Origin of the sequence: Rheinheimera baltica DSM 14885 (genome assembly GCF_000425345.1) — a bacterium.
GTDB lineage: Bacteria > Pseudomonadota > Gammaproteobacteria > Enterobacterales > Alteromonadaceae > Alishewanella > Alishewanella baltica.
This window is the reverse complement of the sequence record NZ_AUDG01000025.1, coordinates 1-57671: the sequence shown is the minus strand read 5'-3', so window position 1 is coordinate 57671 and position 57671 is coordinate 1. Positions and strand designations below refer to the sequence as shown.

Genomic DNA, 57671 nt, shown 5'->3' with positions numbered 1-57671 from the left:
TGCGGTGCACGTGTGTCTGAGTCATTGGCCGCTAGCCAATGATCACTCTGTGACCAGATAAAAATCACTATATTGCTGATAAAACTGCTGCAGTTCACCACTGGCAAGCAGTGCGTTAAAGCGCTGGTCCCAGATACGTTTTAGTTGCTGACCAGCGCTCGTGTCGGCAAAGGCAATATAAATGTCATCAGCGGCGATAGCTTTTAACTGTAGCGGATTAAGTTGTTTTTTTTTGCTTTTAAAATAGTGATCTAACTGGCTTTGCTCAGCCAGATAAACATCTATACGCTGCTTTTTCACCAACTCCACACCTTGTTGCACCGATAACACTTCGTATCCAACTCTGGGTAGATTGAGTATGGTGCCAAAATCATATGCCAGGTTCCAGGCCAGACGCAGTGGTTTTAAGTCAGCCACCGTTGTAAATTGAAGAAAATTCGGATGATAAATAGCAACGATTTTGTCCTGGTCAATTGGCCTGGCAGACAGCAAAAATCGGCCACTATTGTGGCCCGATACTGCCAAGGTAATATCTGCCTTATGCTGGCGTACCAGGGTTAAGGCGCGGTTGTAGTTGCTTAAGGTCACTTTAAGTTGAAACGGGTAAGGCTGGTATATCAGCCGGATCAAATCGAAGTAGGCGCCGCTGTGATCCTCATGGGTAAACCCCTGCCATTGCTCTGTCGCCACATGGATAGTGCCCAGATCTGGTTGCGTGGCCAAACTGGCCGCGGTCTGTGCGCTGCAGACAGCCGTTTGAAACAGTAACAACAGGAGCAGCAGTAACAAGGATCTCGGCATATCGGTAAACTCACGAGAGATTCTAGCGTAAAGTGTAGCGATTATTTGCTAGAATGCGCGCTGTTTTTATCACACCGCGCCCATTGGTCGGTAAAGCCAAGGAACCATCTATGTCAGTAAAAAGCATGCAAGTTAAAGACTTTTCGTTCGAACTGCCCGAGCAGCTAATCGCCCGTTTTCCCAAAGCCGAACGTTCATCCAGCCGCTTATTGGCAATGGATAAACTTAACGGTGAGTTAAGCCATCATATTTTTAAAGATCTGACAGATTTTTTACAGCCCGGTGACTTACTGGTATTTAACAATACTAAAGTGATACCTGCGCGGTTATTTGGTCAGAAAGACTCTGGCGGCAAGGTTGAAGTGTTGGTAGAGCGTATGCTGGATAACAAGCGTTTTCTGGCGCATGTTCGTGCCAGCAAAGCCCCTAAACCCGGTGCCATTTTGTTGTTAGAAAGCTCGGCCGAAGTAAAAATGAATCAGCGCCACGACGAGTTGTTTGAACTTGAGGTTATCGGTGAAGAACCTGTGCTTGAGATGCTGGAGCGTTTAGGCCACATGCCATTACCGCCTTATATTGACCGGCCGGATAACGATGAAGATAAAGCGCGTTATCAAACGGTGTATAACGAAAAACCCGGTGCGGTTGCCGCGCCTACTGCTGGTTTACATTTCGACCAGCCGTTACTGGATGCGCTGAAAGCCAAAGGTGTCGAGTTTGCTTATATTACTCTACACGTTGGTGCAGGCACCTTTCAACCGGTGCGGGTTGATAACGTGTTAGAGCACAAGATGCATGCTGAATACATTGAAGTACCGCAGAATGTGGTGGATGCCATTGCTGCATGTAAAGCGCGGGGTAATCGGGTGGTTGCGGTTGGTACTACTTCGGTACGCTCATTAGAGTCGGCGGCGCAGCAAGGCGGCGGTAAATTGATTGCCTATAACGGCGATACGCAGATTTTTATCTATCCTGGTTACGAATTTAAGGTGATTGATGCCTTAGTGACGAATTTCCACCTGCCAGAATCGACGCTGATTATGCTGGTATCCGCGTTTAGTAACCGCGAAAATGTAATGAACGCTTATAAAACGGCGATAGCTGAACAGTACCGGTTTTATTCCTACGGTGACGCGATGTTTATTCGCTAGACGTAATTTCGCTTTATTGAAGAGTCAGGTTTTCGAGCGCAGCAGCGACAGGGACAGTGTTAAGGCTATGGCCGGGAAATTCTTATTTCGCCGTCTTCGACAGCACGTCCCTGTGCTGTCTCAGCCTCCGCGGCTTCCCTGCCGCTGCTGCATAAGAACACCCAGCCAGAGCCTGCATAATTTGCAGTACGTTTCATCCAGCCGGTTCAGCTTAGCTTCTGCTGGTTAAGCTGCTATAATCGCGGCGCAAAAAGCCGGACTGTTTTTCCGGCGTATGAGGATAGTAATGAAATTTGAATTAGACACCACAGATGGCAAGGCCCGCCGCGGCCGGCTTATTTTTGAACGTGGCGTAGTTGAAACGCCGGCTTTTATGCCTGTTGGCACCTACGGCACAGTAAAAGGCATGACGCCGGAAGAGCTGGAAGCAACAGGCGCACAAATTTGCTTAGGCAATACCTTTCACTTAATGCTGCGTCCTGGCACTGAAATCATTAAAAAGCACGGTGACTTACACGACTTTATGCACTGGCATAAGCCAATTTTGACCGACTCAGGCGGTTTTCAGGTATTTAGCTTAGGCGAGCTACGTAAAATTACCGAAGAAGGCGTTAAATTTCGCTCTCCATTAAATGGCGAGCGCATCATGTTAACGCCAGAGCGTTCAATGGAAGTGCAGCGCGACCTGGGCTCCGATATTGTCATGATCTTCGACGAATGTACGCCTTACCCGGCAACTGAGCAGCAAGCGAAAAAGTCGATGGAAATGTCATTGCGCTGGGCTAAGCGCAGCAAAGATGCCCATGGCGACAACCCATCGGCTCTGTTTGGTATTATCCAGGGCGGTATGTACCCGGGTTTACGTGATGTATCGCTTAATGGCTTAGAAGACATTGGCTTTGATGGCTACGCCATAGGCGGATTATCGGTGGGTGAACCCAAAGAAGACATGATCCGCATTTTAAACCACACCACGGATAAAATGCCGGCGCATAAGCCGCGGTATTTAATGGGGGTGGGTAAACCGGAAGATATCGTTGAAGCGGTGCGCCGCGGTATCGATATGTTTGACTGTGTAATGCCTACCCGTAATGCCCGTAACGGTCATTTGTTTATTAGTACCGGTGTGGTAAAAATCCGCAACGCGAAATATAAAGACGATATTGGCCCATTAGACGCAGAATGCGACTGTTACACTTGTAAAAATTATTCCCGTGCATATTTACATCATTTGGACCGTTGTAATGAAATTCAGGGAGCAAGGCTAAACACCATGCATAACCTGCATCATTACCAGAAATTAATGCAAGGATTGCGCGCAGCGATAGCCGCTGGTACTTTGACACAGTTTGTCGAACAATTTTATACCAAGCGTGGCTTGCCGGTACCGGCACTAGACGCGCTTGATACTAATAAAGAACAACATTAATCACAATTTAAGGGGACACTTATGAGTTTATTTATCAGCGATGCCTATGCACAAGCGGCACCGACAGGCGCTGCACAAGGTGGTGGCTGGGATCTTATTATTATGTTGGTGGCCTTTGGTCTGATCTTCTATTTTTTGATCTACCGTCCACAAGCCAAACGGGTAAAAGAGCACCGTAACCTGATGTCAGCACTGGGTAAGGGCGATGAAGTTCTTACACAAGGTGGCTTAGTAGGGCGTATCAGCAAAATAGCCGAAGACAAAGACTATGTTGTGATAGCACTAAACGATAGCACTGAAGTTACAGTGCAAAAAGCTGCTATCAGCGCCGTATTGCCAAAAGGCACGCTGAAGTCACTGTAAGCCGGAAGAAAGGATAAGCTGGTGTTAAATCAAAACCCTTTGTGGCGCTATTTCGTCGTTATTGGCATGTTGCTGGTAGCGCTGGTTTATGCGCTGCCTAATTTATACCCGGAAGACCCGGCACTGAATATCAGTGCAACCCGCGGTGGTACGGTTAGTGAACTCACCCGGGCTCAGCTGGAGCAAAGCTTTAGCGAAGCCAATGTTGCGGCTAAATCTGTCGCGTTAGAAAATGGCCAGATTTTAGCCCGTTTCAACAGCACAGAAGATCAATTGCAGGCGCGCGAAATAGCCAGCCAGGTATTAGGTAGCAGTTTTGTCACGGCGTTAAACCTGGCACCGGCAACACCCGACTGGTTGGCCGCTATTGGTGCTTCACCCATGAAGCTAGGCCTGGATTTACGGGGTGGTGTGCATTTTCTGATGGCGGTTGATATGAAAGCCGCTTTAGATAAAAACCTCAACGATATGGTGCAAACCTTCCGTACCGACTTACGTGAAGAAAAAATCCGCTATCGTAATGTGCAGGCAGACCTTGCTCGCGGGTTGGTCGTCCTTAGCTTGCGTAGTGTTGAAGACGTTACCGCCGCCGAAACGATTTTGAAAAATCGCGACCGTGAACTGGTGTTTACCGCCGGCCCCGATGAACTGACCGTGTTTGTAAGCATTAGCGAAATCCGCATAAAAGAAATTCGCGAATATGCCTTAGAGCAAAACATCACCATTATCCGAAACCGGGTAAATGAAATTGGTGTTGCCGAGCCATTGGTACAACGTCAAGGTTCAGATCGTATCGTGGTGCAGCTGCCAGGCGTACAAGACACCGCACAAGCGAAAGAAATTTTGGGTGCTACTGCATCGCTGGAATTTCGTTTGGTTGACGAAGAGGGTGACTTATCTGCAGCATTAGATGGCCGTGTGCCACCCAATGCTGAACTGTATAAAACCCGTGATGGCCGTCCGGTATTGCTAGAAAAACGTGTCATGTTAACCGGTGAACACATTACTGGTGCCAGTTCTGCTTTTGACGAATATAGCCGACCGCAGGTGAGCATTAAGTTAGATGCTAAAGGCGGTAACATGTTATCCGCGGCAACGCGTGATGCTATAGGCCGTCGCATGGCGTCAGTATTTATTGAGTACAAACCGGGCACAGAAATTGGTGAAGACGGTAACCCTGTGCTGATTAAACAGCAAGAGGTGATTAACGACGCCACTATTCAAGCCCGTTTAGGTCGCGATTTCCGCATTACCGGTATCAGCTCACCTGGCGAAGCGCAAAACCTGGCGACGTTACTGCGTGCAGGTGCGCTAATTGCACCCATTCAGATCATTGAAGAACGCACTATCGGCCCAAGCCTGGGTAAAGAAAACATTGAACTTGGCACCACGGCTATTCAGTGGGGTATGGTATGTGTGTTGATCTTTATGGTTATTTACTACAAAGCCTTTGGTATGGTGGCTAATCTGGCATTGGTGGCCAACCTGATATTAATCGTTGGCGTGATGTCGATGATTCCAGGCGCTACGCTTACCCTACCAGGTATGGCGGGTATTGTACTAACGGTAGGTATGGCGGTTGATGCCAACGTTCTTATATTCGAACGTATTCGTGAAGAATTAGCCGATGGACGTTCAGTTCAACAAGCTATTCACCATGGCTACGACCGCGCATTTGCTACCATTGCCGACTCCAACATTACCACCTTGTTGGTTGCGCTAATTCTGTTTGGTATTGGTACTGGCCCGGTTAAAGGTTTCGCGGTAACGCTGGCAATTGGTATTTTAACGTCAATATTCACCGCTGTAGTGGGTACCCGTTTATTGGTTAATCTGTTCTGGGGTGGCCGCCGCGTGCAGTCACTGCCAATATAAGGGGTATATAATGAGAATATTTTCCTTTAGTCAGCCACTGGGTTTTATGCGGTTGAAATGGCCGGCAATAGCGCTTTCCGTGCTGTTAATTCTTGGCTCACTGCTGTCTTTTGCTACCAAAGGCATTAACTGGGGCTTAGATTTTACTGGCGGTACGGTAATTGAAATCGGTTTTGTACAACCGGCTGATTTACCTGCTGTACGGCAAACGCTAACCTCTGCAGGATACGGCGATGCGGTGGTGCAGTTATTCGGCACCAGCCGTGATGTACTTATACGTATTCCACTGCGCACCGATGTCGACCAGTCAACGCTGGGTGACAATGTCATTAAGGCGCTAAACGCCTCGCTGACAGAGCCGGTGACAATGCGTCGTATCGAGTTTGTTGGCCCAAGTGTTGGTGAAGAGCTAAAAGAAGATGGTGGCCTGGCAATGCTAGTGGCACTAATTGGTATTTTGCTGTATGTCACCATGCGGTTTGAATGGCGCTTGTCTGTGGGTGCGGTAATGGCGTTGTTTCACGACGTTACGTTAACAATGGGGCTGTTTTCAGTATTGCAGCTGGAGTTCGACTTAACGGTGCTTGCAGCGATACTGGCACTAATAGGTTACTCGATTAACGATACTATCGTGGTGTTTGACCGCATAAGAGAAAGCTTTCGTAAATTGCGCGACACCAGTGTCGATGACACTATTAACGATGCCATTACGTCAACCTTAAACCGTACTGTTATTACCTCATTAACCACCGTATTGGTGTTAGTGGTCCTGTTTTATATGGGTGGTGCGTTAATTCATGGTTTTGCTACGGCGTTGTTGTTTGGTATTGCTATTGGTACCTACTCGTCTATCTATGTCGCCAGTGCGATAGCTGAAATTCTCGGTATCAGCCGAGAAGACATGCTACCGCCACCGCCGATAGAGAAAGAAGGCGAAAATACTGACGCTTTGCTGTAATTGCACAGTTAAAGATGCTAAAAATGCCAGTCATTGACTGGCATTTTTTTATGGAGCCACATTAAGATGACGAAGCAACATGCCCCCGGTTTTTTAGCACTGGTTACCCAGGCAAAAGCCCAGATTAAAGAAATTAGCATTACCGAATTACAGGAACATAACCAGCCTTATGTGCTATTAGATATTCGCGAAGATCATGAATGGGCGCAAGGCCACTTACCCGAGGCCATGCATTTGGGTAAAGGCATCATTGAACGCGATATTGAGCAAACTGTTGCCGATAAAAAACAAAAGCTGGTGTTGTATTGTGGTGGCGGTTTTCGCTCGGCTTTATCTGCACAGACCTTACAACACATGGGCTATCAGAATGTATACAGCCTGATTGGAGGCTATCGGGAGTGGCGTGAACGTAATTTACCGGTAGAAGTACCCACGGCAATATAACAGGAGTATTAAATGGTGAAGTTAACCACTAAGGTAATAGGTCTGTGCGCTATTGCGACGTTATTTTGCAGTGCAGCACTACAGGCAGACACATCAGTATGGCGCGTTAGCAAAGGCGCGCAGCAGCTGTATATTGGCGGTACTGTGCACTTATTACCGCCAGAGCAGTTTCCGTTGCCACCGGCTTTTAACCAGGCATATGATCAGGCAGATGTGCTGGTGTTTGAAACCGATGTGCGTGAGTTGGAAACTGCCCAAGGTATGCAGTTGTTAATGCAACAGGCCATGTATAGCGATGGTCGCAACCTAATGCAGGTGCTGTCGGCAACGACATATAAGCAGTTGCAACAGTATGCCAAAGTGCAAGGGGTCGATTTGGCAGCGCTAAACGGTTTTAAACCCGACTTTGTCTTACTTACCTTAATGCAGGTTGCACTGCAAAAAGCTGGCATGGCAGGTGAAGGCGTGGACATGCATTTTCTCAAGCAAGCCGTGGCAGACAATAAACCGTTATTGTTTTTGGAAACCGTAGAGCAGCAGTTGAATATGCTGCTAAATGTGTCTGCTAATAACGAAGATGCTTTTGTCCAACAAAATTTGCAGCAGTTATCAGCATTAGAAACGGAGTTAGCTAATATCATTGCGGCCTGGCGCAGCGGTGATCGGGCGGCAATGGCTAAGCTGGCAATGGCCTATACCGACACGCCAGAAGGAAAGCAGTTTTATGATGTATTATTGGTTCAGCGCAATAAAAACTGGCTGCCACAGCTAGAGAAAATGTTTGCTACACCAGAGGTAGAATTAGTGCTGGTAGGTGCACTGCACCTTGCTGGCGAGCAAAACGTGCTGCAGTTGTTGCAACAGCAGGGCTATAACATTACGCAGCTGTAATACATTTACCGTTGTAAACAAAAAAGCCCGCAGTGCGGGCTTTTGACATTAAATAGAATGGCTCAACGAGACAGCGTTTCTGTCAGGTGTGGCCGAATGCCTTTTAACATGCCGGCTAATACTTTTGGCGCTGCTGCAACCACGTTACCACTGCGCATCTGGTTATTTCCACCAACGAAGTCACAGACTAAACCACCGGCTTCACGAACAATAAGCTCGCCCGCAGCAATATCCCAGGGCTTTAAACCAATTTCGAAGAAACCATCAAAGCGCCCTGCGGCAACATAGGCTAAATCCAGTGCGGCAGAACCGGTGCGACGAATGTCTGCAGCGTCAGCCAGTAATGCGGTTAGCATGGCAGCATGCGCTGGCAAATGGGTTTTGTTTTTAAATGGAAAGCCTGTGGCTAAAATGGTGCCGCTCATATCTGGCAGGTTATTTACCCGGATACGAGTACCATTTAACTGGGCGCCGCGACCACGTGATGCCGTGAATAGCTCACCGCGCAGTGGATCAAAGATCACTGCCTGGTCTAATTTACCCTGGTGTTTTAGTGCGATAGACACCGCAAAATGCGGAATGCCCTTAATAAAATTTGCGGTGCCGTCCAATGGGTCAATAATCCATTGAAACTCACTGGCGCTGTTGCCGTAATCACCATGCTCTTCGCCGACAATACCGTGAGTCGGGAACGATTTTTTTAACACCTGAACAATGGCTTGTTCAGCTTCTCTATCAACATTAGTAACAAAGTCGTTAGTGCCTTTCTGTTGTTTCTGAACCATATCAAGCTGGCCACAAGCACGAGCGATCACGTTACCCGCGCTACGAGCAGCACGAACCGCGATGTTTAACATCGGATGCATAGTCATTACCTTATTTGAAAAGAGCAGTGTAAAATTTGGTCAAAAGAGCGGCGCATATTATAACGATTTATTGTAAAAAGTAAAGATAAAACCAGCCGCAGCGGCATTTTTGCCGCTGTTTATTTTTGCTTACAAAAGCGTACAGATAACCGCTTCTTTTTATTCTAAAATAAGGCCAATTATTCAGATGAAATTCAGCCAGACACGGCAAAGTAACTACTTAGTACATTGCCAGCCAATATCTCTTTAAAGGAATACCAATGAAAACCCTATTAATGTCTGCGATTGTTATCGCTACGCTAAGTTTAACCGGATGTGGGGCGCTACACACTGCTGTTGCCAAGCGTAACCTAGACGTGCAAACCAAGATGAGCAGTTCAATTTTTCTTGATCCGGTAGAACCAGAGCAGCGCACAATTTTTGTTGATATCCGTAATACCTCAGACAAGCCTGAATTTGATCTTAAACCTCAGGTTATTCAAAGCCTGCAAGCGCGTGGTTACCAGGTTATTGATAGCCCGAAACGCGCGAATTACTGGCTGCAGGCTAATGTGCTGCAAGTAGGCCGCAGCAATGCGCGTGACACCAACAGTGCGCTGGCGGCAGGCCCTGGTATAGCGGCAGGCGCGGTAAGCGGTTATGCCTTGCACCGTGCTACGGGTGGCAGCTCTGGCGGTGCGCTGGGCGCTGCAGTGGGGGGGGCTATTGTGGGTACTGTAGTGGATGCCATGGTAGAAGATGTGTACTACAGCGTGATTACCGATATTCAGATCATGGAGCGATTCGATGGTACGGTAAGCGAGCGCTCAAAACATGAACTTATTCAGGGTGATAGTGGTTCAACAACTTCCAGCTATGCCCGCGAAAGTGATATGCGTAAGTACCAAACCCGGGTGGCCAGCTTTGCCAATCAGGCTAATTTAAAGTGGCCAGAAGCCGAGCCTGACCTTACCCAAGGCATGGTGCGGGCACTGGCGGGATTATTCTAAATGCGTCTGGTTGTTCTAATTGCCACGGTATGGGCGCTAAGTGGTTGTACTGCGCTGCATACCTCAGTGGCTAAACACAAACTGGATGCACAAACCCGGATGAGCGAAACGGTATACCTTGACCCGGTTGAACCCGAGCTACGCACCATTTTTCTGGATATTCGCAACACAACGGCAGAATACCAACTGCCGTTGGCAGACGATGTGCGCCATTTTATGCTTGAGCGGGGCTACTTGCTGGTTGACTCGCCAATGCGCGCACAATATTGGCTGCAAGTTAATGTGCGTACCGTGTTAAAAGAACGCCCCGACATAGTTCTGGCGCAAGAATACGGCATGACAGCAGATGAAACGCATGCCTTGCTGCATCCGGGGATGGCGCCACCGCCAGAGTCTGAAACGCCAGAGCAGCGTAGAGAGCGATACGGTCGTAATACGGCGGTATTTGTTGATACCTCTATAGGCGCCAATCTGGACGGCAAAGATATCGCCCGCGCCTTGGTGGTATTGGCCGTGTTTGCCGGTGCTGAATATATTGGTAATCAGTTGGTGAAGGATAAATATTACACCATGCTAACCGATGTACAGATTGCTGAGCGTATTTCACCGGATTCAGAACAAAAAGTACAAGAGTATGCCGAGCATCAATTGCTGCAAGGCGACAGCGGTGCCTTTGAGCAGTTATGGCAGCGCGACACCGACATGCGTAAATATCAGCTTAAAGTGGTGAGCTTTGCCAATAAAGCCAACCTTAAATGGAAAGAGGCAGAACAACCACTACACCAAGGTTTATTACGCTCACTAGCGGGAATTTTCTAGGCCCGCTGTTGGCTATTTCCAATATTGCTCAACCGTAATATTGCCGGGATTACGCCTTAAATTTTTGCTTAACCCCAAGCTTTCAAGCGTGGCCTTGGTGTCGGTTATCATTTGTGGGTTACCACACAACATAACCTGCGATTGGCTGTTTAACGGCTGCTTACACACGTGTTGCAATTCGTTAGTCTGTATCAATTCGGGCAGGCGTTTATCCAAAGCACCGGCATGCGCTTCGCGGGTAACAATGGGTTGGTAATGCAGTTGTCCGTGGTACTGGTGCTGCCAGCTTTGTATTAGTTCACGGTAAGCTAAATCGGCTATGGTACGTACCGTATGCACTAAAATAATATGACGGAACCGCTGCCAAATGAGGTGGGTGCCCAGCATCGACAAAAACGGGCCAATGCCGGTGCCACTGGATATTAGCCACAAGTTTTCGCCATCTGGTATTTCATCCAGAATAAAAAAACCGGACGCCGGCTGACTTATTGCTACTTCATCACCCATTTTTAGCTGTTGCAGTAAAGGCGATAGGGTACCGTCTGCCACGGTACTAACCAAAAATTCTTGCTCGGCGGCGCCTGGGCTATTTACCAGCGAATAGGCCCGCTGCACTTTGCCATCCGGGGTGTTCAATGCTAAACGCACAAACTGGCCGGCAATAAAATCAAACGGCGCTGTTTTCACCTTAAGACTGAATAAATTGGCATGCCAGTGATGATTACTGGTTACGCTGCCGCTAAGCCATTGTGCCATCATATGTTTCCTTTTTGCTGCTCTGGCTTTAGCCTAGCAAAGTTAGCTTGATACTCAAGCCTTTATCTGACAAACATCAGATGTTACCAAGGGGCTAAACTATTCTGCCGCAGCATGTTATGTTGTACAGCAAATAATTAGATACAAGCCATTATGCGCGAAACATTTTTCTTCGGTGACTGGCAGGTAGAGCCTGCAGCAAATACATTGCGTCGGGGTAAACAGCTATGCCAGCTTGAACCTAAAGCGATGGATGTGCTGGTACTGTTATGCTTGCATGCAGGCGAGGTAGTTAGCGCCGATGACATTGTTAGCCAGTGCTGGCCCGGTACCGACACCGGTGACAACCCGCTGCATAAAACCATTACCCAATTACGTAAAGCATTGGGCGATAGCGCCACTAACCCCAGCTACATAGAAACCATCCGTAAACGCGGTTACCGTACCGTGGCAGAGGTGCGCTTTCCGCTGGGGCAAGATCAAAGTGTGCAAGCGCATAGCTGGCAGCAGGGCTCGCCGTTTCCCGGCTTGCAAGCCTATGACGAACGTTATGCCAGCGTGTTCTTTGGCCGTGGTGCCCAAATTGATACCTTACTGCAGCGCATCGCCCAGCAAATACAGTATGGCAGGGCGTTCTGCTTGTTACTTGGTCCCAGTGGCAGTGGTAAGTCGTCACTGATTAACGCCGGTGTTATGCCCAATTTAATGCAAAGCGGCGGTTACAACGGGGTGCAGGTGATGTCATACAGCAGTATGGACCTGGCCGATGTGGCACCAAACCAGCTATTTACCGATTTAGCCAGTGCCATGCTGGATTGGGACATTAACGACACGCCGGTGTTTGCCGGCGACAGCGCTCAAAGCCTGGCCGGGTTGCTTATCTCAACCCCAGAGCAGGTGATACAGCGCTGCGTACAACAATTGCCCAAAGGCGCTGGCAGTAAGCCGCGTTTTGCCTTGTTTGTTGACCGCTTAGAGGTACTGCTGTCGTCACCGATATTTAGCACAGACGAACGTAAGCAATTTACCCAGCTGTTAGAGCAATTGGCTACCAGCGGCGCTGTGCTGGTGCTTAGCGCTTGTCGTAACGAGTTTTACCCGCTATTGGTCGATTACCCCAGCTTAATTGCCGGCAAGGCAAAAGGCGCGCATTTTGACTTAGCTGCCCCCAGCCGGGCCGATTTACTACAAATGATACGCTTACCCGCGCTGGCTGCAGGCCTGAGTTTCGATACCGACCCCGCCACGGCTACGCCGCTGGATGAAATACTCTGCAGTGAAGCGGCCAGTAACCCCGACGCCTTACCCATGCTGCAATACACCTTGCAGGAGCTGTATTTACAGCGCAGCAACGACAACCAGTTGTTAGTGTCGATATACCAGGCGTTGGGCGGCATTGAAGGCGCCATAGGTAAAAATGCCGAGCAGGCCATTAGTGCGCTGGGGGCGGCAGAAAAAGCCAGCTTGCCACGTGTGCTGTCAATGCTGGTCACGCTTAGGGAAGATGAAAAAAGCATAACCAGCCGCAGTGGCCGGGTGCAGCAGCTGCAAACCGACGCTGAACGTGCCTTGGTCTATGCCATGGTAGAACATCGCTTGTTTGTCTCGCATCTGCAAAATGGTGAGCCATGTTTTAGCATCGCGCACGAGGCTTTGCTTCGGCGTTGGCCACGGGCAACGGCCTGGATCAGCGAGCACCACCATAGCCTTAGCGTAAAAAGCCGCTTGCTGCATTTAACCCAGCGCTGGCAGGCAGAACAGCAAAACAGTGCCTATTTACTCGCCGACGGTAAGCCACTGCAAGAAGCGCAAACCCTGTTAAACAACAGTTTGTTTTTGCTCGACGCCGACGAGCTGCGCTTTATTCAGGTGTCAGCCAATAAAGCCCGCTTAAAGCGCTGGACCTGGCGCAGCACCATGGTGTTGTTGTGTTTACTCACTGTCACCGCGATTACCATGAGTGTGCGCAGCTTTAACGCTGAACAGCAAGCCCAGCAAAAGCGCCTGGCAGCAGAGAACCTGCTGGGGTTTATGGTAGGTGACTTTGCCGACAAACTGCGCAGTATCGGCCGCATGGACTTGCTCGACGGTATTAGCAACAAAGCCCTGGAATACTTTACCGATTACTCGGTGGACAATTCGGCATTAAGTACCCAAGCCCGCTTACAACATGGCCAAACGCTTGAAGCCATGGGTGAAGTAGCTTATTCACGCGGTAAAACCGACGAAGCTACAGCGGCATTGCAAGCCGCTCGCGTGCAACTAGAAGCCGTGCTGGTAGAGCAACCGAATAATTTGGAGCTGTTAAAAACCCTTGGTGCCAATGCCTTCTGGCTGGGACAAATACACTACGACGCCAGTAACTGGGAGGCCACCCAACCGGAGTTTGAGCTGTATTACCAGTACAGCCAGCGCATGTACGAACTGGCACCGGATAATATCGATGCCATTATGGAGCTATCCTACGCCACCAACTCACAGGGTTCGCTGGCGATGAACTTGCAAGAATTTGCTGCAGCTGAAAAACATTTTGAAGAATCGTTGCGATTGAAATTATTGGCGCAAAAGCAACAGCCTGATAGTGGTCAACTGCTCGCTGATATAGCAGATACACGCTCCTGGTTGGCAAGCGCTGCACTTTCTCAAGGAGACCTTACTCATGCAATTGAACTTCAAACTGAGCTACAAAAAGAGCTTCAACAGAAGCTTGAAGACATCAAGGCCGTATCTGAACCTTACTTATTGGACATTCTGACCAGTAGTTATCAGATCTTAGCGAGTTTATTGCATTACACGGGGAATTATGAAGAGTCACAGTTGAAAGCCCAACAGGCTTTCAACACTATCTCTCAAGCTTTGGAACAAGATCCGCAAAACAGCATTTGGCAACGACGTAAGCATTACTATTACTTTCAGTCTTTTAAGTTTAAAACCCCAGTGACTGCTGAACAGATAGTGAGTCGCTTTTCAACACACAAACTGGCATTACAAGCCGATCAGCAGGTGCTCTCGGAAGTTAACAAAGAAGAAATAATGACAAGATTGTTGATTACTGCAGCACAACAATTTCAGAGTATTGCGTTATTTGAGCAAAGTAAGTCTTATGCGGATTTGGCAAGTGCGGCCTCTGATCGGCTTGTCGCTCAGTATCCACAAAATACAACTTATATTGGTTACTTGTCTGAGAGCCAACTGTTGCAGGCCAAAGCCTTAGTTGCCAATAGACAGCGCGAAGCAGCTAGTTTGCTTTGCCAGCAAGTCAAGAATAACCTATCTGTGATTATCGATGTAAACAAAAACCCTAACTACACTATTAATTACGCTAAAGCGCTAGATTGTTTGGGACAGTTAGACAGTCACCCTCAAGTGATTGATTTGCTGCAGCAAAACGGTATCGTAAATATTTATTTTTAATAACAACCATAAGGAAATACAAGCAATGCCAACCACTCAAGCCACTGAATTAGTAAAAGTTGTTGTTAGCCTGGTAAATGGCGAACCGGCTTTTAACTATTTAAACAGTGAAGGACAGCAATACGACGGTGATGTTACGGTGACACAAGCCGAAACAATAACGTACCAATTAATTGATGATACAGGCAGAGGTCTGAAATTTGCCAGCGCCGGTTTCTTAACCCCCTTCGATGGCGTAATTGATAGCGTTGAAGTTTCTTCCGATGGTATGCAATTGCAGATGATTGATACTGACCAGACACCAGGTACGACCAAGTTTCAATTCATTTTAACCAATAACAACAATTCATTAATGCTAATAAGCCCAGACCCACAAGTTAAAAACGAACCAAAGTAATTCTGAGCTTTGTTTTAATAAGCTATTCTGAATGTAACACAAGCCCCGTCAGGGGCTTTTTTGTTACTTAAAATCAATGGTTTAAATCGGAAGGTTGTCGGAAGGTTCCTGCGTGTAGTAAAGGCTAAAGTTTGCAGCAATTGAGCTAACGATAGTGCGATAACCCGATGACAACACCGCAGAGTAAATGCCAGGTACTGCCTGAAGCCTTAAACGATGACGCGCTTTGGGGCGACACCATCGATATTGACTCGCCAGCCGGGATGGATGTTGGTGGCTTTATTCAATACCTGGCAGAAGCGGTGTTAGTGGTTAGTCCGGATGGGGTGATTGAATGCGCTAATGCAAAAGCGGCGCTGTTAATATATAGGAATATTTAGGGTCAGAACAAAATTAAGGTAAGCGTCCGGCGAACACAGGTTGACGCTCTAATTTAAGTGTCCACTAGAATATTTAGGGTCAGAACAAAATTAAGGTAAGCGTCCGGCGAACACAGGTTGACGCTCTAATTTAAGTGTCCACTTAATTTTAGTGGACACTTAATATCTTAAATTGCGTAACCTGGCTGGGTGGATAAGTCGATAATATATAGGGTCAGAACAAAATTAAGCGCAATCAGGCCGGTTTACCCTGTCCTTTTGGCCTGCCTCGTTTTTCAGGGTGCTGCCGCCGCCCTGTTAAGTCGGCCACTTCTTGCTTAAAACGTTCATTACCCAGCGCCATGCCACTTTTCGCTGCACTGCGAATATCAGCCAGCAGTGCTTCATCCATCTGACTGAACAAACCGCGGTAGGCTTGCTGTCGCTCAGCGTCGTTTTTCGCCAGCGCCAGGTAGCAGGAATGCGGCTTACACAATGCCGAAGTTTTGCCCAATGCATTGATAGCGTAACTTGACCAGCTGTAGTCTGCCGGCGATGCCACCATGCCTGCCCGCACTGGGTTCATTTCAATGTAGCGATACACTGCCAATAGGTAGCGCTCTTCCTGCACTAAACAAGATTTAAAGCGCCCCTCCCACAAGGTACCGCTACGCTGGTAACGCTGATTAAAGTAACGGACATATTGCCGCCCCATGCTTTGCATCATAAGGCTGATGCCAGAGCTATTTGAAGCGCTGCATAACAAATGCACGTGATTAGTCATAAACACCCAGGCATGCATATGCACCTGAAATTTGTTGGCGTACTCCTTTAACCAGTGGGCGTATGCCGCAAAATCTTCGTCACATGCAAAACAAAGCTGGCGGTTATTTCCGCGTTGAATAATGTGTTCCGGCACACCGGCTAAATGCACTCTGGGCAGTCTGGCCATAGCATAATTTTTCGTTATAAGAAGTGTGTTTAAGCTTAGACTATTTTATTTTGTTCTGACCCTAATTTGATTTTTCGTTATAAGAAGTGTGTTTAAGCTTAGACTATTTTATTTTGTTCTGACCCTAATTTGATGCTGGCTTCCATTACACCTGCGATGCCTGTTAAAAGGCCTTAATTAAGCCGTTAATGCCAACCCTGTTTTTATCCTCAAGCTATAAAGCACAGCATTAGACGATATTCGATTGATAAATTATTTACATTCACATAAAAACAACAACTTATAACTCAAGGTTATCGGAAGGTTATTTCTATTGTGGGGGCTAGAGTTTGTAGCAGTCTAACCCGCTGTGCGAGATAACCTGACGGTAGCTACATATCACGCTTACCTCATTGTTTCTCTCAGCCAGGTAGCTGTTTTAAAACCACTGTTTCAAATTATCGGCGTTGGCTGCGCAGTTTTGGCTCCTTTGCTTAGGTTTGAGAAGACGCAGGCCAGTGGAATGCAAACCGCTTTACCGTTGTAGTGGATCATACACCACTGAAAAAATGGGCGATCTCCGAAAAGCCAAATGAGTAGGAAAGTCGTTATCAAACTTAAGTGAGGAATAATATGTCTATTGCACCTAATCAATGCACGGTATTCGTTCAAGTATGGGTAGATGTGAATGCGTTAGCGCAGGGCTCTACTCGCGGATGTTACGCCGTTTCTAACCGCTCGCAACAATCTTCTGGTGAAGGTAGCGCAAATCTCCATACCAACGTCATTACATCAAGCAATGTGTGTTGGACTGTCTTGCCTATCGATCCTCAATACACCGGCGATTTTTCTATTACGAATGTTGGCGCGGAGTCTGGCTGGGAGCAGCCGCCTGCACCAGTAGCAGGCATGCCCAACGTGTTTACTGGCAAGCTTACCCAATCAACGGTGGGGGGCAGTGTTAACTCGAACATTCAGTTCAGTTTTGACGGTGATAACCAAATCACGGTGACGTTGCCGGTAACCATTACGCCGGTTACACAGTAATTTTCGTCTTTAACATTGAGTATTAAATAATTAAGGAATATTACACATGAACAAATTAATGCGTCAATTTAGCGCACCTGCGGTAGTTCCCAGCCGAGTGATCAATATCGCCGTAGATACAGTTTACTTGTATAGCCAAACCAATGGTGCTTACGCTGGAACCGGCGTTTATATGATGGACAATAATGTTGCAGGCGGCAGCTCTGGCGAAGGTGGGCTAGAGCTTAGCACCCAATTAACTGCTGGCTTTGGTGTGGCTTTTAATGCCGTAGCCATCGACGCGATGGGGGCCCAAGGTGACCATGTAGAAATCATCGGCTTTGAAGTTTCAAATGGTACTAACATATTTGGCAACTTTGGTTTTCCTACTAAACAACCCGACACTTCTCCATACCAGTGGTTAGGTACCGCTATGTTGCAGGGCAACTGCACATATCAAATTAAAATTGGTGTTTCCGTGGGAAGTGCCCCAACTAAATATTTTTGGTGGGACCCGTTCTTAACTTGCACAGCATAGCACCGTAAGTATTAGCTTTACGGCCCCTTTAAGAAGCGACCCGGTTTTATTTAGCTTAAAAAAACATTTACGACAATCTGTCGTTAAGTAAATAAAGGAAATTTTATTATGACTAAGCATCCGTCTTTTTCAGATCAAGCAGTACAACAAGCCATCGAAGCAGCGAGCAATCACTACAATGCTCAAAACCTGCCGCAAGCGAATACCATCTCAGAAGATGATGGCCATCTTGCACTATTGGCTGAGTGCATCACTGTCACCATTGCAAATGGTAAAGCCTGCATAAACCTGCCATTAGGTATTGGAAGTAAGTGCATTCCTGTACCTATTTCATTTGATGGTAAAGTGGCACAGGCATGTTTAACTATTTGCACCCACTGGGGTATTCCAATGGGTGTGAAAGTAAGCGTAAGCGTTGCCGGTATTGTTGTTGTGTCAAAATCTTTTGGTAAATGCTGAGCTTATATTTTTGTAAAAGGATAATTTCATCCTGAAATAAAACAACAAAAAGCCCCGAGGTGGGCTTTTTGTTGTTTAAAAATCAATAGCTTAAATGAGAAGATTGTCGGAAGGTTCCTGCGCGTAGTAAAGACTAAAGTTTGCAGCAGTTGAGCTAACGATAGTGAGATAACCCGATGACAACACCGCAGAGTAAACGCCAAGTACTGCCTGAAGCCTTAAACGATGACGCGCTTTGGGGCGACACCATCAATATTGACTCGCCAGCCGGGATGGATGTTGGTGGCTTTATTCAATACCTGGCAGAAGCGGTGTTAGTGGTTAGCCCGGATGGGGTGATTGAGTGCGCTAATGCAAAAGCGGCACTGTTACTCAACTGCGTTGCCAGGCCCTTAATTGGCCGTAAATGGCCGGAGTTTTTAGTCAGCCGCTGCCACCAGCAATATAACGGCCTGGTAAATATTGTGGCAAAACGTATTTTATCGTTGCAGGCCGGGCCTACTGAAATGGCATTGCGCTGCGCAGATGGTGAAGTAAAAGACATTGAGCTGTCGGTATCGTTTTTACCCGAGCCAGAACCGCGCTTAGTGTTAGTAATGCGGGATTTAACCCGCTATAAAGCGGAATGCAATAAACTGCGCGAGCTGGCGGCTACTGACGCGCTAACCGGCCTTGCTAACCGTCGTGCCTTCGATGAACAGCTGGAAAACCACTGGCAAAAATGTACAGAAGCCAGAAGGCCGCTCAGTGTGGTTATTATTGATATTGACTACTTTAAGCAATTTAACGATAACTATGGTCATATTCAGGGCGATGCCTGCTTGCGCAAAGTGGCGGGCGCGATAATACAGGCGATGCCGTTAGACGCTAAACTAGCCGCGCGCTATGGTGGAGAAGAGTTTGCCCTTATTTTGCCAAACCATAACGAGATTAACGCGCTACAAGTTGCCCGCGATGTTCAGTTTGCGGTGCGTGAACTAAGCTTTGTTGATGCCGGTTTACCGGCAACACTAAGTGTGTCGGTTAGCCAGGGTATTGCCACCGAAATTAATGGCCAATACCGAACCAGTACGGCACTAATGTGTGCTGCCGATACGGCATTGTACCGGGCCAAGGCCGATGGCCGCGACTGCATTAATACCAGCTGCTAGACGCTATAGACATAGGCGCTAAGCGAGCCTGCATTAAACAAGCAGGCTCTAAGCTAACTGGCGCCAAGTACTACGCAAATACTGTAACCGTTTGCCGGCTTATGGCCGCTAATTTGCCATCCGGCTGCCATAATTTTGCAGAAATGTGGTGGTAACCCTCTGCACCAAATTCAATTTCAGCCAGATAACGCCACCAATCGGTGTTAGTAAACGGCAAATCATGCGCTATAAACTCGATAGTCCAGGTAAGCGAACTGGCCGGTGCAGGCTGATTTAGCAAAGTTAGGCTAACCGGTGGCCAGGCATCAACTAACGCTAACAGTTCCAGTATACCGGCTTGGCTGCTCTCACTGCCTGCCATACGAATATCGCCACCCAACTGGCGCAGTGGGCTGGCGCTAAATGGTAGTTGGCCATGGCTAATGCGGTAATCAAAATGGGTGGTAAATTCCGGTACCTGGCCTTGTTTGGGTAAGGTGTGTACTTTTTCTGTTTGCCACTGCGGTGCAGTATCTGCAACCAACTGATGTTGTGATTGTCGCGGCGCACCAAAGCTGGCTAAAAGTACCAGCGCAATTTGACCGTCTTGTTCAATTTCGGCCTGCGCCTGAATAACCGACTTACCCTGGCGCAGAATACGCCGGCGCACCGTTGCAGCCCCGGCATTTAATGGCGCGACAAAAGACACCGACACGGAACGAAGCGGCATACCCGCGGGAATAACGGGTAGCAGATGCGCCATAGCAAGTGCAGCTGCCATACCGCCAAATACCGCACGCCCCTGTCCCCAATGCGGCGGTACATCAATACCATGTTCGTCGCTGTTTTCTGCGTTGAACTGCTGTATAACCTGATAAAAATGCATTTAAATGTCCCTAAATATGGCCAAGTTGCGGCATGCTAACATATTTTTATGAATAACTTCTTGGCCAGTCAGTTGATGATTGTTGTGTCATAATTCTGTCTTAATAGCATGCTATAACTGCGCCGCTATGGATAAATACTTATATTTTTTACGACACGCTACCGCAGAGGTTATTCGGCCAAACCAGCTGGATATAGACCGCTGCCTGATAGAAAAAGGTCGGTTGCAAGCACGCCGTGTCGCAGCTTTTATGCAGCGTAATGCTATTGTGCCAGAAGCGGTGTTTAGCAGCCCGTATCCGCGCGCGGCACAAACCGCCGCCATAGTGCGTAAAGAAGCGGGTTTGCCTGCTGTGCAGGAACTAGAATGGTTGGCACTTACAACAGACAGTCAGTTTGCATATCAACAGCTACAACAGTTGCTAGCAGAACTGCCCACACACGCCTTATTGGTAGGCCACGAACCAGACTTATCGTTGCTTATCGGTAGCTTACTCGGCAGCGAAAACATGGCATTTAAGATTAAAAAAGCGTCTTTAACCTGCTTGTGTTATCAGGCTGACCAAAACAGCTTTCAACTCGAATGGTCAATACCAGCCAAATTTATGTAGTGTAACCAGTGTGGATTGAACCAAGCTTAAACTAAGCCTGGTTCAAATGGGATTAGAAAAAGTAATTTACGCCAAGCGATAGATTATTAGATTCTAATTTAAATGAGTATGAACCGTCGCGGAAAGTTTTATCTGGCAACATGACATACTCCAGGTTAACTGCGACGTTATTGGAAAATTTGAATTCCGCACCAATACCGAGCGCCAGGCCATTTAATGAGTCAGTTTCTGAAAAAGAGTAACCAGGCTCAGACTCTTCGTATTTGAAATCTGTTTTGCTGTAACCAGCAACTGCAAATACTGAAAATTCATTGGACAAGTTATAGCTTGCTTTGGCAACCAACATAGTTTGCATATCTACGCCAAAGCTTTCTTTATAGCCGTCTTCGTTTGATGACTTATCTTTTACTCCAGTACCAAAGCGAGCTTCTACAGCAAGGTAATCATTAAATTTGTAGCCTGCTAAAGCAGTAATGCTGCCAAAATCAACAGAACCAGAAAACCCACTTTCATTTTCTTCTAACGTAGTCTTATTGTATTGACCACCAACATAAAAGTTCTGAACCTCTGCTTGTGCAGCGAAACTACCAATTACTGCAGCAACTAACACCATTTTTTTAAACAACATAAAACATCCTATTTTATTTAACTGCAAAATGCGGCTGAAGTTATATATGAAACGAAAATGTTGGTAAAGTGTTTTATTCGATATTGATCAATGACTAAAAATGCAGAATTATTTGTTTGTCTACGGCACCTTACGCCGCTCTGCCAGACACCCTATGCATAAGTTGCTAGCAACCGGTAGCTGCTTTATTGGTAGGGCGCATTATCAGGGCCGGTTGTATCAGATTGCCCATTATCCGGGGGTTGTGGCATCGTTAAATCCGGCCGATTTGGTCGTAGGTGAGTTATACCAGTTGCTGCAGCCAGATCTTATGCTCGCTGAACTCGACCATTATGAGGCTTGCAGTGCGGCGTTTGCGAAACCGCAGGAATACCGGCGCGAACTGCAGCAGGTGAAGCTTGAGAACGGTGATAACATAACCTGCTGGGTGTATTTGTATAACCTTAACGTTGACGGCATGGCATGCATTCTGTCTGGCGATTTTCTGAATCAGGGTATTGAATGAGCATTTTCAGGCAGTTACTTCGCTGGCAAAAAGGCCGTCAGCTTTCCGGATATGACAAAATGTTGCTGGCTGGCGCATATTGGCCAATTAAGTTTGACTGTTATTTACTGCGTTTTCCGCAAGGCTGCGAAGTACCGCCGCATAAAGATATGCTAAGCAGTGGCAAACATTACCGGCTGAACATTGTGTTAAAGGAGGCTAAAAAAGGCGGTGACTTTATCTGCGCTACGCCAATTTATCAAAGCAGCCGCATTAAATTTTTCCGGCCCGATCTGTGCGAACATGCCGTTAGCAAAGTAGAGCAGGGCAGCCGTTATTTGCTGAGTATTGGCTGGTTAAAGCAATAAATTAAAAAGGCCGCAAAGCGACCTTTTTATAACTAAAGCAAATGCTTAATAGCGCATGTTATTAATGGCGGAAATGACGTACGCCGGTAAATACCATTGCCATGCCGTGCTCATCTGCGGCGGCGATAACTTCAGCGTCGCGCATTGAGCCACCTGGCTGGATCACTGCGGTAATGCCTGCAGCGGCTGCAGCATCGATACCGTCACGGAACGGGAAAAAGGCGTCAGAGGCCATTACGGACCCTTTTACTTCTAAGTTCTCGTCGGCAGCCTTAATACCAGCAATTTTCGCGCTGTACACACGGCTCATTTGGCCGGCGCCAACACCAATGGTCATGCTGTCTTTTACGTAAACAATAGCGTTTGATTTAACAAACTTGGCCACTTTCCAGCAAAACAGTAAGTCTTTAAGCTCTTGCTCGGTTGGCTGGCGCTGGGTAACCACTTTTAAATCATCAGCGGTGATTTTGGCCTGGTCGCGGTCTTGCAACAACATGCCACCGTTTACTTGTTTAACATCTAGTGCCGGTGCAGCTGCGCTAAACTCGCCACACACTAATAAACGCACGTTTGGTTTGCTAGCCACTACCGCTACGGCAGCGTCTGTTGCAGAAGGCGCAATAATCACTTCAACAAACTGACGGCTGACAATTTCTTTGGCAGTGGTTTCATCCAGCTCACGGTTGAAGGCGATAATGCCGCCAAAGGCCGAAGTTGGATCAGTTTTATAGGCACGGTTGTAGGCATCAAGGATTGAATCGCCAATAGCCACGCCACAAGGGTTAGCGTGTTTAACAATAACGCAGGCCGGTTCATTGAATTCTTTTACGCATTCCAGTGCAGCGTCAGTGTCGGCGATGTTGTTGTAAGACAACGCCTTACCTTGCAACTGAGTGGCCGTAGACACAGAGGCTTCGCTAGCGCCCTCTTGCACATAAAACGCCGCACTTTGGTGGCTGTTTTCGCCGTAACGTAAATCTTGTTTTTTTACGAACTGGCTATTGAAGGTGCGCGGGAACTTGGTTGCAGGTTCCAATGGTGTATCGTAGGCCGGTAACATGGCGCCAAAGTAGTTGGCAATCATGCCATCATATTGCGCTGTGTGTTCAAACGCACTTATTGCCAGGCTAAAGCGGGTAGCGTGGGTAGTGGCACCGCCGTTGGCTTGCATTTCTGCTACAACGATATCGTAGTCTTTAGCGTTAACAATAATGGTAACGTCTTTGTGGTTTTTCGCTGCTGCTCGCACCATAGTGGGGCCGCCGATGTCGATATTTTCAATGGCATCTTCCAGCGTACAACCGGCTTTAGCAACAGTGCTGGCAAACGGATACAAGTTAACCACCACTAAATCGATTGGGCCAATGTTGTTGTCAGCCATGACGGCTTCATCCGTGCCGCGACGCGCTAAAATGCCGCCATGAATTTTCGGATGTAGGGTTTTAACCCGGCCGTCCATAATTTCCGGGTGACCGGTGTAATCCGATACTTCAATTACCTTGATGCCTTGTTCGGCCAGTAATTTTGCGGTACCACCGGTAGAGAGAATTTCAACCTGTTGCGCGGCCAGGGCGCGAGCAAATTCTACGATACCGGTTTTGTCGGACACACTTAATAGTGCGCGGCGGATAGGTCTTAATGTCGTCATGCTTAGACTCTCATTTAGCTTGCAGAAATCGGGTTACACTAATTACAGCGAGTTTAGTGCATCGCAGCTGCCGGCTTGCTCTAAGCCAACCGTTGAAGCCCCGGATGGGCGGAAACGAGCCCCCATGGATGGGTTTACGGCGTGTTGGCGTGAGCAAGGTGGCAGCTGCCACAATCTTAGTTCGATATCTATGTTGTCTGTGCCTGAGTACCGGGGTTAATGCGGAATCTAATGCGTAAAATTCCTCAGGCGCAGCCAATAAAAAAGCACCCGAAGGTGCTTAGTAGCGGGGCTAACCCCGCGTGGGCATTAGCTCATGCCGTATTGCTTTAACTTCTTACGCAGCGTACCGCGGTTGATGCCCATCAGGTTGGCTGCGCGGGTTTGATTACCGCGGGTATATTTCATCACTTCTTCCAGTAAAGGACGCTCTAATTCAGATAATACCAGTTCATATAAATCGTCAACGTCCTGTCCGTTTAATTGCTGCAGGTAGTTAGCGACTGCTTTTTGCGCGGCAGTGCTTAAAGCTTGTGGCTTTTCCTGCGTTTGTACGTGGGCGTTAGTAATAAATGGCGAAGTAACGTTCGAATTAAACATTGCTTTTCTCTTTTACGTTAGGTTGCTGCTAGTTGATGAAAATAGTCATTTAAGGCGTTGAGCTGAACATCTGCCTGCTCAATGCCATTGAATTCACTACGAAACACACCGAGCTTGTCATGCTCGGCTAAATACCAGCCCACATGTTTGCGGGCAATGCGAGAACCGGCGAGCTCACCATAAAGCTGGTGTAAACCCTGCACATGTTCCAGCATAATCTGGCGCACTTCCGAAATACACGGCGGCGCCAGTTTGTCGCCAGTGGCCAGGTAATGCACCACTTCGCGGAAAATCCATGGCCGACCTTGTGCCGCACGACCAATCATTATGGCGTCGGCTCCGGTGTAATCCAGCACATAGCGTGCTTTTTCCGGCCCGGTAATATCGCCATTGGCAATTACCGGTATCGTTACACTTTGTTTTATGGCGCGGATGGTGTCATATTCCGCTCCACCTTTATACATGCAGGCTTTCGTTCTGCCATGTACTGCCAGTGCCTGTATGCCATTATCTTGGGCAATACGGGCAATCTGAATGCCGTTTCTGTTGTCAGGGTCCCAGCCAGTGCGAATTTTCAAGGTAACCGGTACCTTTACCGCATCGACCACTGCGCGAACAATTTGCTCCACTAAGTCTGGGTACTGCAACAAGGCAGAACCCGCCAGTTTCTTGTTCACCTTTTTTGCCGGACAACCCATATTGATGTCGATAATATCGGCACCAATCTCAACATTGTACTGGGCGGCGTCCGCCATCTGCTGGGGATCTGCTCCGGCAATTTGCACGGAACGAATACCCGACTCCTGACGATGGCCCATGCGATTTTGTGATTTTTCGCTTTGCCAGACCAGCGGATTGCTCGACAGCATTTCCGACACAGCTAACGCTGCACCAAAACGCCGGCAAAGCTCACGAAAAGTGTGATCAGTCACTCCAGCCATCGGAGCACAAATTACCTTGTTCGCTAACTGATATGGACCTATGCGCACCACTGAATCCAAGGCTCTACCCTTAAGGGGCGCCAAGTTTACGGATTTTTTCCGCCAAAGCAAAGGTTATTATTTAAACAAAAGTATAAATTTATTGGCCTTTGCGGTCTTGACATTCGCTAAACGGCTGAAAATTGGTGTTTTGTAAAGCAGAAGCAACGGTATGATGGGTGCTAGCGGAAATGAAAATTGTAGTGCTGTTGGTTTTGTAACCAGTATTTTGGCGCTATGACGGATGCTGAAAGAACAAACCGGGTTGCCCTAAATCAACCGTTGAAGCCCTGGACGGGCGTAAACGAGCCTACAGGGAAGTATTTACGGCGTGTTGGTGTGGGTAATCCGGTTTGTGACGCTCAAACAAGGCTTAGGGTCTTCTTGTTTAGGTACCCAGCCAATCGACCTGACCGCGAGCCTGGCGCCGTTTAATCATCAGCTCTTCTACCAGCGGTGTTAATATTAGCTCCATCGCCAGGCCCATTTTGCCGCCTGGCACCACCAAGGTATTTACCCGCGACATAAAAGAGCCATTGATCATTCGCAGGTAATACGGGAAATCAACATGCTTGATACCGCGAAAACGGATCACGACAAAACTTTCATCTAATGACGGAATGTCTTTGGCACTAAACGGGTTAGAAGTATCAACGGTAGGCACACGTTGAAAGTTGATATGCGTGCGTGAAAACTGCGGCGTAATATGGTTGATGTAGTCGTCCATACTGCGCACAATGCTGGCTTGTACCGCTTCGCGTGAGTGGCCACGTTCTGAGGTATCGCGAATAATTTTTTGGATCCATTCTAAGTTAACAATAGGCACCATACCAATAAGCAGGTCAACATGTTTGGCGACATCATGCTCGTCAGTTACTGCACCACCATGCAACCCCTCATAAAATAACAAGTCGGTATTGGCGCGTAAATCTTGCCACGGTGTAAAAGTACCTGGTAACTGGTTATAAGGTACTGCTTCGTCAAAGGTATGTAGATAGTGGCGAATTTTACCGCCGCCGGTGTCACCATAGCTGGAAAAAAAGCTTTCCAGGGCACCAAAATCGTTGGCTTCTGCGCCAAAGTAGCTAATGTAACGGCCTTGTTCTTTGGCTTTGCGTATCGCGACTTCCATTTCTGGTCGGCTAAAACGGTGGAAGCAGTCTCCTTCAACAAACGCTGCGTTAATGTCTAGTGTGCGGAAAATATGCTGAAACGCTGTTGTTGTTGTTGTTGTACCCGCACCCGACGAACCGGTGATGGCAATAATAGGATTTTTGTGTGACATAGAAACCGCCCGCTGCTTTAACTGAACCTCACCTTAAAGCAACAGGCAAATAGCACGCAACTGTTTATTGCAATTATGCTTGGGCTTTCAGGGGCAAACAGTGTTAACGGTTTGCCCCTGAACAGGGCCACTAAAACTGAAAGGTCGCGATTAGCGGGTCATGATCTGACGAGCGATAGGGTGTTGGTGCGTGCAGTTGCTGCTGCAAGTTATCACTTTTAAACTCAACGTTATAATCCAACAACGTTGGCTCATCGGCGTTAATAGACCAGTGCTGAAACTGAGCCAGTTGTTTTGCTAAGGCAGTGCTTGCCAGCGCATGGTCAAGCGAGCCGGTACGGCCACGATAAACATAAGAGTACTGCCCGCCATCTTTTGAGGTTAAATACTGCCAGTGTTGTTGCTCAAGCGTGACGACAGGGTCTTCCATCCGGTAGGCATTTAAGTCACCCAAAATAATCTGTTTGTCAGTCTCTATGCCGGTTGGGTTAGTGTGCAGCCAGTCACTTAATGCTTTTGCCGACGTGGTTCTAAGGGCATTCCAGCAGCCTTGTCCATCTTGTTGTTCGGCGTCTTTTGACAGGGGGTCTTTTGGACAACTGCCTTTTGACTTAAAGTGGTTAATGCTTACCGTTACCAGCTCGTTGCTGGCCAAATGACGAAAGCTTTGTGCCAGCGGCGGCCTGCTGCCCCAATTAAAGGGGCTAGACAACAACATAGCCGCGTTACCCTCGATACTCACATTGGCTGGGCGGTACAACATGGCAACTTTAATGTCGTCGGTACCAGGCTGTTCCGAGGTAGTAATAAAGCGATAGGGGGTTTTACTAACAGCATTAAGCGCATTTGTCAGGCTAGCCAGCGCGCTTTGTGCGCCATAACCATTATTTTCGACTTCTAATAGCCCGATAATATCGGCATCAAGAGCAGCTAATGCACTAATCGTTTTTTCCTGTTGGCGCTTAAATTCTGCTAAAGAATCGGCGCCGCGGCGCGTTGGGAACGCCGGTGTTTGATCTGAGCCGTTAAAGTAATTAAGTACATTAAAACTGGCAATGCGTAACGCTTTTTCCGGCTTAGCATCAGGGTTGGCTGGACGCGGGTTTTGCGCATGATATTGGGGTTGCTGTGTCGGAAACAAGAAATAACCACGTTCGTTTTGTAGAATAACGCCTTGTACTTGTGTCACCGTATCGCCAACCCGTACCGTTGTCTGTGCCGTTAATATATTGCTGCCAAACCGCACCGGGTCCGGGTTTTGCTTTATGCTGCCATCGTCTAACACCAGCGTATGTCGCAGTTGTTGCTCAGCCAGTGCCATAGCCTCTTTACCCGGACGCATAATGTCGGTGGGGACCAAAAGGCGTTTATCAGCCAACATGAGTTCGCCATAGCGTCCCAGGCTGTAGGTGTCATTAACGGTTAGTGTTTGCGCAAAGCTAACCAGCTCACCTTCTAGCTGTTCCCACTGTTGTAATGTGGCAACCGGAAGTTGTACGTTTACCGGGGTAATGACGTGCTGACCATCACACAGTTTAATATCGTTGATATTTGCCAGACGGGTAAGCTGATTTACCTCTGTTACGGTACCGGTTACTTGTAATTGCTGGCCTGGCTTATACTGAGCGGCAGCGTTGCTGTCGGCAATAAATAAGCTGTTTGCTGCAGCGCTATTGTCGGGTGCGATAGCACGCAACACGATTCCTGCCGCGTTGGTGCCAGGATACACAATTGCGGTTACGACACCGCGTGTACTCAGTTGTTTTGCCAGCAGCGGGCTGGTCTCAGCAGTGCCTTGAATGGTGTTGATGCTGGTGAACGAGCTATCACACTGCGCCAAAACGTGATGACTAAACAACAAAACACTTAATGCTGAGAGCCGGATAAGGTGTTTACGCATAATGCTGACATTCCAGATTAAAAAGACAGGATAGGCTGCTAGTGTTACCACAAGATAACAACGCAAATTCGGTTGAATTAGCATAGACTGCGGTAGATTACCACGGCTTATGCGAATGACCGCGGCTATCTGCCGCGGTGTTTTGACTAAACTTATTTTTGCTCGCGGGCAATGGCGCGGTAACCAATATCAGTGCGGCAGAACATGCCATCCCAACTAATTTTGTCTACCAGCTGATATGCCGCTTGCTGTGCAGCAGTAACATTCTGGCCTAATGCGGTAGCGCAAAGCACGCGTCCACCGTTGGTTAACACCTGATTGTCTTTAAGCTCAGTGCCAGCATGAAATACTTTTGCCGCTGCACTATCCGCACTGTCAAGACCACTTATTACCTTACCTTTGGCATAGCTATCAGGATAACCGCCAGCCGCTAACACAACGCCTACTGCGGCCTGTTCAGTAAAGTGAATCTGGTGGTTGGCAAGGTCGGTATGGGTTGCGGCTAAGCACAATTCCACTAAATCAGACTGTAAACGCATCATAATAGGTTGCGTTTCAGGGTCGCCAAACCGGCAGTTAAACTCCAGTACTTTGGCACTGCCATCGGGTGAAATCATCAAACCGGCGTACAAGAAGCCAGTAAACACGGTGCCTTCTGCTGCCATACCGTTTACAGTAGGGTAAATAACATGCTGCATTACCCAGTCATGTACTGCTGGCGTAACCACAGGGGCGGGTGAGTATGCCCCCATACCGCCGGTATTAGGCCCTTTGTCACCATTATCACGGGCTTTATGATCCTGTGACGATGCAAAAGGTAGCGCAGTTTTACCATCTACCATAACAATAAACGACGCTTCTTCACCGGTTAGAAACTCTTCCACAACAACCCGACTGCCAGCGTCACCAAACTTGTTGCCTGATAACATGTCGTCGATTGCGGCATCAGCTTCTTGCTGGCTCTGCGCAATAATCACGCCTTTACCTGCCGCTAAACCATCGGCTTTTATCACCACTGGTGTGCCTAATGTGTGAGCAAAAGCCTTAGCCGGAGCAATTTCCGTGAAAGTCTGATAAGCGGCGGTCGGAATACTGTGGCGGGCTAAAAAGTCTTTGGCAAAGGCTTTTGAGCTTTCCAGTTGTGCAGCTGCCTGTGTCGGGCCAAAAATGGCTAAACCGGCAGCGTTAAACGCATCAACCACGCCTTTAGCGAGCGGCGCTTCGGGCCCAACAATGGTTAAGCCAATCTGCTCTTGCTGGGCAAAAGCCAGCAGTTCAGCCACGTTATCCGCGGCAATAGCAACATTGGTCAGGTTTGCTTCCCGTGCTGTGCCAGCATTACCTGGCGCCACAAACACCTGTGTAGCTAAAGGCGACTGCGCCGTTTTCCATGCCAGAGCATGTTCGCGGCCACCGCCGCCAATTACCAGTACTTTCATTGCGCTTTCCGTTAATAACTAAATAAAAAATTATTTTGCTGCAGGTTTAACAAATTTTAAGGTCATGCGGTCACTTTCGCCGATGGCCATATACTTGTCTTTGTCCTGATCTTTTAACCGAAACGACGGTGGCAATGTCCAAACGCCGCCAGCATAGTCTGCGGTATCTTTCGCATTAGCGTTCACTTCGCTGCTGGCTTGAAACTCAAAACCTGCTTGTTCAGCCGCTTTTACCGTTAATGCCTGAGGGAAGTAACCGCTGTTAATCCACTCACCAACCATCTTGTCTGCCGGTAAACGGTGTTCTACTACACCTAATACGCCATCAGGTTTTAATGCCGCGTAAAATTGCTTGAAGCTATTAACCAGTGCTTCATCGCCACCTTGGTTATACCAGTTGTGCAGGTTTCTAAAAGTAAGCACAACGTCGGCGCTGCCTTCTGGTGCGATGGTATTGCTGCCTGTTGGCGAGAATTCAGTGAGTTGTACCCGGTTGTATATTGGGTTGCTGGCCAGTTTCTCAACAAAAGCGGCTCGGCTACGTTTGTAATAATCAGATTCAGTTTCAGCAGGAAAGTGAGCGGCATAGTAGGTGCCATGTGCCGCTAACAGCGGAGCCAGAATTTCGGTATACCAACCACCACCAGGGGAGATTTCAACAACGGTGCTGTTGGGTGTCACATTAAAAAAAGCTAAGGTTTCAGCGGGATTACGGAACGGGTCGCGCACAACATTCGCTGGAGTACGGCTTTGATGTTCAACAGCTAATTGCAAGGCATCAGTAGAGGCATCGGCCATCGTCAGTGAACTAAACAGAACAGCAGACAGTGCCGCAGCAAGTTTTATTGTTTTCATCTTCGTGGTTCCCTGTGGTGAAAGTGGCGGTAGTGTAGCAAAACAAAGTAAAAAAAGCAGGTTGGTGCGGCGCATTAATCAGTATAATTTAGATGGCCAGACTGCTATTTTCTCATCAACAATTATTCCAGGCTGTGCTAGAATATCAGCCCTTTTACGCGGGAAGCCTTATGTTAGACCAAATCCGAATTATTCTAGTGGGTACAACCCATACCGGCAATATTGGCTCGGTAGCCCGGGCAATGAAAACCATGGGCTTGTCACAGCTGTGTTTGGTGGCGCCGAAAGAGCTACCCGATGGCCAGGCATATGCACTGTCGGCCGGTGCCAGCGATATTCTGGCAAACGCCCGGGTGTTTGACAGTTTAAAAGAGGCCATTACCGATTGTGGCTTAGTGGTTGGCAGTAGCGCCCGTTCGCGCACATTAAGTTGGCCGATGCTGGAACCTCGTGATTGTGCTGCGTTGGCAGTGAAAGAGGCGGCAACACATCCGGTTGCGTTAGTGTTTGGCAGAGAAAGTAGTGGCTTAACTAACGAGGAGTTACAACTGTGTAATTACCATGTGTGTATACCGGCCAATCCGGATTACAGCTCGCTCAATTTAGCCATGGCAGTACAAATTGTTACGTATGAAGTGCGCATGGCGATGTTGCAACAGGCTGAGCAAACCGCTGTGGTGGATGAGGTCGCCTATCCAACCAGTGAGCAGATGAACAGTTTTTATCAGCATTTAGAAGATACGTTAAACGATACGGGTTTTATTATTAAACAGCATCCGGGTGTTGTCATGACAAAATTAAAGCGTTTGTTTACCCGTGCCCGGCCGGAAGAAGCCGAATACAATATTTTGCGCGGTATATTAACCTCAGTACAGCGTTTTGGTCGCAATACTATGGGTGATAAGGAGTAACGCATGTTTGCGGGTATCAAAGAAGATATCAAAAGTGTGTTTGAACGCGATCCTGCGGCGCGCAGTAGTTTTGAAGTATTAACAAACTATCCGGGCTTGCATGCTATTTGGTGGCATCGGGTAAGTCATAAACTCTGGCGTGCTAACTGGAAGGGGTTGGCGCGTTTTTTAAGTACACTGTCACGCTGGTTTACTGGTGTGGAGATTCATCCAGGTGCGAAAATTGGACGACGCTTTTTTATCGATCATGGTATGGGCGTTGTTATTGGCGAAACGGCTGAAATTGGTGATGATGTTACCCTGTATCATGGTGTAACACTGGGTGGTACCAGCTGGAATCCGGGTAAGCGTCATCCAACCCTGGCTAACGGTGTTGTTATTGGTGCCGGTGCTAAAGTACTGGGTCCGCTGATGGTGGGTGAAAACGCCCGCATAGGTTCAAATGCGGTGGTAGTTAAAGATGTACCTGCAGGAGCCACCGTTATAGGTATCCCGGGACGCATTGTGGCCAAAGCGGACGCTATTGTCAGTGCAGAGCGCAAGCAATTGGCACAGAAGTTTGGTTTTGATGCCTACGCGGTAGCGGCCGATAACCCGGATCCGGTTGCGAATGCCATTGGCCGGATGCTGGATCACATACAGCTGCTGGATCGTAAAGTGGGTGAATTGTGTCACAGCGTTAATCAGCTCGGTGGCAATGTTTGTGATCAAGTGCCCACTGTTGATATTGAAGAAGAAGACTTTAAATTGGCAGAAAAACGTGCCGCAGACGCTCGTAAACGTGACGTAGAAGCCTTTGACCCGAATATCTGATTATTGCTAGTTCGGAACTTAGTGACCTGAATACTTGACTAACTTACTAGGTTATTAATACTTGACTAAAATAGTCGGGAATGTACAATGGCGCCATTGTTTTCAGGGAGCAAAGCATGAGATTAACGTCCAAAGGCCGCTATGCGGTAACGGCTATGTTAGATGTAGCCTTACACACAGCAACGGGCCCGGTGCCACTGGCTGACATTTCCGAGCGTCAGGGTATTTCGTTGTCTTATCTTGAACAATTGTTCGCCCGGTTACGTAAACACGGTTTAGTTAGCAGCGTGCGAGGCCCGGGTGGCGGTTATCAGCTGGGGCGTGAAGCCACAACCATTTCAGTTTCTGATGTGATCAGCGCTGTCGATGAGTCAGTTGATGCCACTCGCTGTCAGGGCAAGTCTGATTGTCATGGCGGAACCCGTTGTTTAACGCATACCTTGTGGAGCGATCTAAGCCATCGCATTGAAGATTTTCTTACCAGTATTACGCTGGGAGAGCTGGTTAACCAGCAGGATGTACAGACTCAGGCAAAACGGCCAAACAGCCGTATTGTAAAGAACCCGGCAACTGATATCGAAGTTAGCTGCCAGCTGTAGGCAACACGGAGCAAATAATGAAGCTACCTATTTATCTGGATTACGCTGCAACTACGCCGGTTGATACCCGTGTAGCAGAGAAAATGATGCAGTTTTTAACAATGGACGGCGAGTTTGGTAACCCGGCATCACGTTCGCATCGTTTTGGCTGGCAAGCTGAAGAAGCGGTAGAAATTGCCCGCAGCCAGATTGCTGAGCTGATTAACGCTGATCCACGCGAAATTGTATTTACTTCTGGCGCAACAGAATCCAATAACCTGGCGATTAAAGGCGCGGCTGATTTTTACCATAAAAAGGGTAAGCACCTGATTACGGTTAAAACTGAGCATAAAGCCACGCTGGATACCATGCGTCAGCTTGAACGCGAAGGTTATGAAGTCACCTACATGGAACCGCAAACCGACGGTTTGGTGACGGTAGCGATGTTAGAAGCGGCTATTCGTCCTGATACCAGCGTGATCAGTGTGATGTTTGTCAATAATGAAATTGGCGTAGTGCAAGACATCGCAGCCATAGGCGAGATGTGTCGCAGCAAAGGTATTATTTTTCACGTTGACGCTGCTCAGGCTGCTGGCAAAGTAGAGATTGACCTGCAAACACTTAAAGTCGATTTAATGTCATTTTCAGCGCATAAAGCCTATGGCCCTAAAGGCATTGGCGCGTTGTTTGTTCGTCGCAAACCCCGTATTCGCTTAGAAGCACAAATGCACGGCGGTGGGCATGAACGTGGAATGCGTTCAGGCACGTTGCCAACGCATCAGATTGTTGGCATGGGCGAAGCTTTCCGTATTGCTAAGTTGGAAATGCAAGCTGAAATTAGCCGCATTACCGTGCTGCGTGATCGGCTGCTTAACGGCGTTAAAGACTTAGAGCAAGTCTTTTTAAACGGTAATCGCGAGCAGCGTGTGCCACATATCACTAACATCAGCTTTAACTATGTTGAAGGTGAGTCGTTGATCATGGCGTTGAAAGATATTGCTGTGTCATCAGGTTCAGCCTGTACGTCAGCCAGCCTTGAGCCGTCTTACGTGCTGCGTGCACTGGGTATGAGTGATGAACTGGCGCACAGTTCTATTCGTTTTAGTATCGGCCGTTTTACCACGGAAGAACAAGTTGATCACACGATTAAAATAGTACACCAGGCGATTGATAAGCTGCGTGCAATGTCACCGTTGTGGGATATGTTCAAAGATGGCGTCGATTTAAACACTGTGGCCTGGGTTGCGCACTAAGCGTTCCGGCTGCACAAGAGGTAATTATCATGGCATACAGTAATAAAGTAATCGATCACTACGAAAATCCACGTAACGTTGGCTCGTTCGACAAAGACGACGCCAGTGTTGCCACCGGTATGGTGGGGGCACCGGCATGCGGTGACGTAATGAAGCTACAAATAAAAGTGAGCCCGGATGGGATTATCGAAGACGCTAAGTTTAAAACTTACGGCTGTGGTAGTGCTATTGCTTCAAGCTCATTGGTAACAGAATGGGTTAAAGGTAAAAGCCTGGACGAAGCGCAGCAGATAAAAAACACTGACATCGCGCAGGAACTGGCATTACCACCAGTGAAAATTCACTGTTCAATTTTGGCTGAAGACGCCATCAAAGCGGCTATTGCTGACTATAAGCAAAAGCACGGAGGCTGAGTGTAATGGCGATTTCAATGACAACTGCCGCTGCTGATCGGGTGCGTAGCTTTTTGCAAAACCGGGGTAAAGGTTTAGGGTTGCGGGTAGGTATTAAAACCACCGGCTGCTCTGGCCTGGCATATGTACTGGAATTTGTTGATACACTGAACGACGACGATGAAGTGTTTGAACAGGACGACCTGAAGCTGATAGTTGACGGTAAAAGCTTGGTATATATCGACGGTACTCAGCTGGATTTTGTTAAAGAAGGCTTAAATGAAGGCTTTCAGTTTAACAATCCCAACGTTAATGGCGAATGTGGTTGTGGCGAAAGTTTCACAGTTTAAGCACTTAATTTAAGTATCTAGAGGCCGGATGAATTATTTTCAGCTGTTTAATCTGCCGGCGTCGTTCGACCTTGATCTAACGGAGCTTGGGTCGCGCTATTTGCAACTGCAGCGCCGTTTTCATCCTGATCAGCATAGTGCGGGTTCAGAGCGTGATAAACTGCTCGCAGTGCAGCAGACCGCTAACATTAATGATGCGTATCACAGTTTAAAGCATCCGCTCCTGCGGGCTGAGCATCTGCTGGCGTTACGGGGTTTGAAGATCAGCAATGAGCAACGTAGCTTTACTGATCCGATGTTTTTAATGCAGCAAATGGAACTACGTGAGCAAATTGCCGAGATAGAGCAAAGTGCCGACCCGGATTCTGTCATTGATTCGATAGAGCGCCAACTACAGCAGCAAAAAAGAGCCCTGCTTCAGCAGTTGGCCGCTGCGCTTGATGCGGATAATACAGCGCAGGATCAACTTGCTGCTGATGTGATCCGTAAACTAAAATTCTTCTTTAAGCTGCAGCAAGAGCTGGAGCTGATAGAACAGCAACTACAAGACTAAACGACACTATGCTATTACAGATCGCAGAGCCCGGACAAAGCGCTGCGCCGCATCAGCACAAGCTAGCGGCCGGTATTGACCTTGGAACCACCAACTCTCTGGTTGCAACAGTGCGCAGTGGTGAGGCTAAAACGCTGGTAAATCAGCAAGGTCGCGACATGCTACCGTCCGTAGTACGTTACACCGCAGATAACGTTATTGTTGGCGATGATGCGATGGCCGCCGCCGCTACCGATGCCGATAACACTATCGTGTCGGTAAAGCGATTAATGGGCAAAGGCTATAGCGAAACGCTGGCGCTTAAAGACAAAGTTCCCTATCAGCTTGTTGACCAACAAGGGTTAGTGGCCATTGATACCGCACAAGGCGTGAAGAACCCGGTTGAAATATCCGCTGAAATTCTGGCTACCCTGGCCAATACGGCCAGCGAAACCTTAGGTGGCGAATTAAACGGTGTAGTGATTACCGTGCCGGCCTATTTTGACGATGCCCAACGCCAAGCGACGAAAGATGCCGCTAAATTAGCCGGTTTAAACGTGATGCGACTATTGAATGAACCTACGGCTGCTGCGCTAGCCTATGGTTTAGATTCTGGCCAGGAAGGTGTTATCGCCGTATATGACTTAGGCGGCGGTACCTTTGACATCTCTATTTTGCGTTTACGTCGGGGAGTGTTTGAAGTACTGGCGACGGGTGGTGACTCTGCTTTAGGCGGTGATGACTTTGACCATGCCATTGTTAGTCATCTGCAACAACTCAGTGGTCAAAGTAGCTTGTCTCATCAGGCCATGAGGCACTATTTAACCTTAGCCCGTCATGTTAAAGAGCAATTAACTGATAACGAAGTAACGCATTTTACGTTGCCTGGCGCTGCAGACAGCATGCAACTGTCACGGGCAGATATTGAGCAATTGATTGCGCCGCTGGTAAAGAAAACCATTCGCGCCTGTCGTCAGGTATTGCGCGATGCTGATTTAACCGTTGAAGACGTTGTTAAAGTGGTTATGGTAGGTGGGTCTACCCGGGTGCCATTAGTGCGACAGGACGTAGCCCGCTTTTTTGGCAATGAACCCCTTACCTCTATTGACCCTGACAAAGTGGTTGCCTTAGGTGCTGCTATTCAGGCTAATGTATTGGTAGGTAATAAAGCCGATAGTGATACGCTGCTGCTGGACGTTATTCCATTGTCATTGGGACTTGAGACGATGGGTGGCCTGACAGAAAAAATTATCCCACGTAACACGGTAATACCCGTTGCCCGGGCGCAGGAATTTACCACTTTCAAAGATGGCCAGACTGCCATGGCGCTGCATGTGGTGCAGGGTGAACGTGAACTGGTGGATGACTGCCGCTCACTGGCGCGCTTTGAATTAAGAGGCATACCACCTATGCCTGCAGGTGGCGCGCACATTCGTGTTACTTTTCAAGTAGATGCCGATGGCTTGCTGAGCGTTACTGCGCAAGAGAAATCGAGCGGCGTACAAGCGAATATTCAGGTTAAACCGTCTTATGGTTTAAGTGACGAGCAAGTTACCACTATGCTGAAAAGCTCAATGCAATTTGCGCGGCAGGATATGCAGCTCCGTTTGTTACGTGAGCAGCAAGTTGAAGCCGAGCGTGTACTTGAAGCGGTGTCACAGGCGCTTAATACCGACGTATCATTGCTTGATGAAAAGGAAGTCGCCGATATTACCCAGGCGCTTGCTCGCTTAGCACAGGTGAAACAGGGTGATGATACTGCAGCGATTAAAGCGGCTATTGAACACACCAATACTTTAACAGATGATTTTGCCGCTCGACGCATGGATCAGTCTATCCGAACTGCGCTCAAAGGCCACAACGTGGACGAGGTATAACAAATGCCACAAATCGTATTTTTACCCCATGCAGAACTGTGCCCAGACGGTGCAGCCCTGGATGCTAATACTGGTGAAACGGTGCTAGATGTTGCACTTCGCAACGGTATATCCATTGAACACGCATGCGAGAAATCGTGTGCTTGCACTACCTGCCATGTGATTGTGCGCGAAGGCTTTTATTCGTTAAATGAAAGCGATGAGCTCGAGGACGACATGCTCGATAAAGCCTGGGGCTTAGAGCCGGAATCGCGTTTGGGCTGTCAAGCGCGAATAGCAGATGAAGACTTGGTGGTGGAGATACCGAAATATACGGTAAATATGGTCAGTGAAGGCCATTAGCCCTCATAATATTAAAAGGCCTGCAAGGGCCTTTTTTTACGTCTATTCTAAGACTTAGAATAATAATAAATATTAAACTCAGGGCAGATTCGCGCACTATAAGCTAGTCTGTTCAAGACAACGATAATGACGGAGCATCTATGCTTAAAAAATCTCTTATTGCATTTGCCGTATCCGGCTTGCTAATAGCGCCTGCTCACGCTGAAGTGCAGATCAATGGTTTTGCATCAATTAAAGCGGGCATGACACTGGACAGCGATGATGAACTTTATGGCTACACCAATGATTTAGATTTTAAGAACGAAAGTTTAATGGCGTTGCAAGTTCGCTCTGACCTGGGCGAAAAACTGTCAGTAACCGCCCAGCTAATGGGGCGCGGGAGCAACGACTTTGATATTGGTTTTGAATGGGCATTCATCACTTACCAGTTAAATGACAACACCATGATAAACGCAGGGCGCTTACGTGGGCCATTTTATAAGTATTCAGAATACAAAGATGTGGGTTATGCCTATGACTGGTCTAGGGTGCCCCGCAGCGTCTATGGTTTGGGCTTTGATAACATCGAGGGTATATCGGTTTATCGTACAGATATTATTGCCGGTTTTGACTCGACGTTGATCGCAATGTATGGCGGCTATGACGGTACTACTGGTTTGGGCGATGGCCAGCTGGATGGGTTTTTCGGCGCAAGTTGGGAGCTAAGCCGGGATTGGTATAACTTTCGTATAGCGTATTATAACGCGGATGCTTCACTGACCTTTGCTAATCAGGATGCGAATAACCTACTGGGGGCGTTAAATGCTAATGGCTTTGCTGCGCTGGCAGAAGAAATTGACTTTGATAAAGACAAGGGCACCTTTTTTGGCATCGGGGCCGGCATAGATCGGGAAAACTTAGTTATTGTGGCGGAATATAACCGTACAGAAGTAGACAATACCTTATTTGCCAACCGGGAAAATTACTTTATTTCTGTTGCGTACCGTTTAGGAAGTATCACGCCATACATCTCGCATGAATGGGAGCGACATGATTCTAAGCCGGAGATTTACCAACCGTATCAAAATCTTGCTAGCACACCTTTAGCGCCATTATATTTTGGGGCTGTTGCTACCGTGGAAAGTCAGGCAAAAGAAGCCGATACCTTAAACATTGGTTTGAGGTATGACTTTCATTCCTCGGCGGCATTTAAACTTCAGTATACCTCGCAGAAAAATAAGCTGTTAGATACGCGTGTTGGCTTATTGGTAGCAGGCGTAGATCTGGTCTTTTAAGGAGAAGCGTGATGATACAAAAAATAGCTCTATTGGTTTTTGTACTGAGTTTTGGCGTGCAGGCAGACATTGCGGTGATTGTAAATCCTGCTAACGCTAACGTTGTCTCCGCAGACGATTTAAACCGGTTATTTTTAGGCCGTGCTTCTAGCTTTGCAGATGGGAGTAAAGCCACGCCATTGAATTTGTCAGAAGGCCAAGTTGCAAGAGACGAATTTGATAGCAAAGTATTAAATCGTTCATCTGCTCAGTTAAAAGCTTACTGGTCAAAGCTGGTGTTTACCGGTAAGGGCACGCCGCCGAAAGAAATGGCAGATGATGCTGCAGTTAAGGCCGCTGTAGCCGCTGATCCTAATGCCATTGGTTATATAAGCAGTGGTAGTGTCGACGGCACGGTTAAAGTGGTTACAACGTTCTAATTGCTGGCAACAGTGTAAAACTACTGTCATTAAAAGCCGCAACACTATGTTGCGGCTTTTTTATCAGCAAAAATAGGTTTTTTTTTACAACTAGCGTATAATTTGCCGCCTTAAAATTTAATCACTCAGTTTATAAACATACTTAATCAGGGAGCCTGTTATGGCGTTAGAACGTACTTTTTCAATTATCAAGCCAGATGCTGTAGCTAAAAATGTTATCGGTGCAATTTACAACCGTTTCGAATCAGCCGGTTTACGTATCGTTGCTGCCAAAATGCTACACTTAAGCCAAGAACAAGCTGAAGGTTTCTACGCTGAGCACAAAGAGCGTCCTTTCTTTGGCGCTTTAGTGTCTTTTATGACGTCTGGCCCGGTAATGGTTCAGGTATTAGAAGGTGAAGACGCGGTACGTAAAAACCGTGAAATCATGGGTGCAACTAACCCTAAAGATGCGACAGCGGGCACGTTACGTGCTGATTACGCTGCAAGCATCGATGAAAATGCTGTGCACGGTTCAGACGCTGCGGCATCAGCTGCACGTGAAATTGCTTACTTCTTCACAGAAGCTGAGCTGTGTGCCCGTACCCGTTAAGCGTTAATCGCCTGCGGTAACGGACTAAGGGGGCAGCAGCCCCCTTAGTGCATGTTGGTACAGTGTTTTATGGCTATTGTTTATTGTGGTAAGGAGTGTTCAGCAAATGACTGAGCAACAAAGCAAAATTAATTTACTTGATCTTACGCGTGCGCAAATGCAGGCGTTTTTTGTCGATATGGGCGAAAAACCATTCCGTGCCGATCAGGTAATGAAATGGATTTACCACTTCTGTATCGATGACTTCGATAAGATGAGCAATATCAATAAAGTATTGCGGGAAAAACTGAAAACGCGCTGTGTTATTGAAGCCCCCGTTGTGGTTACCCGGCAGGACAGCAGTGACGGTACCATTAAGTTTGTTATGGGCTTAAGCGGTGGCCAGGAAGTTGAGACTGTCTGGATCCCAGAAAAAGACCGCCGCACGTTATGTGTGTCATCTCAGGTTGGCTGTGCATTAGATTGTTCGTTCTGTTCAACCGCGCAGCAAGGTTTTAACCGCAACCTAAGCGTGTCAGAAATTATTGGCCAGGTATGGCGCGTGGCTCAAATTATTGGCAGCTACGGTGATACTGGCGATAAGCCTGTTACCAATGTTGTGATGATGGGGATGGGAGAACCGCTACTTAACCTTAATAACGTGGTCCCAGCGATGGAGCTGATGCTGGAAGATTTCGGCTTTGGGCTTTCAAAGCGTCGTGTCACGCTAAGTACATCAGGCGTGGTACCCGCATTGGACTTATTGCGTGACAAAATCGACGTTGCGTTGGCTATTTCATTGCATGCGCCAAATAATGAATTACGTAACGAATTGGTACCGGTAAACCGTAAATACCCGATGGAAGAGTTTTTAGCGGCTTCAAGGCGTTATGTGGCGAACTCTAAGGCCAATGATAAGGTCACAGTAGAGTACGTCATGCTTGACGGTGTTAACGACAGCATGGAACAGGCGCATGAACTGGCGCATGCGCTGAAAGATACACCGTCAAAAATCAATTTGATCCCGTTTAATCCGTATCCAGGCTCGCCGTACAAGCGTTCCAGCAACTCACGGATTGACAGATTTAACAAAGTCTTACAAGAATACGGCTTTACTGTTATTGTACGGAAAACCCGTGGTGATGACATTGATGCTGCTTGTGGTCAATTGGTAGGCGATGTTATCGACAGAACAAAAAGGCTGATTAAAAAGCAGCAAAAAGGTCAGCCAATAGACATAAAAATGCTGCAATAAATCAAGGAAGTGGGTGTGGTGAAGCAAAAAGTTCTCATTGGTATTTCACTCTGTAGTTTGCTGGTGTTATCAGGTTGCGTATCGGAACAAACGTATGTCGGCAGTGATAAGCCGGTATCAGACCGTAGCTTTGATAATATTGAAGCGGCTCGCACCCGTATTTCGCTGGGGTTGAACTATTTACGTCGTGGCGACACCTCACAGGCAAAATATAACCTAGAACGGGCGCGCAGTTTTGCGCCCAATTCCGCAGAGGTTTATAGCGCCTTAGCCTACTATTATCAAAGCGTTGATGAATTAAAGCAGGCTGAAGAGTACTTTCGGCTGTCTATTTCCAAAGACAGCAATTATGCGGATGCTTACAATAACTTTGGTGCTTTCCTGTGTCAGTTAAATCGCTATGAAGAGTCAGAAGAGTTACTACTTAAAGCGATTAGCCGACCTGGCTATATTCGTGTTGCTGAGAGCTACGAAAACCTAGCGCTATGTCAGTTACAACAAAACAACTTTGTTAAAGCGAACCGTTTTCTGGATTCTTCTATTAGCCATAACTCTACCAGAATTAGCTCCCTCACTATGTTAGCTGCGGTATCTTATGCGATGGGGGATAACCGCCAGGCTAAAACGCAATTAGATCGAATTCAGCGTTTAGGAAGGGTTTCTGCTACAACCGTGCTGCTTAGTTACCTTATAGCAGATAAAAATGGTGACCGTGAAACCTTACGTAACGCCGAACAATTGCTACTGACACTCTACAGCGATACACCTGAAGCCAGGCTGTTATTGCAAGGTAAGTTGCAAGACAGTGAGTTTGAGCGACTACGTGAAAGGTACAAAGAAAGCCTGATGGCAAACATTGTATTGCCTGAAGATGATGCAGTAAAAACAGAAGTACCAGAAGCCCCTGTGGCTAATCCCAAGTTAAAGATAGTGCGGCGTAAAAATGATAGTGGTCAGACCGACAACGTTGCTGTTGCTCAAGCGACACCAAGGTCGCAGCCTGCCAAAGCCGGCGCAGAACCCGCAGCGTTGAAAAACGCTACCAGCGACATTGCTAATAGTTTAGGTGGTGTTACGCAAACTGCCGTTGCAGAACTGGCGAATGTCGATGTTTTGCCTGATGAGAAAGTAAACGTTGATAACACCTACGACAAGCAAATTGTTGATGCGCAGCAAGCGGAGCAAGAGGCTGCAGCATTATTAGTGTTGCAAGAGCAGCAACGTGAGCAAGCGGAGCAAGACGCGGCAGTATTAGCGCTGCAAGAGCAGCAACGCCTGCAAGCAGAGCAAGACGCGGCAGTATTAGCGGTGCAAGAACAGCAACGCCTGCAAGCAGAGCAAGACGCGGCAGTATTAGCGCTGCAAGAACAGCAACGCCTGCAAGCAGAGCAAGACGCGGCAGTATTAGAGGTGCAAGAACAGCAACGCCTGCAAGCCGAACAAGACGCTACAGCATTGGCCGTGACAGAAAAAGACAATCTGCAAACTGAACCCTTGCAAACCCAACCTCTGCAAACTGAGCCAGATGTTTTAGCGCAAACCGAACAGAGCGATACCACAGCGGACACCGAGCCTATGCCGTCGGTTGATGCGTCAATCAGTGAAGATTTAGAAAGTGCGACAGCGAAGTCGCAGACCCAGATGCAGGAAGATGAACGTGCCACTGTGCCAGATTCAGAGCAGGCTGTTGCAACAGAGGTATTAGATTTACCCAATTATCATATTGTGCAAAGCGCTGAGTCGCTGTATGCGATATCTGTACAGCATAATATTCGCCTGCAGCGTTTAATGGATTGGAATAAGCTTACGCCTGACTCCGTTATTAAAACGGGGCAAAAAATATGGTTGGGCCCTGTAAGCGAAGAGCAACTGAATGAACAGCCCGCAACAGCCAGAGTTCAAATTGTCGCCTCTGAACCTATGCACATCGTTGCTGAGGGTGAAACCATGTTTGGTATTTCTTATCGCTACAATATCCGGTTAAGTAGTTTCTTAAGCTGGAATAACCTTAGCGAAAACAGTAAATTACAGGTTGGTCAGCAAGTATATGTTATTGACCCGGAAAGTGTTAATCAATGACAACCGAAGATCAGGTATCTGCCAGTGCCGGCCAGATGTTACTGCAAGGCAGAGAACAGCGCCAGCTTAGCGTACAGCAGGTTGCGTTACAGCTTAATTTAAAACCGGAACAAGTTATTAAGCTAGAGCAAGATCAGTTTGATAACATGCCTGAAACCTTTGCCCGTGGTTACGTTAGGGCATATGGGCGCTTGCTTAAACTACCTGAATCACCCTTGATGGCGGCTTACGCTCAGCAAAGCGGTCGTGAGCAAAGCATTACTAAGCCAATGCGGACGTTTTCTAATCGTACTGCAAAGCAGGCAACGGAAAACCGCTTTATGTGGCTAACTTACGGCATTATTTTGCTGCTAGTTGTATTGTTGTTTATTTGGTGGTGGCAAACCGCCAGAGTCACGGTATCCAATGCCGAACAGCCTGTACCTGAGCCTGAAGTGGTAATATCCGCAACGGTAACTGACGTTATAGCTGAACCGCCGCAACCCACACCGGAACAGTTCAGCGAGATGTTAGAACTATTAGTACCTGCAGAGGAAAATACCGCCGAATCTGCAGCAATTGAGCTTGTACCTGTTGTTGATCTGTTAGAAATGCGTTTTAGTGAAAATTGCTGGGTTGACGTTTTGGATGCCGATGGCAACCGGGTTGCATTTGGTACCAAACAAGCAGGTTACATTATGCAGCTAAGTGGCAAGGCGCCGTTTACTGTTACCCTGGGAAACCCTAGTGTCGTGAAGATTAATTTCAATCAGCAGGCTGTTGATATGTCAGCATTAGCGGCTGGTAGAGTGGCTAAATTTACAATTCCTGAGTCAGATTAAGCATGTTTGCAGAAAACCCTATAAAACGTCGCATAAGTACGCAAATTCGTGTTGGCAATGTATTGATTGGTGGCGATGCCCCCATTGCGGTGCAATCTATGACGAATACGCTTACCACTGATGTGGCCGCTACCGTGGCACAAATTAAAGCAATTGCTAAAGCCGGTGCCGATTTGGTGCGGGTGTCAGTGCCAACGATGGACGCGGCAGAAGCCTTCAAGTTGATAAAGCAGCAATCCCCGGTTCCTCTGGTTGCTGATATTCATTTCGACTACCGCATTGCATTGAAAGTGGCAGAATATGGCGTAGATTGTTTGCGGATTAATCCGGGCAATATTGGCCGGGAAGACCGCATCCGTGCAGTAGTCGATTGCGCACGCGATCATAATATCCCCATTCGTATTGGCGTAAATGGTGGCTCGTTAGAGGCAGATATTCAGCAAAAGTATGGTGAACCGACGCCTGAGGCGCTGGTTGAATCGGCTATGCGACATGTTGATATTTTAGACCGGCTTAACTTTGATCAGTTTAAAGTGAGTGTTAAAGCTTCAGACGTATTTTTGGCGGTAGGGGCTTATCGTTTGCTGGCAAAGCAAATTAAGCAACCGTTGCATTTGGGTATTACTGAAGCCGGCGGCGCGCGTGCAGGGGCAGTGAAATCTGCCATAGGTTTGGGCATGTTACTGGCTGAGGGTATTGGAGACACATTACGCATTTCGCTTGCCGCTGATCCGGTGGAAGAAGTGAAAGTCGCATTCGATATTCTTAAATCGTTACGAATTCGCTCCCGTGGCATAAACTTTATTGCTTGCCCTAGCTGTTCGCGGCAAGAATTTGATGTGATTAAAACCATGAATCAATTGGAAGAGCGGTTAGAGGATATCACGGATCCCCTCACTGTATCGGTAATTGGTTGTGTGGTGAACGGACCGGGCGAGGCATTAGTGTCTGATTTGGGAGTCGCTGGCGCCAGTAAAAAAAGCGGGTTTTATATCAATGGTCAGCGCCAAAAGTTAAGGCTGGACAACGAGCGGGTTGCCGATCTGCTAGAGCAACAGGTGCGTGAGTACCTGCAACAGAAAATTACCGTGCGACAGGTTGAATAAGCCGAGCTTGGTGTTTGGTTCCGTTGCGCCTATAATCGCAGCTGTTTTTTAATTTAAACCGATGGAAATGTAATTTTGTCGAAGCAAATTCAGGCCATTCGCGGCATGAACGATTGTCTGCCGCAGGATACGCCGGCATGGCAACATGTTGAACAGGTATTGCGCCAAACGGCGGCTAGCTATGGTTATAGCGAAATTCGCTTTCCTATAGTGGAAATGACCGATCTGTTTAAGCGCTCAATTGGTGAAGTTACCGATATTGTAGAAAAAGAAATGTACACCTTTGCCGACCGCAACGGTGACAGCTTAACGCTGCGCCCTGAAGGTACGGCATGCTGTGTGCGTGCAGGTAATGAGCACGGGTTGCTGTACAATCAGGAACAACGGTTGTGGTATACCGGGCCAATGTTTCGCCATGAGCGACCGCAAAAAGGCCGTTACCGGCAGTTTCACCAGTTTGGTCTTGAAGCCTTTGGTATTGCCAGTGCAGATATTGATGCTGAAGTGATCATGCTCAGTGCCCGTTTGTGGCAACAACTCGGCCTTACGCCCTATGTGAAGCTGGAATTGAATTCTTTAGGTTCAGCCCAAGCCCGTACTGCATACCGTGATGCTTTAGTTGCGTATCTGGAACAGCACAAGGCGGCGCTGGATGAAGACAGCCTCAGACGCATGTACAGTAATCCGCTGCGGGTATTAGACAGCAAAAACCCGGCACTGGCAGACATACTAGCCGCAGCACCGAAGCTGGCTGATTATCTTGATGAGGATTCCACAACACACTTTGCCCGCTTGAAACAATTACTGACACTGGCAGGCATTGAGTTTAGCGTGAATCCGCGCCTGGTCCGTGGCTTGGATTACTACAACAAGACGGTATTTGAATGGGTCACCACTGAGCTAGGTTCCCAGGGGACTGTGTGTGCCGGTGGCCGTTATGATGGTTTGGTTGAGCAACTAGGTGGCAAAGCCACCCCTGCCGTTGGTTTTGCCCTGGGGCTTGAGCGGTTAGTGCTGTTGTTACAAACCTTAGAGCTGTTACCTCAGCTGCCGGCCAGCGCCGATATCTATCTGATGGCACTTGGCGAAAAAGCGGAACTTGCTGCACTTTCTGTTGCCGAACGGCTGCGAGCAGATTTGCCAGGTAAACGCGTTATGGTGCATTGCGGTGGTGGCAATTTAAAGAAACAAATAAAGCGCGCAGATAAATCTGGTGCAGCTATTGGCCTTATCATCGGTGAAGATGAGCTGGCACGCGGGGAAATTAGCGTTAAGTGGCTACGTGAAGACAAACCACAACAAACCTTATTATTAACTGAACTGGCAAAAGCGCTGGCATAGAAAGCTTAACCGGCCTTTGACGTACAACGGAGTAACGCAGTGGAAATTTACAGCAGTGAAGAACAACAAGTAGAAGCGATTAAACGCTTTTGGCAAGAGTACGGTAAAGCTATTTTGGGTGGCGTAGTGCTGGGGCTTGCGGCGTTGTATGGCTTTCGTTTTTATCAAGCGGAACAACGTGGTGCTGCAGAACAGGCATCAACTAAATATAACCAACTGATCATACAGCGTGATGCTGCAGCAGCGAGTGAAGACTGGCTTGCAAAGGCTCAAGGCTTTATTGCCGCGGCAAAAGACGATAACTATGCTGTGTTGGTGGCGTTGTTAGCGGCTAAAGACGCAGTAACATTACAACAGTTTGATAAGGCCGAAGCCCAACTTAACTGGGTGATGACGCATGCTAAATCAGCTGAAGTACTGGCAGTAACTCAGTTACGTTTGGCGCGTTTGCAACGTGAACAAGGTAATGTGGATGCGGCGTTGGTAACAATAAACAAGCCGATGCCAGAGAGCTTTGCTGCACTACAAGCTGAATTAAAAGGCGATATTTTGCTGCAAGCTGATAAAGCAGCAGAAGCAAAAGCCGCTTATGAAGTGGCGTTAAGCACTGCCGGAAGCAATAAGCAGCTACTACAAGTTAAGCTAGATGAATTGGCACACATCACTGCAGTGTAAAGAGGTAAGTGTGAAATTACAGGTTAAACAGGTATTACTGCTGGCTACCTTGGTACTGGCGGGCTGTTCCAGTAAAGACGAGCTTGTATTACCGCCGGTGACAAACATCATTGACCCTGCCGTAGTGTGGGATCACGATGTAGGTTCTGGGGTGATGCATTACGAATCCAGCTTAACGCCTATTATTGTTAAAAACAGGGTTTATGCTGCTAGCCGAGAAGGCCTGGTTATAGCGTATGACCTGGAAACGGGAGATCGCAAGTGGAAATTTGATTTGCGCAAACCAGCGGGTAACTCTTTCTGGCAAGGGATCAGCGATGTTTGGTCTGGCGATAATGCGCGTATTTCCGGCGGCTTAAGTTTTGGCTACGACAAACTGTATTTTGGTACAGAAAACGGTGATGTTGTTGCTTTGTCTGCCGATGGCGAGCTGGTTTGGCGCGTTGATGTTAAAGGCGAAGTATTGGTAAAACCGGCTATCGGCGATGGCCTGGTTGTTGTAGCAACGGGTGCCGGCACTTTGATAGCACTGCACCCTGACACCGGCGAGCAACGCTGGCAGTTTGAAAACGAGCAACCCGCACTAACACTGCGTGGTGTCAGTGAGCCAGTTATTGAAGCCGGTGGCGTTATTTACGGCTCTGGCAACGGAAAATTAGGCGTACTTATTGCTGAGCGTGGATACCAGGCGTGGGAAGAAGCCATCGCGATTCCTACGGGTACTACCGACTTGTCGCGGTTAGCTGATGTTGATGCTAAGCCTGTGGTAGTAGGGGGCACCGTATTTAGTATTGGTTTTAATGGTGCTTTAATTGCGATGGAGTTACGCACAGGCCGACAACTGTGGAAGCGTGATTATGCCAGTTTCCGCAATATGGCGGTTGCCGGTGATATTTTATATGTCGTCGATGCTGTTGGCCGAATTTATGCCCTTGACACTAGAAATGGTACTGAGAAGTGGTCGCAGTTTGGTTTGAATAATCATTACCTTACTGCACCAACCGTATACAAAACTTATTTAGTGGTAGGCGATAATCAAGGTAACTTGCATTGGATTAATCGTGAAACGGGTGATTTTGTTGCCCGCCAAAGCATGGACAGTTCAGGCTTTTATGCCGAAGCCGTAACGGATGGCAGTTATCTGCTGGTACAAAGCCGCAACGGTGAGCTAGTCTTATTACAAACGCCTTAAACCGGGCTTAGCGGTTGAAGTTTTTAGACAGGCCTAACCCAGGCCTGTTTTGTTATTTTTGAGGTTCACATAATGTTGCCTGTCGTTGCCCTTGTAGGGCGAGCCAATGTCGGAAAATCGACACTTTTTAACCGTCTAACCCGTACACGCGATGCACTGGTTGCAGACTTCCCCGGCTTGACACGAGACCGTAAATACGGCTCTGTGAATTTTGATGGCCTGGAATTTATTGTTGTAGATACCGGTGGTATCGACGGCAACGAGCAGGGCATTGAAGTTGAAATGGCTGAGCAATCGCTAAAGGCCATTGATGAAGCTGATGTAGTGCTGTTTATGGTCGATGCCCGCGTTGGCGCGACGGTAGGCGACGAAGCGATAGCGGCACATATTCGCAAAGTAGAAAAGAAAGTATTTGTTGTTGCCAATAAAACCGATGGTTTAGATGCCGACACCGCCATAGCTGATTTTTACAGTTTAGGACTGGGTGATGTGTATGCTATTGCTGCGGCGCATGGCCGTGGTGTGTCGTCCTTGTTAAACCACGCGTTAATACCGCTGTTAACCGAAGAGCAGCAAAAAGTATTAGCCGGTGAAGTTGTGGTTGAGGACGGCCCGGCGCTTGAAACCCTGACCGAAGAAGAGGCGGATGCCGAAGCTGCAAGGCTGCGCAGTGAACATATTAAACTGGCGATAGTTGGCCGGCCGAATGTGGGAAAATCTACGTTAACTAACCGCATTTTAGGTGAAGAGCGCGTAGTGGTATTCGATATGCCCGGCACCACGCGTGATTCTGTCTATATTCCCATGCAGCGTAACGACCGTGACTACACGTTAATTGACACCGCAGGAGTACGGCGTCGCGGCAAAATTGATGACATGGTAGAAAAGTTCTCGGTGGTTAAAACCCTGCAGGCTATTGAAGATGCCAACGTGGTTATTTTGGTTGTGGATGCCCGTTTGGGTATTTCTGATCAGGATTTAAGTATTTTAGGCTTTGTACTGAACGCTGGCCGCTCGCTGGTTATTGCGGTAAACAAATGGGACGGCCTGAACGATTCTGTTAAAGATGAAATAAAACGCGAGCTGGACCGCCGTTTAGGTTTTATTGACTTTGCCCGCTTGCATTTTATCTCTGCATTGCATGGCTCTGGTGTTGGTAACTTGTTTGAATCGGTAGAAGAGGCCTTTGATTCAGCTACCAAGCGCCACAGTACGGCGCTACTAACCCGCATTATGAAGATGGCGCAGGAAGATCACCAGCCGCCATTGGTTCATGGTCGCCGGGTAAAATTAAAGTATGCGCATGCCGGTGGTTACAACCCGCCATTAATTGTTATTCACGGTAACCAGGTGGATGACCTGCCAGATTCTTATAAGCGTTATCTGATGAATTATTATCGTAAAGCGCTGCAAATGATGGGGACACCAATACGGGTTGAATTCCGTGAAGGTGAAAACCCGTTTGCGCCAACGAAAAAGAACACGGAAACGCCGCTGCAAAAATACAAGCGCGAGCGTTTAATGAAAGCGCGTAAGAAGATGGACCAATAAGGACCAATCGCATGAATTTTCGTTTTCCGGTAATTGTTATTGATGAAGACTTTCGCTCAGAGAACATCTCGGGCTCGGGTATTCGTGACTTAGCACAAGCCATAAGCAGCCACGGCTTTGAAGTCGTGGGTTACACAAGTTATGTTGACTTAAGCGCCTTTGCCCAGCAAGCCAGCCGCGCGTCGTGCTTTATTTTATCTATTGATGATGAAGAATTCGGTACCGGCACGCCGGAGGAAGTTGCTAAGGCGTTAGGTGAGCTGCGTACCTTTATTAAAGAAGTACGCAAGCGTAATGCTGATATTCCAATATTCTTGTATGGTGAAACCCGCACCACGCGCCACGTACCAAACGACGTACTGCGTGAGCTGCATGGCTTTATTCATATGTTTGAAGACACGCCAGAATTTGTGGCTAAGCATATTATTCGTGAAGCGAAAAAGTACCTTGATGCGTTAGCACCACCGTTCTTTAATGCCTTAATGGATTACGCTTCAGACGGCTCATATTCCTGGCATTGCCCTGGTCACTCCGGTGGCGTTGCCTTTTTAAAAAGCCCGGTAGGGCAGATGTTTCACCAGTTTTTTGGTGAAAACATGCTACGCGCTGATGTCTGCAACGCGGTAGATGAACTGGGGCAATTGCTGGATCACACCGGCCCTGTTGCCGAGAGTGAAGCTAACGCTGCACGTATTTTTAGCTGCGACCACTTATTCTTTGTTACCAACGGCACTTCTACATCAAATAAAATGGTGTGGCATTCTGTTGTTGCGCCGGGTGATATCGTTGTAGTAGACCGCAATTGCCATAAGTCGATTTTACACTCGATTATTATGACTGGCGCTATTCCGGTGTTTTTAATGCCTACACGCAACCATTACGGCATTATTGGCCCTATTCCGAAAAGCGAGTTTTCACCCGAAGCTATCGCGAAGAAGATTGAAGCAAACCCATTTGCCCGCAATGCCAAGAACAAAAAGCCACGTATTTTAACCATTACGCAAAGTACTTACGACGGTATTTTGTATAACGTAGAAGAAATAAAACAAGAGCTGGGGTCAACCATCGACACCTTGCATTTTGACGAAGCCTGGCTGCCACACGCCAGCTTCCATGACTTCTATAAAAATATGCACGCCATAGGCAAAGACCGGCCGCGCTCAGCAGATACGCTGGTATTTGCTACCCAGTCTACCCACAAGTTACTCGCTGGCTTGTCACAGGCCTCGCAAATTCTGGTGCAAAACGCGCAGAATCGTAACCTTGATACGCACCGGTTTAACGAGTCGTATCTGATGCACAGCTCAACCAGCCCGCAATATGCCATTATTGCCAGCTGTGATGTTGCCGCGGCTATGATGGAAGCGCCGGGCGGTACCGCGTTGGTGGAAGAGTCACTGCTAGAAGCGATAGATTTTCGTCGTGCTATGCGTAAAGTGGATGCCGAGTTTGGTGATGATGACTGGTGGTTCCGTGTATGGGGCCCCGATGAATTACCGGAAGAGGGCTTGGGCACGCGCGACAACTGGACACTGCATGCTAAAGACAGCTGGCATGGCTTTGGCGCGATAGAATCAGGTTTTAATATCCTTGACCCTATTAAAGCCACCATTATTACCCCGGGCTTAAACCTGCATGGCCAGTTTGACGAACAGGGTATACCTGCCGCTATTGTCAGCAAGTACCTGGCAGAGCACGGTATTATCATTGAAAAAACCGGCCTGTACTCGTTCTTTATTATGTTTACTATCGGCATAACGAAAGGCCGCTGGAACTCAATGGTAACCGAGTTGCAGCAGTTTAAAGACGACTATGATCAAAACCAGCCAATGTGGCGCATTATGCCGGAATTCGCTAAAAAGCATCCGCGCTATGAAAAAGTGGGCCTGCGTGACCTGTGCCAGCAAATTCATAATATGTACCGCAAGTATGACGTGGCCAAAGTCACCACTGAAATGTACCTGTCGCATATTGAAACCGCTATTACACCGGCAGACGCCTGGGCCAAGATGGCGCACCGTGATATTGAGCGGGTATCTATTGATGAAATAGAAGGCCGTGTTACCGCCATGTTAGTAACACCGTATCCGCCTGGCATACCGCTAATGGTGCCGGGTGAGCGCTTTAATAAAATTATTATTAGTTACCTGCAATTTACCCGTGCCTTTAACAGTGCGTTCCCGGGATTTGAAACCGACGTGCACGGCTTAGTGCGCGAAATGGTAAACGGCGAGCTGAAGTACTTTATTGATGTAGTAAAAGAGTAAGCGCTTGGTGCTAAGTTTTTAGTCCTTATGGCTGGGTAACCAGCCGCGTTTTGCATTAAGACCGGGATGGTATAACCCTATACCATCCCGGTTTTTTATTATTCACAGTTAGGAGCTTGCACAGTTAGAAGCATGAACACAGTGCCGGGGAAATATCTTAAGCGTATAAATTCTAATACAAACCTCTCCTGTCATTTATTAATTCTAATGAAGAATAAACGTGCAACTGATAACTATTCGCAATATAATTTGTTTTATTGTGATGTAACGCTTGTTGCTGCACGCCGTCGTCCGCTAATTAGTGGTGGTATGGGCATAGTGTATTAACGATGACAGCAACAGGCACTTCAATAAAATGGAGAGGGTTAAATTGAAATTCCGACTAACAAGTATCGCAGCAACCGTTCTGTTAAGTAACACCGTTGTGGCTCAGAATATTGATAACGCCGACAGCGTTGAGCGCATTGTGGTTGAAGGCAAATACTTGTCTGTAAACCAATCAAACTCAGTTAAAACGCCAACCCCAATTATTGATGTGCCGCAAAGCTTATCTATTGTCACTGCGGAACAGATCACTGAGCGTGGTTTTAACAGTATTGGCGACATTATCGACTATACCCCGGGGGTGAATACCTCTCAGGGTGAAGGGCATCGTGATTCCGTGGTATTTCGGGGCGTGCGCTCAACGGCTGACTTTTACATTGATGGTAACCGTGATGATGTCCAATATTACCGCGCGTTATATAACATAGAGCAAGTAGAGATTTTACGCGGCCCGAACGCGTTATTATTTGGTCGTGGAGGTACGGGCGGTATCTTAAACCGGGTAAGCAAAAAGGCCCAGCTGGACGATAATTTTGCAGGTTATAAACTAGGCTTAAATAGCTTTGGCGGCGTGAGCGGCGAGCTGGATACTAACGTGGTTACGACAGATAACTCGGCAATACGTATTAACGCCATGGTTGAGCATCTGGAAGGCCACCGTGATTATTATGACGGCGATCGGGTAGGCTTTAATCCAACGGCACGGCTTAAATTATCTGACGAAACTCTGCTGGACCTGTCTTATGAATACGTTAATCACGAGCGTTTTATAGACCGCGGTATTCCAACCGGTGCCGATGGCCGCCCGGTTACCGCGCTAAAAGACGTTGTGTTTGCCGATGCAGAAAATAACGTCCATGAACTGGAAGCACACGTATTTCGTGCTGCGCTGGAGCATCGTTTCAGCGACGTAATTAAGGGTAACTTTACTGCCCAATATGGTGATTATGACAAGGTGTACACTAATTTTTATGCCAACAGCTTTAATCAGGCAGAAAATACCGTTGAACTGGATGGCTATGTCGACAACACCTGGCGCGATAACCTGACGTTGTCTGCCAACCTGATTGCCGAGTTTGACACCGGTACTATTGCGCATACCGTGATCTTAGGTTCAGAGTTTAGCCAAACCGACTCTGATCAAAACCGTTTTAACCCGGTATTTGACTCTACCTTAACTGACCGCAAAATCTTCAGCATTGAACGGCCACTGAACTTCAATAACTTAACCGGTGTCAATGCTAACGGTGACACCGTTACAGCAAGCTTTAGCGATTTAAAAGACGACACCCGCGTTGACCTGAATGTATTTTCATTTTATCTGCAGGACGAAATTAAACTCACCGACCAGCTTAACCTGGTGCTGGGTGCTCGTTTCGACCGTTTTGATATCGACGTGTTTAACGCCATGCCTAAGGTATTGGAAACCCGCAGCCGCACCGACGAAGAAATTTCGCCACGTGCCGGCCTTATTTATAAGCCGCAGGACAATATCTCGTTGTACGCCAGCTACAGTGAAACTTTCCTACCACGCAGCGGCGAGCAATACACCGATATTAACGGTAGCAATAACCAGTTAGACCCAGACACTTACAGTAATCGTGAGATAGGCATCAAATGGGATTTTGCCCAAGGTTTAAGTTTTACTGCTGCCGTGTTTGAAAATGAGCAAAGCTCACCTCAGGTTGCCGACAGCGACCCATCTACCTTAGATGTGATTGATTCTGATATTTCTGGTTTCGAGCTGCAGTTAAGTGGCCAGATAAGCCAGGATTGGTCGGTATCAGCCAACTACAGCAACATGAGTGGCGAAATTGTCAGCCGTACTGGCCCAACCGGCAAAACACCGACTGAATTACCGGAGAATACCTTTTCGGTCTGGACCCGTTATCAGGTAAATGATGTGTTTGGTTTCGGTGTTGGGGCAACATACCAGGACAAGAGCTTTATTAACAGCGGCAACACGGCGGTATTACCGTCTTACACCCGCGTTGATGTGTCGGCTTACTACGATATCTCTGAAGACTTACGCGTTCAGCTAAACGTAGAAAACCTCACCGATGAGCTGTATTTCCCTAATGCACACTCAACGCATCAGGCATCAGTAGGCGCACCACTGCATGCCGCACTGACTCTGGTTGGCTCGTTTTAATCGCATTTTGTTAATGTACTAAGAAAAAGGCCGGTAAATACTACCGGCCTTTTTTGTGGCAATATCCGCCCGTTTTAATCACTCACTTTTCAACCACTCAGGGCATAAGTAACAGCAACTGCCGTTCAATGGCAAAGACATGCTCATCCTGTTCGTTCATGTCACGTAGTGCCTGCGCCAGTTTTAGCAGGTATTCGCTATTAGGGCCGCTTGGACCACGGCTTTTGGCAATATGGGCGGCAATTTCAGCGTCACTGGCAGGGCCTAAATAAGCCTCGTTATCGGCGCTGGCTAAATACACCACGCCCTCTGTTTGGCCTGGCTCGTTTAGCCAGTGCAGTGGTGTAAACACGCGCAGGTAACCGTTTTTCTCACGATGGTCTAAATGCTCAAAAGTATCTGGTGTAACCTGATACGCCATACCCGCACAGCGCGCGCCGGGTATTTCAACTAGCGTTAACACCCTTCCTGGTGCCTCTGGTGTACCGCGATGATCATGCGAGCCCTGCCAAAACCGCCGCTGCCAGCCATAAATACAGGCAGGCTTTGCGTCTAAATAGGCAAAGTCGGTTTTGTAAATCAGGGAGCCATAACCAAACAACCACACCGAATCGAGGTGGTTCAACGGCTGGCGCTGCTTGTTCAGGGCAATGGTGTTATGCGACATAAGATTCTGTTTAGCCCAAATATGCCAACAGTGTAATTGGCTTTTGTCCGGCAAGGAATGCGTATTCTGGCAGTGGCCCAATCGCAAACCCTGGCATACAGATACGGCAAAGGCATTAAATACCGATATCGAATATGTTCTAGGTATTTAAAGCAAAAATCACTGTGTTTGCATACATGTTTTATAAAAGCGGCGTTCCTGCTTTGTTAGGCGGGTTAACCCGTATTTGTCGCCTGCATAAGTATCAGCTGTACCTATAAGTAATTGTAGTTTTTAAAGATGCGGTGTAATGTTCTGTACATTAAATTTACAAGTACGGGTTAACCCGTGTTTAAGTGCGGGTCGACCCGTCGAATAAGTGTCATGAGTAAGTAAAAATGAAATTCGAGTATTTTAAGCATCCAGAAAAATTTGCGTTCTTTGTTGAAGAGCCTACGGCCTGTTCAGTGTGCGGAACTGTAGATTTATGCTTCGATGCTGGCGGCTACTCTGGAGTAAACACCATCGATTGTATTTGCTATGAATGTCTAAAATCCGGAAAGCTCTTGGAACTAGACATAGAAGCTAATATGAATTTTGATGATGGTACTGAAGCCGCGCATACCATTAGCTACAAAACACCTTCATTCCCAACTTGGCAAGACACTCCATGGCCAATGATCGAAGGTGAATACCCTGTATTCGAATGTATCGCTTCTGTAGAAGATTTTAAGGATAAAGCTGAGTTCATGGATTCATTCATTGAAACCGATCAAACAAAGGCGGAAATAGAATGGCTCTGGGATTGTCTTCCGAAGAAGAAACTTCATAGCTACAAAGACGGTGGAGATATTTCAGTTTACCTCTTTAGTCTAAATGCCGAAAAGTACTGGGTATGGGATGCAAATTAGAACTCATAACAAGGCCAGACACGTTCGCCAGCAAACTGGCTGGACTCGTTTCACTCGCCCGTGCTGGCGGCGTTAGCCATTAAAAGGAATTACATGGACCATTCGAAGATTGCATCAAAAATCTCAAGAAAAGCACGGGTTGCCTTGCGCTCGGCATCGGCACTAGATGTTATGAGATTAAAAAGGCTTCGTTTACCGCAAACGGTCATAAGCTTTTTCAGTATGTTTGAACCATCTGAGACTGCAGAAGTGAATGGTGTAAGGCTCTATCCTGTAGATGAATTAGTTGGTGAAAATACTAACTATGTCCCCGGTGCTAACTTAAGTCCCAAAGGTTATGTCGTGATAGCGACAACTGAGTATGGCGATGCGTATTGTGTCGATCTGAATGATGAAATGCATGGTCATCATCCTTTGGTTTTAATGTCTCACGGGGTCGACTGGCAGGATTTGTCGGATTGTCACCGGCAATGTAAAACTGACCCACTAACGACAATTTAAAATTGACCCACCTGAGGCAAAATTACCGCCGACATTAATTGAATTAAGGCGGTGTAATTTTAATGCTGACTCAGGAGTTATTAGTGGAAATCCATGTGTTGCACCGACAAGGCCAAAGCATTCGTGCTATCGCCAAAACATTACATGTATCACGCAATACTGTTCGTAAGTATCTGCGGGATATTGCTAAAACGCCAGCCTATAGTGAACGTGCTGATCGGGCTTCAAAACTTGACCCCTTCAAGACGTATCTGATGGA

59 protein-coding genes (1 of these 59 running past the window's edge) are annotated in these 57671 nt (G+C 47.6%); 45 read left to right on the top strand and 14 right to left on the bottom strand.

Annotated features, from left to right (window positions below; genetic code table 11):
• Positions 1 to 42, top strand: partial view of a hydrogen peroxide-inducible genes activator gene (locus H595_RS0110125; RefSeq protein WP_027671113.1) — the final stretch only. 900 nt of this gene lie to the left of the window's left edge; only the last 42 of its 942 coding nucleotides appear in the window; its start codon lies off the left edge, out of view; its stop codon occupies positions 40 to 42.
• Here H595_RS0110125 and H595_RS0110120 read toward each other — a convergent pair whose 3' ends face one another.
• Positions 43 to 723 (bottom strand): substrate-binding periplasmic protein, encoded by a 681-nt coding sequence (locus H595_RS0110120; protein WP_169338549.1) that lies wholly within the window; start codon positions 721 to 723, stop codon positions 43 to 45.
• A gap of 203 nt (positions 724 to 926) precedes the next feature.
• Between H595_RS0110120 and queA the strand changes: the two genes are divergently transcribed.
• From queA to H595_RS0110080, 7 genes are all read left to right on the top strand, one after another.
• The gene (queA, locus tag H595_RS0110115) at positions 927 to 1952 is read left to right on the top strand and encodes a tRNA preQ1(34) S-adenosylmethionine ribosyltransferase-isomerase QueA (RefSeq protein ID WP_027671111.1); all 1026 of its coding nucleotides are present in this window, start codon (positions 927 to 929) and stop codon (positions 1950 to 1952) included.
• Between the two features lie 286 nt (positions 1953 to 2238).
• Entirely contained in the window at positions 2239 to 3381 is a 1143-nt protein-coding gene (gene tgt / locus H595_RS0110105; protein WP_027671110.1) for a tRNA guanosine(34) transglycosylase Tgt, read from the top strand.
• Positions 3382 to 3402: 21 nt separating this feature from the next.
• Entirely contained in the window at positions 3403 to 3744 is a 342-nt protein-coding gene (gene yajC / locus H595_RS0110100; RefSeq protein WP_027671109.1) for a preprotein translocase subunit YajC, read from the top strand.
• A 21-nt stretch (positions 3745 to 3765) separates the two neighbouring features.
• On the top strand, positions 3766 to 5619 hold the full coding sequence (gene secD, locus H595_RS0110095; protein WP_027671108.1) for a protein translocase subunit SecD: 1854 nt from the start codon (positions 3766 to 3768) through the stop codon (positions 5617 to 5619).
• Between the two features lie 10 nt (positions 5620 to 5629).
• A complete protein-coding gene (gene secF / locus H595_RS0110090; protein ID WP_027671107.1) occupies positions 5630 to 6577 on the top strand; it encodes a protein translocase subunit SecF in 948 nt (315 codons plus the stop codon).
• 66 nt (positions 6578 to 6643) lie between these two features.
• Positions 6644 to 7021: a rhodanese-like domain-containing protein gene (locus tag H595_RS0110085; RefSeq protein WP_027671106.1), complete on the top strand. Its 378-nt coding sequence runs from the start codon at positions 6644 to 6646 to the stop codon at positions 7019 to 7021.
• A gap of 12 nt (positions 7022 to 7033) precedes the next feature.
• Positions 7034 to 7912 (top strand): TraB/GumN family protein, encoded by an 879-nt coding sequence (locus H595_RS0110080; protein ID WP_051219830.1) that lies wholly within the window; start codon positions 7034 to 7036, stop codon positions 7910 to 7912.
• 62 nt (positions 7913 to 7974) lie between these two features.
• Here H595_RS0110080 and suhB read toward each other — a convergent pair whose 3' ends face one another.
• The gene (suhB, locus tag H595_RS0110075; RefSeq protein WP_027671104.1) at positions 7975 to 8778 is read right to left on the bottom strand and encodes an inositol-1-monophosphatase; all 804 of its coding nucleotides are present in this window, start codon (positions 8776 to 8778) and stop codon (positions 7975 to 7977) included.
• 260 nt (positions 8779 to 9038) lie between these two features.
• On the opposite strand from suhB, the gene H595_RS0110070 reads away from it, so the two are divergent.
• Positions 9039 to 9767: a complement resistance protein TraT gene (locus H595_RS0110070; RefSeq protein ID WP_027671103.1), complete on the top strand. Its 729-nt coding sequence runs from the start codon at positions 9039 to 9041 to the stop codon at positions 9765 to 9767.
• The gene (traT, locus tag H595_RS0110065) at positions 9768 to 10586 is read left to right on the top strand and encodes a complement resistance protein TraT (protein ID WP_027671102.1); all 819 of its coding nucleotides are present in this window, start codon (positions 9768 to 9770) and stop codon (positions 10584 to 10586) included.
• A gap of 12 nt (positions 10587 to 10598) precedes the next feature.
• On the opposite strand, the gene H595_RS0110060 is transcribed toward traT, so the two are convergent.
• Positions 10599 to 11345, bottom strand: a complete 747-nt coding sequence (locus H595_RS0110060) for a ferredoxin--NADP reductase (RefSeq protein ID WP_240474869.1) — start codon at positions 11343 to 11345, stop codon at positions 10599 to 10601.
• Between the two features lie 150 nt (positions 11346 to 11495).
• Here H595_RS0110060 and H595_RS0110055 point away from each other — a divergent pair, with 150 nt between their 5' ends.
• The 3 genes from H595_RS0110055 (at position 11496) to H595_RS24395 (ending at position 15533) form a co-directional block, all read left to right on the top strand.
• Positions 11496 to 14756: an nSTAND1 domain-containing NTPase gene (locus H595_RS0110055; protein WP_027671100.1), complete on the top strand. Its 3261-nt coding sequence runs from the start codon at positions 11496 to 11498 to the stop codon at positions 14754 to 14756.
• Positions 14757 to 14781: 25 nt separating this feature from the next.
• A complete protein-coding gene (locus H595_RS0110050; RefSeq protein ID WP_027671099.1) occupies positions 14782 to 15153 on the top strand; it encodes a DP-EP family protein in 372 nt (123 codons plus the stop codon).
• Between the two features lie 167 nt (positions 15154 to 15320).
• Complete coding sequence (locus H595_RS24395; protein WP_027671098.1) at positions 15321 to 15533, top strand: hypothetical protein; 213 nt, start codon at positions 15321 to 15323, stop codon at positions 15531 to 15533.
• 235 nt (positions 15534 to 15768) lie between these two features.
• Here H595_RS24395 and H595_RS0110040 read toward each other — a convergent pair whose 3' ends face one another.
• Positions 15769 to 16464, bottom strand: a complete 696-nt coding sequence (locus tag H595_RS0110040; protein ID WP_027671097.1) for a transposase — start codon at positions 16462 to 16464, stop codon at positions 15769 to 15771.
• Positions 16465 to 17076: 612 nt separating this feature from the next.
• Between H595_RS0110040 and H595_RS0110035 the strand changes: the two genes are divergently transcribed.
• The 4 genes from H595_RS0110035 to H595_RS0110020 all read left to right on the top strand — a co-directional run bounded on the left by H595_RS0110035 (position 17077) and on the right by H595_RS0110020 (position 19617).
• Positions 17077 to 17490 carry a hypothetical protein gene (locus tag H595_RS0110035; RefSeq protein WP_027671096.1) on the top strand — a complete coding sequence of 138 codons (414 nt, stop codon included), beginning with the start codon at positions 17077 to 17079 and terminating at the stop codon, positions 17488 to 17490.
• A 46-nt stretch (positions 17491 to 17536) separates the two neighbouring features.
• Positions 17537 to 18007, top strand: coding sequence for a hypothetical protein (locus H595_RS0110030; protein WP_037054378.1), 471 nt, complete (start codon positions 17537 to 17539; stop codon positions 18005 to 18007).
• 108 nt (positions 18008 to 18115) lie between these two features.
• Positions 18116 to 18466, top strand: coding sequence for a hypothetical protein (locus H595_RS0110025; RefSeq protein WP_027671094.1), 351 nt, complete (start codon positions 18116 to 18118; stop codon positions 18464 to 18466).
• 176 nt (positions 18467 to 18642) lie between these two features.
• A complete protein-coding gene (locus H595_RS0110020) occupies positions 18643 to 19617 on the top strand; it encodes a sensor domain-containing diguanylate cyclase (RefSeq protein ID WP_027671093.1) in 975 nt (324 codons plus the stop codon).
• Positions 19618 to 19687: 70 nt separating this feature from the next.
• On the opposite strand, the gene H595_RS0110015 is transcribed toward H595_RS0110020, so the two are convergent.
• Complete coding sequence (locus tag H595_RS0110015; protein ID WP_027671092.1) at positions 19688 to 20482, bottom strand: acyl-CoA thioesterase; 795 nt, start codon at positions 20480 to 20482, stop codon at positions 19688 to 19690.
• Between the two features lie 127 nt (positions 20483 to 20609).
• Here H595_RS0110015 and H595_RS0110010 point away from each other — a divergent pair, with 127 nt between their 5' ends.
• A complete protein-coding gene (locus H595_RS0110010) occupies positions 20610 to 21092 on the top strand; it encodes a SixA phosphatase family protein (protein WP_027671091.1) in 483 nt (160 codons plus the stop codon).
• A 52-nt stretch (positions 21093 to 21144) separates the two neighbouring features.
• Here H595_RS0110010 and H595_RS0110005 read toward each other — a convergent pair whose 3' ends face one another.
• Positions 21145 to 21720 carry an outer membrane protein gene (locus H595_RS0110005; protein ID WP_027671090.1) on the bottom strand — a complete coding sequence of 192 codons (576 nt, stop codon included), beginning with the start codon at positions 21718 to 21720 and terminating at the stop codon, positions 21145 to 21147.
• Positions 21721 to 21820: 100 nt separating this feature from the next.
• On the opposite strand from H595_RS0110005, the gene H595_RS0110000 reads away from it, so the two are divergent.
• Together H595_RS0110000 and H595_RS0109995 are read left to right on the top strand one after the other, a co-directional pair.
• The gene (locus H595_RS0110000; RefSeq protein ID WP_027671089.1) at positions 21821 to 22225 is read left to right on the top strand and encodes a gamma-glutamylcyclotransferase family protein; all 405 of its coding nucleotides are present in this window, start codon (positions 21821 to 21823) and stop codon (positions 22223 to 22225) included.
• Positions 22222 to 22572 carry a 2OG-Fe(II) oxygenase family protein gene (locus H595_RS0109995; protein WP_027671088.1) on the top strand — a complete coding sequence of 117 codons (351 nt, stop codon included), beginning with the start codon at positions 22222 to 22224 and terminating at the stop codon, positions 22570 to 22572. The genes H595_RS0110000 and H595_RS0109995 overlap by 4 nt, the downstream gene beginning before the upstream one ends.
• 61 nt (positions 22573 to 22633) lie before the next feature.
• Here H595_RS0109995 and purH read toward each other — a convergent pair whose 3' ends face one another.
• From purH to H595_RS0109960, 7 genes are all read right to left on the bottom strand, one after another.
• Positions 22634 to 24220, bottom strand: a complete 1587-nt coding sequence (gene purH / locus H595_RS0109990) for a bifunctional phosphoribosylaminoimidazolecarboxamide formyltransferase/IMP cyclohydrolase (protein WP_027671087.1) — start codon at positions 24218 to 24220, stop codon at positions 22634 to 22636.
• Positions 24221 to 24529: 309 nt separating this feature from the next.
• Complete coding sequence (gene fis / locus H595_RS0109985; RefSeq protein ID WP_027671086.1) at positions 24530 to 24820, bottom strand: DNA-binding transcriptional regulator Fis; 291 nt, start codon at positions 24818 to 24820, stop codon at positions 24530 to 24532.
• 17 nt (positions 24821 to 24837) lie between these two features.
• Positions 24838 to 25812 carry a tRNA dihydrouridine synthase DusB gene (gene dusB, locus H595_RS0109980; protein ID WP_477996415.1) on the bottom strand — a complete coding sequence of 325 codons (975 nt, stop codon included), beginning with the start codon at positions 25810 to 25812 and terminating at the stop codon, positions 24838 to 24840.
• A 376-nt stretch (positions 25813 to 26188) separates the two neighbouring features.
• A complete protein-coding gene (locus H595_RS0109975) occupies positions 26189 to 27085 on the bottom strand; it encodes a phosphoribulokinase (protein ID WP_027671084.1) in 897 nt (298 codons plus the stop codon).
• A gap of 130 nt (positions 27086 to 27215) precedes the next feature.
• Entirely contained in the window at positions 27216 to 28985 is a 1770-nt protein-coding gene (locus H595_RS0109970; RefSeq protein WP_027671083.1) for an ExeM/NucH family extracellular endonuclease, read from the bottom strand.
• A gap of 152 nt (positions 28986 to 29137) precedes the next feature.
• Entirely contained in the window at positions 29138 to 30424 is a 1287-nt protein-coding gene (purD, locus tag H595_RS0109965) for a phosphoribosylamine--glycine ligase (protein WP_027671082.1), read from the bottom strand.
• Positions 30425 to 30454: 30 nt separating this feature from the next.
• Positions 30455 to 31279 carry a class I SAM-dependent methyltransferase gene (locus H595_RS0109960; RefSeq protein WP_027671081.1) on the bottom strand — a complete coding sequence of 275 codons (825 nt, stop codon included), beginning with the start codon at positions 31277 to 31279 and terminating at the stop codon, positions 30455 to 30457.
• A gap of 170 nt (positions 31280 to 31449) precedes the next feature.
• On the opposite strand from H595_RS0109960, the gene trmJ reads away from it, so the two are divergent.
• The 22 genes from trmJ to H595_RS0109850 all read left to right on the top strand — a co-directional run bounded on the left by trmJ (position 31450) and on the right by H595_RS0109850 (position 55354).
• Positions 31450 to 32190 (top strand): tRNA (cytosine(32)/uridine(32)-2'-O)-methyltransferase TrmJ, encoded by a 741-nt coding sequence (trmJ, locus tag H595_RS0109955; RefSeq protein WP_027671080.1) that lies wholly within the window; start codon positions 31450 to 31452, stop codon positions 32188 to 32190.
• A 3-nt stretch (positions 32191 to 32193) separates the two neighbouring features.
• Complete coding sequence (gene cysE, locus H595_RS0109950) at positions 32194 to 33003, top strand: serine O-acetyltransferase (RefSeq protein ID WP_027671079.1); 810 nt, start codon at positions 32194 to 32196, stop codon at positions 33001 to 33003.
• A gap of 116 nt (positions 33004 to 33119) precedes the next feature.
• Positions 33120 to 33602 (top strand): Fe-S cluster assembly transcriptional regulator IscR, encoded by a 483-nt coding sequence (iscR, locus tag H595_RS0109945; protein ID WP_027671078.1) that lies wholly within the window; start codon positions 33120 to 33122, stop codon positions 33600 to 33602.
• 17 nt (positions 33603 to 33619) lie between these two features.
• Positions 33620 to 34834, top strand: a complete 1215-nt coding sequence (locus H595_RS0109940; RefSeq protein WP_027671077.1) for an IscS subfamily cysteine desulfurase — start codon at positions 33620 to 33622, stop codon at positions 34832 to 34834.
• Between the two features lie 29 nt (positions 34835 to 34863).
• The gene (iscU, locus tag H595_RS0109935) at positions 34864 to 35247 is read left to right on the top strand and encodes a Fe-S cluster assembly scaffold IscU (RefSeq protein ID WP_027671076.1); all 384 of its coding nucleotides are present in this window, start codon (positions 34864 to 34866) and stop codon (positions 35245 to 35247) included.
• Positions 35248 to 35252: 5 nt separating this feature from the next.
• A complete protein-coding gene (gene iscA / locus H595_RS0109930; RefSeq protein WP_027671075.1) occupies positions 35253 to 35576 on the top strand; it encodes an iron-sulfur cluster assembly protein IscA in 324 nt (107 codons plus the stop codon).
• Between the two features lie 28 nt (positions 35577 to 35604).
• Positions 35605 to 36129 (top strand): co-chaperone HscB, encoded by a 525-nt coding sequence (gene hscB / locus H595_RS0109925; RefSeq protein ID WP_027671074.1) that lies wholly within the window; start codon positions 35605 to 35607, stop codon positions 36127 to 36129.
• Positions 36130 to 36137: 8 nt separating this feature from the next.
• A complete protein-coding gene (gene hscA, locus H595_RS0109920) occupies positions 36138 to 37985 on the top strand; it encodes a Fe-S protein assembly chaperone HscA (RefSeq protein ID WP_027671073.1) in 1848 nt (615 codons plus the stop codon).
• 3 nt (positions 37986 to 37988) lie between these two features.
• Positions 37989 to 38327, top strand: coding sequence for an ISC system 2Fe-2S type ferredoxin (gene fdx, locus H595_RS0109915; protein ID WP_027671072.1), 339 nt, complete (start codon positions 37989 to 37991; stop codon positions 38325 to 38327).
• Between the two features lie 140 nt (positions 38328 to 38467).
• Positions 38468 to 39601, top strand: a complete 1134-nt coding sequence (locus tag H595_RS0109910; RefSeq protein ID WP_027671071.1) for a porin family protein — start codon at positions 38468 to 38470, stop codon at positions 39599 to 39601.
• Between the two features lie 11 nt (positions 39602 to 39612).
• Positions 39613 to 40020 (top strand): type 2 periplasmic-binding domain-containing protein, encoded by a 408-nt coding sequence (locus tag H595_RS0109905; protein WP_051219829.1) that lies wholly within the window; start codon positions 39613 to 39615, stop codon positions 40018 to 40020.
• A 160-nt stretch (positions 40021 to 40180) separates the two neighbouring features.
• Positions 40181 to 40612 carry a nucleoside-diphosphate kinase gene (gene ndk / locus H595_RS0109900; RefSeq protein WP_027671069.1) on the top strand — a complete coding sequence of 144 codons (432 nt, stop codon included), beginning with the start codon at positions 40181 to 40183 and terminating at the stop codon, positions 40610 to 40612.
• Between the two features lie 106 nt (positions 40613 to 40718).
• Complete coding sequence (gene rlmN, locus H595_RS0109895) at positions 40719 to 41846, top strand: dual-specificity RNA methyltransferase RlmN (RefSeq protein WP_027671068.1); 1128 nt, start codon at positions 40719 to 40721, stop codon at positions 41844 to 41846.
• A gap of 15 nt (positions 41847 to 41861) precedes the next feature.
• Entirely contained in the window at positions 41862 to 43925 is a 2064-nt protein-coding gene (pilW, locus tag H595_RS0109890; protein WP_027671067.1) for a type IV pilus biogenesis/stability protein PilW, read from the top strand.
• Positions 43922 to 44746, top strand: coding sequence for a RodZ domain-containing protein (locus H595_RS0109885; protein WP_027671066.1), 825 nt, complete (start codon positions 43922 to 43924; stop codon positions 44744 to 44746). Before pilW ends, H595_RS0109885 begins: the two co-directional genes overlap by 4 nt.
• 2 nt (positions 44747 to 44748) lie before the next feature.
• Positions 44749 to 45852 carry a flavodoxin-dependent (E)-4-hydroxy-3-methylbut-2-enyl-diphosphate synthase gene (gene ispG / locus H595_RS0109880; RefSeq protein WP_027671065.1) on the top strand — a complete coding sequence of 368 codons (1104 nt, stop codon included), beginning with the start codon at positions 44749 to 44751 and terminating at the stop codon, positions 45850 to 45852.
• 75 nt (positions 45853 to 45927) lie between these two features.
• On the top strand, positions 45928 to 47193 hold the full coding sequence (gene hisS / locus H595_RS0109875) for a histidine--tRNA ligase (protein WP_027671064.1): 1266 nt from the start codon (positions 45928 to 45930) through the stop codon (positions 47191 to 47193).
• Positions 47194 to 47232: 39 nt separating this feature from the next.
• Positions 47233 to 47868 (top strand): YfgM family protein, encoded by a 636-nt coding sequence (locus tag H595_RS0109870; protein WP_027671063.1) that lies wholly within the window; start codon positions 47233 to 47235, stop codon positions 47866 to 47868.
• A 10-nt stretch (positions 47869 to 47878) separates the two neighbouring features.
• The gene (bamB, locus tag H595_RS0109865) at positions 47879 to 49060 is read left to right on the top strand and encodes an outer membrane protein assembly factor BamB (RefSeq protein ID WP_037054383.1); all 1182 of its coding nucleotides are present in this window, start codon (positions 47879 to 47881) and stop codon (positions 49058 to 49060) included.
• A 72-nt stretch (positions 49061 to 49132) separates the two neighbouring features.
• Positions 49133 to 50611, top strand: a complete 1479-nt coding sequence (gene der, locus H595_RS0109860; RefSeq protein WP_027671061.1) for a ribosome biogenesis GTPase Der — start codon at positions 49133 to 49135, stop codon at positions 50609 to 50611.
• An 11-nt stretch (positions 50612 to 50622) separates the two neighbouring features.
• Positions 50623 to 52878 (top strand): arginine/lysine/ornithine decarboxylase, encoded by a 2256-nt coding sequence (locus H595_RS0109855; protein ID WP_027671060.1) that lies wholly within the window; start codon positions 50623 to 50625, stop codon positions 52876 to 52878.
• Between the two features lie 370 nt (positions 52879 to 53248).
• Positions 53249 to 55354 (top strand): TonB-dependent receptor, encoded by a 2106-nt coding sequence (locus H595_RS0109850; RefSeq protein ID WP_027671059.1) that lies wholly within the window; start codon positions 53249 to 53251, stop codon positions 55352 to 55354.
• Between the two features lie 97 nt (positions 55355 to 55451).
• Here the strand turns inward: H595_RS0109850 and H595_RS0109845 are convergent, their stop codons facing one another.
• Positions 55452 to 56021, bottom strand: a complete 570-nt coding sequence (locus tag H595_RS0109845) for a gamma-glutamylcyclotransferase (protein ID WP_027671058.1) — start codon at positions 56019 to 56021, stop codon at positions 55452 to 55454.
• A gap of 377 nt (positions 56022 to 56398) precedes the next feature.
• On the opposite strand from H595_RS0109845, the gene H595_RS0109840 reads away from it, so the two are divergent.
• From H595_RS0109840 to H595_RS0109830, 3 genes are all read left to right on the top strand, one after another.
• Positions 56399 to 56911, top strand: a complete 513-nt coding sequence (locus H595_RS0109840; RefSeq protein WP_027671057.1) for a CbrC family protein — start codon at positions 56399 to 56401, stop codon at positions 56909 to 56911.
• A gap of 222 nt (positions 56912 to 57133) precedes the next feature.
• Positions 57134 to 57412 carry an SMI1/KNR4 family protein gene (locus H595_RS0109835; RefSeq protein ID WP_156885957.1) on the top strand — a complete coding sequence of 93 codons (279 nt, stop codon included), beginning with the start codon at positions 57134 to 57136 and terminating at the stop codon, positions 57410 to 57412.
• A 62-nt stretch (positions 57413 to 57474) separates the two neighbouring features.
• Positions 57475 to 57671 (top strand): helix-turn-helix domain-containing protein (locus tag H595_RS0109830; RefSeq protein ID WP_027671055.1); only part of this gene is annotated, 197 nt, incomplete at its 3' end.

Bases quoted from the DNA above. Each gene is read 5' to 3' on its own strand.
- queA (WP_027671111.1), top strand. From the start codon at position 927: ATGCAAGTTAAAGACTTTTCGTTCGAACTGCCCGAGCAGCTAATCGCC.
- tgt (WP_027671110.1), top strand. From the start codon at position 2,239: ATGAAATTTGAATTAGACACCACAGATGGCAAGGCCCGCCGCGGCCGG.
- yajC (WP_027671109.1), top strand. From the start codon at position 3,403: ATGAGTTTATTTATCAGCGATGCCTATGCACAAGCGGCACCGACAGGC.
- secF (WP_027671107.1), top strand. From the start codon at position 5,630: ATGAGAATATTTTCCTTTAGTCAGCCACTGGGTTTTATGCGGTTGAAA.
- H595_RS0110085 (WP_027671106.1), top strand. From the start codon at position 6,644: ATGACGAAGCAACATGCCCCCGGTTTTTTAGCACTGGTTACCCAGGCA.
- H595_RS0110080 (WP_051219830.1), top strand. From the start codon at position 7,034: ATGGTGAAGTTAACCACTAAGGTAATAGGTCTGTGCGCTATTGCGACG.
- suhB (WP_027671104.1), bottom strand. From the start codon at position 8,778: ATGCATCCGATGTTAAACATCGCGGTTCGTGCTGCTCGTAGCGCGGGT.
- H595_RS0110070 (WP_027671103.1), top strand. From the start codon at position 9,039: ATGAAAACCCTATTAATGTCTGCGATTGTTATCGCTACGCTAAGTTTA.
- traT (WP_027671102.1), top strand. From the start codon at position 9,768: ATGCGTCTGGTTGTTCTAATTGCCACGGTATGGGCGCTAAGTGGTTGT.
- H595_RS0110060 (WP_240474869.1), bottom strand. From the start codon at position 11,345: ATGATGGCACAATGGCTTAGCGGCAGCGTAACCAGTAATCATCACTGG.
- H595_RS0110055 (WP_027671100.1), top strand. From the start codon at position 11,496: ATGCGCGAAACATTTTTCTTCGGTGACTGGCAGGTAGAGCCTGCAGCA.
- H595_RS0110050 (WP_027671099.1), top strand. From the start codon at position 14,782: ATGCCAACCACTCAAGCCACTGAATTAGTAAAAGTTGTTGTTAGCCTG.
- H595_RS24395 (WP_027671098.1), top strand. From the start codon at position 15,321: ATGACAACACCGCAGAGTAAATGCCAGGTACTGCCTGAAGCCTTAAAC.
- H595_RS0110040 (WP_027671097.1), bottom strand. From the start codon at position 16,464: ATGGCCAGACTGCCCAGAGTGCATTTAGCCGGTGTGCCGGAACACATT.
- H595_RS0110035 (WP_027671096.1), top strand. From the start codon at position 17,077: ATGTCTATTGCACCTAATCAATGCACGGTATTCGTTCAAGTATGGGTA.
- H595_RS0110030 (WP_037054378.1), top strand. From the start codon at position 17,537: ATGAACAAATTAATGCGTCAATTTAGCGCACCTGCGGTAGTTCCCAGC.
- H595_RS0110025 (WP_027671094.1), top strand. From the start codon at position 18,116: ATGACTAAGCATCCGTCTTTTTCAGATCAAGCAGTACAACAAGCCATC.
- H595_RS0110020 (WP_027671093.1), top strand. From the start codon at position 18,643: ATGACAACACCGCAGAGTAAACGCCAAGTACTGCCTGAAGCCTTAAAC.
- H595_RS0110015 (WP_027671092.1), bottom strand. From the start codon at position 20,482: ATGCATTTTTATCAGGTTATACAGCAGTTCAACGCAGAAAACAGCGAC.
- H595_RS0110010 (WP_027671091.1), top strand. From the start codon at position 20,610: ATGGATAAATACTTATATTTTTTACGACACGCTACCGCAGAGGTTATT.
- H595_RS0110005 (WP_027671090.1), bottom strand. From the start codon at position 21,720: ATGTTGTTTAAAAAAATGGTGTTAGTTGCTGCAGTAATTGGTAGTTTC.
- H595_RS0110000 (WP_027671089.1), top strand. From the start codon at position 21,821: ATGCAGAATTATTTGTTTGTCTACGGCACCTTACGCCGCTCTGCCAGA.
- H595_RS0109995 (WP_027671088.1), top strand. From the start codon at position 22,222: ATGAGCATTTTCAGGCAGTTACTTCGCTGGCAAAAAGGCCGTCAGCTT.
- purH (WP_027671087.1), bottom strand. From the start codon at position 24,220: ATGACGACATTAAGACCTATCCGCCGCGCACTATTAAGTGTGTCCGAC.
- fis (WP_027671086.1), bottom strand. From the start codon at position 24,820: ATGTTTAATTCGAACGTTACTTCGCCATTTATTACTAACGCCCACGTA.
- H595_RS0109975 (WP_027671084.1), bottom strand. From the start codon at position 27,085: ATGTCACACAAAAATCCTATTATTGCCATCACCGGTTCGTCGGGTGCG.
- H595_RS0109970 (WP_027671083.1), bottom strand. From the start codon at position 28,985: ATGCGTAAACACCTTATCCGGCTCTCAGCATTAAGTGTTTTGTTGTTT.
- purD (WP_027671082.1), bottom strand. From the start codon at position 30,424: ATGAAAGTACTGGTAATTGGCGGCGGTGGCCGCGAACATGCTCTGGCA.
- H595_RS0109960 (WP_027671081.1), bottom strand. From the start codon at position 31,279: ATGAAAACAATAAAACTTGCTGCGGCACTGTCTGCTGTTCTGTTTAGT.
- trmJ (WP_027671080.1), top strand. From the start codon at position 31,450: ATGTTAGACCAAATCCGAATTATTCTAGTGGGTACAACCCATACCGGC.
- cysE (WP_027671079.1), top strand. From the start codon at position 32,194: ATGTTTGCGGGTATCAAAGAAGATATCAAAAGTGTGTTTGAACGCGAT.
- iscR (WP_027671078.1), top strand. From the start codon at position 33,120: ATGAGATTAACGTCCAAAGGCCGCTATGCGGTAACGGCTATGTTAGAT.
- H595_RS0109940 (WP_027671077.1), top strand. From the start codon at position 33,620: ATGAAGCTACCTATTTATCTGGATTACGCTGCAACTACGCCGGTTGAT.
- iscU (WP_027671076.1), top strand. From the start codon at position 34,864: ATGGCATACAGTAATAAAGTAATCGATCACTACGAAAATCCACGTAAC.
- iscA (WP_027671075.1), top strand. From the start codon at position 35,253: ATGGCGATTTCAATGACAACTGCCGCTGCTGATCGGGTGCGTAGCTTT.
- hscB (WP_027671074.1), top strand. From the start codon at position 35,605: ATGAATTATTTTCAGCTGTTTAATCTGCCGGCGTCGTTCGACCTTGAT.
- hscA (WP_027671073.1), top strand. From the start codon at position 36,138: ATGCTATTACAGATCGCAGAGCCCGGACAAAGCGCTGCGCCGCATCAG.
- fdx (WP_027671072.1), top strand. From the start codon at position 37,989: ATGCCACAAATCGTATTTTTACCCCATGCAGAACTGTGCCCAGACGGT.
- H595_RS0109910 (WP_027671071.1), top strand. From the start codon at position 38,468: ATGCTTAAAAAATCTCTTATTGCATTTGCCGTATCCGGCTTGCTAATA.
- H595_RS0109905 (WP_051219829.1), top strand. From the start codon at position 39,613: ATGATACAAAAAATAGCTCTATTGGTTTTTGTACTGAGTTTTGGCGTG.
- ndk (WP_027671069.1), top strand. From the start codon at position 40,181: ATGGCGTTAGAACGTACTTTTTCAATTATCAAGCCAGATGCTGTAGCT.
- rlmN (WP_027671068.1), top strand. From the start codon at position 40,719: ATGACTGAGCAACAAAGCAAAATTAATTTACTTGATCTTACGCGTGCG.
- H595_RS0109885 (WP_027671066.1), top strand. From the start codon at position 43,922: ATGACAACCGAAGATCAGGTATCTGCCAGTGCCGGCCAGATGTTACTG.
- ispG (WP_027671065.1), top strand. From the start codon at position 44,749: ATGTTTGCAGAAAACCCTATAAAACGTCGCATAAGTACGCAAATTCGT.
- der (WP_027671061.1), top strand. From the start codon at position 49,133: ATGTTGCCTGTCGTTGCCCTTGTAGGGCGAGCCAATGTCGGAAAATCG.
- H595_RS0109855 (WP_027671060.1), top strand. From the start codon at position 50,623: ATGAATTTTCGTTTTCCGGTAATTGTTATTGATGAAGACTTTCGCTCA.
- H595_RS0109845 (WP_027671058.1), bottom strand. From the start codon at position 56,021: ATGTCGCATAACACCATTGCCCTGAACAAGCAGCGCCAGCCGTTGAAC.
- H595_RS0109840 (WP_027671057.1), top strand. From the start codon at position 56,399: ATGAAATTCGAGTATTTTAAGCATCCAGAAAAATTTGCGTTCTTTGTT.
- H595_RS0109835 (WP_156885957.1), top strand. From the start codon at position 57,134: ATGTTTGAACCATCTGAGACTGCAGAAGTGAATGGTGTAAGGCTCTAT.